This is a genomic window from Rathayibacter sp. AY1C6, assembly GCF_002931535.1.
In the GTDB taxonomy this organism is placed as follows: domain Bacteria; phylum Actinomycetota; class Actinomycetes; order Actinomycetales; family Microbacteriaceae; genus Rathayibacter.
Window position 1 is genome coordinate 1 of sequence record NZ_PSWC01000007.1, and the last position, 56,128, is coordinate 56,128.

Here is a 56,128-nt window from a genome sequence, read left to right on the forward strand (position 1 = left end):
ACCCCTCCGCTCTCCCCCCGAGCCGAACGATCGATCCGCGTGCCAGCGGATCGATCTAGGCGATCGCTCCCCGCTCTGCGAAACGTGACCACCCTCTCCGGCCGACCGCGCCGAGCCCGGCGGGGACGGGCTCGAAGGAAGATCAGCCCAAGCTCGCGACCCACTCCGAGCTGCCGTCGACGAAGGACTGCTCCTTCCAGATCGGCACCGACGCCTTGATGTCGTCGACCAGTGCCGCGCAGGCTTCGAAGGCCGCCGCGCGGTGGGCCGAGGCCACGGCGCAGGCGAGGGCGAGGTCGCCGACCACGAGGTCGCCGATCCGGTGCACGGCGGCGATGCGGACGTCGGGCCAGCGCTCGGCGATGCGGCGGGCGGAGGCGAGGAGTGCGGCGGGGGCGTCCGGGTGCGCCTCGTAGGACAGCCGGAGCACCCCGCGGCCCTCGTCGTGGTCGCGGACGACGCCCGCGAAGGTCACCACGGCGCCGTGCGTCGGGGAGTCGACCGCCTGCTCGCACTCGTCGACGGTGATGGCCTCGGCCGCGAGCCGGGCGAGGGCGACCGGCTCAGCGGGCATGGTCGCCGCCTCCGAGCTGATCGAGGAGGTGCCCGATCACCGGGTCGAGCACGTCGATCCCGTCGCGGACGCCGCCGGGGGAGCCGGGGAGGTTCACTACGACGGTGCGGCCGCTGACGCCGGCGAGCCCGCGGCTGAGCACGGCGGTCGGGACGTGGGCGGCGCCCTTGGCGCGCACCGCCTCGGCGAGGCCGGGCAGGGGCCTCTCCAGGAGGGGGGCGGTCTGCTCCGGGGTGACGTCGCTCGGGGCGACGCCCGTCCCGCCGGTGGTCACGACCACGTCGACTCCGCTGCCGATCGCGTCGGCGATCGCCTCGCCCACCGCGTCGCCGTCGGCCACGACGACCACCCGGGACTCCCAGCCGCGGGTGGTGAACCAGGCCTCCAGCGCCGGTCCCGTCCGGTCCTCGTACACGCCGGAGGCGGCACGGGTGGAGGCGACGACCGCCACCGCCCGCCGCGTCACGGGGTTCCTCCGCTCGTCCACGAGCCGCTCCTCCCGCCCGCCTTCGCGAGCACACGGATACCGGTGATCGCGGCACCGCGATCGACCGCCTTGATCATGTCGTAGACCGTGAGGGCGGCCACGCTGACCGCGGTCAGCGCCTCCATCTCGACGCCGGTGCGCCCGGTCGTGCGCACGCGCGCCTCGATCCGGACGCGGCCGTCCTGCGGCTCGAGGTCCACGTCGACGCCGTCCAGCGCCAGCGGGTGGCAGAGCGGGATGAGGGTCGAGGTCGCCTTCGCGCCGAGGATCCCGGCGATCCGCGCCACGCCGAGCGCTTCGCCCTTGGGCAGCTCGCCCTGCTCGAGGAGCCGCACCACCTCGGGCGAGGTCTCGACGTAGCCCTCGGCGACGGCGGTGCGCGCCGTGACCTCCTTCGCGCTCACATCGACCATGTGCACGGCTCCGTCGCCGCGCACATGGGTGAGCCGATCGCTCTCAGTCATCGATCCTCCAGATCTCGACCGTGTCGCCGGTCGCTGCGTGGTCCGTCCCGACGGGGACGTGGATGAGCACGGTGGAGCGGGCGTAGGACGCCAGTAGGTGCGAGCCGGGCCCGCCCACCGGGTGCACGAGGCCCTCGTCGTCGAGGACTCCGCGGCGGATCTGGTGCAGGTGCGCGGGCGAGTCGAGCGCCGTGCCGAGGCGCGCACGGAGCCGCGGCCGCTCGGCGGGCGTCCGTCCCGCGAGCGAGCGCAGCACGGGCCGGAGGAACACCTCGAACGAGACCAGGGCGCTCACCGGGTTCCCGGGAAGCGAGACGACCGGCAGGTGCAGCCCCTCGGCCACGCGCACGAGACCGAGGCCCTGCGGGCCGCCCGGCTGCATCTCGACGTGGCCGAACTCCGAGCCCGCCGGGCCGAGCGCGTCGCGGACGACCTCGTACGCGCCCGCGCTGACACCGCCGACCGTGATCACCAGGTCGGCCGCGCCCGCGTGCTCCTCGAGCAGCGCCAGGAGGTCCTCGGCCCGATCGCTCGTGCAGGCGACGACGACGGGCAGCGCGCCCGCCTCGCGGACGGCCTCGGCCAGCAGGGCGCCGTTCGCGTCGTGGATCTGCGCCTCCTCGAGGACGGCGCCTGCGGGACGGATCTCGTTGCCGGTGGGGACGACGAGCACCCGGAGTCGCGGCAGCACCTCCGCCTCGGTCAGCCCGAGGGAGGCGAGGAGTCCGTAGTGGGCCGCGCGGAGGACCGTGCCGGCCGGGAGGGCGAGCTCGCCGCGGCGGGCGTCGCTGCCCCGGGCTCGGACGAAGGTCGCCGGCACCACCGGGTGCGCGAAGGCGACGCTGCCCGCCGCGGGGAAGCGCGGAGGATCGACGCGCTCGACCGGGACGACGGCGTCGGCCCCCTCCGGCAGCGGCGAGCCGGTCATGATCGGTGTCGCCGTGCCGGGCTCGTGCCGCGGCGCCCGGTCGCCCGCGGGGATCGGCGCCGAGACGGGCAGGGCGACGGGATGCTCCGGCGCCGCCGCGTCGAGGTCGGCCGCCCGCACCGCGAAGCCGTCCATCTGCGAGTTGTCGAAGCGCGGCAGGTCGAGCGGGGAGTCGACGGAGCGGGCGAGGACCCGCCGGTCGTACGCGCCCGGATCGGCGGCGACGGCGGCCGGCTCCAGGCTCAGGGTCTCGCGGGCACCCCGCGTGGCCAGCGGCGCGAGCAGCGCCCGCACCCGGGCGGCGTGCAGGTCGATCGAGGTCATCGTGTCCTCTCGCGAGCGGCGGAGCCCGACCGGCGGCGGGACCGAGTCCATCTTGCCGGGTCGCGCCCGGTTCCGCGGCGTAGTGTGAGCGGATGAGCACAGCACTGGGGATCCCGGGCTTCCGGCCCCGACAGCGCAGCGCGGTCCTCCCGGCCGACCGCCCCGCCACCCCGCTCCTCCTGGACACCTACGGGCGCGTCGCGGACGATCTGCGGATCTCGCTGACGGACAAGTGCAATCTGCGCTGCACCTATTGCATGCCGGCGGAGGGCCTGCCGTTCCAGCCGCCCGCGTCCCTGCTCAGCCGCGAGGAGATCCTCCGCCTCGCGCGCATCGCCGTGGAGCAGTTCGGCGTCCGCCAGATCCGCTTCACCGGCGGCGAGCCGCTCCTGCGCAAGGACCTCGTCGACATCATCCGCGACGTCGCCTCCCTCGACCCGCGCCCCGAGATCTCGCTCACCACGAACGCGATCGGCCTGTCGGGTCGGGCGGCGGCGCTCGCCGACGCCGGCCTGAACCGCGTCAACGTCTCGCTCGACTCGATCTGCGCCGAGACCTTCGCGAAGGTCACCCGTCGCCCGTTCCTCGACCGCGTGCTCGCGGGCATCGACGCGCTCGGTCCCGCCGGCCTGGACCAGACCAAGATCAACGCAGTGCTCCTGCCCGGGATCAACGACCACGAGGCCCCGGAGCTGCTCGCCTGGGCCCTCGCGGGAGGCCACCAGCTCCGCTTCATCGAGCAGATGGCGCTCGACGCCGACCACGGCTGGGACCGCGCGACCATGATCACCGCCGCGGACATCCGGGCGCTGCTCTCGGAGCGCTTCTCGCTCAGCCCGCACGCGGCCCCCCGCGACGGCGCCCCCGCCGAGCTCTTCGACGTCCGCGAGGCCGGGGGGTCCGAGGTGCTCGGCCAGGTGGGGATCATCGCGTCCGTCACCGAGAACTTCTGCGACGACTGCCGCCGCACCCGGCTCACCGCCGAGGGAGGTGTCCGCAGCTGCCTCTTCTCGAACGAGGAGACGGACCTGCTCGGCCCGATGCGCGCGGGCGCGGACGACCACGAGGTCGCCCAGCTCTGGCGCGGGGCGATGTGGGCCAAGCCCGCGGGACACGAGATGAACCGGGCGGGCTTCGTGCAGCCCGAGCGCACGATGAGCGCGATCGGCGGATGAGCATGCGGGTCCGCTACTTCGCGGCGGCCAAGGCCGCCCTCGGCCGTGGTTCCGACGAGCTCGACGAGGTGCCCGACCTGGGCGCTCTCGAGGAGAGACTCGTCGCCTCCGCGCCCTCGGCCGCCGACGTGCTCGCACGGTGCACCTACCTGGTCGACGGCGTGTCGACCGCGAACAGGGCCACGCCGCTGCGTCCCGATGCCGCGGTCGACGTCCTGCCGCCGTTCGCCGGCGGCTGACCCCGAAGAGCCCTCCGTGACGAGCCGTCCTCGACCGGACCGGTGCGTCCGCTCCGCGCGGTCCGCAGCAGGTGCGTCCGCGCTTCTGGAGGACGCTGCATCCCGAGGACGGACTGGTCCTGTCCCGCCGCACAGGGACCCGCGGGACGCCTCCCTCGGACCCGCGTGCGGCGGGGCAGGACCGGATCAGCGGCCGATCCCGTGCGTCACGGGCACAGGACGTTGGTCATCGTGTCGAGCACGTTGCGGTTCTGCACGTCGAGGAATCCGAACGCCGAGGAGACTCCGGTGGCGACCAGCACGCCGCTGACGAAGGCCCGGCCGTCCCGGGTCACGTAGGCGTCCGGCGCGAAGATGGTGGCGTCGGAGGGCACACCGGAGGCGACGCGGATCTGCGGCTGCGTCCTGTCCGCGAACGCGCCGTACCGGACGAGAGCGCCGTTCTGGATCACGTCCACGACGTCACGGTTCTGTCGATCGCGGTAGGCGTCGGCACTGGTCACCCCGGTAGCGACCAGGATGCTGCTGTTGAAGAGGCGCCCGTCCGGCGTCAGGTGGTACGAGGGCGCCAAGGCGGTCGATCCTGCCGGAACGTTCCTGGCGTAGACCAGGTTCTTCGTGGAGGAGATGTAGCGGACTAGCTCCGAGCCTACGATCACGTCGATGACGTCGTTGTTGCTCTGGTCGCGGAAGGAGTCCGCGCTCGTCACTCCGGTGGTCACGAGGGCTCCGCCGGCGCGCCGCAGCTCGCCGTTCGGTGTGACGTAGAAGGCGGGCGCATGGACCGTCGATCCGGCCGGCACGCCGCTCCCGATGGCCTTCGGCGCGGCCTCTCCGGTGACGAAGCGGTAGAAGACGCCGTCGACGACGAAGTCGGCGACGTCGCGGTTCTGCTCGTCGCGGAAGCCCTGGACGCTGGTGACGCCGCGCGCGATCCGCCCCCCGCCGTGATAGAGCTCGCCCGACTCCGTCAGGTAGTACCGGGGTCCGACGGTCTTGGCTCCCGAGGGCACGTTGCCGTTCGACTCCGTCGTCGTCCGTCCGCCGTCGGTGACGTACCGGACGGCGGTCCCCGTGGTCGCGGTGGTGCTCGCGGTCGCCGTCGCGCCCGCGGCGCCGGAGACGGCGGAGAGGGTGATGCCGTTCTGCGCCACGTTCCCGGCCGTGACCGGGATGCTCACGCGTCCGTCCGCGCCGGTCGTCGCCCTGACGGTCTGCGCGCCGCCGCTGGTCAGGCCGGCGGGGAGAGTGATGGCGACCGTGTCGCCGGCAGCGGGAGCGCCGTTGGTCGTGGCGAGGACGGAGACCGTTCTCGTGGTGCAGGCGGGGAAGGAGTACGCCGGGGCGTCGAAGGCGAGGGTGAGGCCGGTGGACGCGGCGGCCGCGGGGGTCGCGACCGCCGCGGCGACGACGGGGACGGACCAGGCCGCACCCGACATGATCGTCCGCCGGGCGAGCCCCCCGCGGGTCGAGTCGATCCGCGGTGGGAGGGAGCGCGAGTGCGCTGCCGTCGGGTCCAGGGCGTTGGTGTCCGTCATGGTGTTCCTTTTCTTTCTTTCGTGCGAGGGGTGGTGGACGCGCCGATCCTGCCGAACGTCCGGCCTCCGGTCGACGCGGAACGGGCCGCGACGAGGTTCCATGCCCGACCGTGGACGTTCCGTCGCGCCGCCGGACCGGGGGAGCCGCTCAGGCCGCCTCCTCGCCGGGAGCCCGTCCGGCGCGGGGGGCGCGGCGGCCCACGTCAGCTCGCGTCGTCGATCCGGCGGAGGGTCCGCTGCATGTGGATCCGCGAGCTGAAGCCGGCCGACCGCGCCACGCGGTCCAGGTCCGTCGCCGCCCGCGGGCCGAGCTCGTCGAGGAGGCGCTGCGCCTCGAAGGCCCGCGCGCGCTCGATCCGCTGACGAGGGGTGGTGCCGGCGGCCGAGAACGCCCGGTGCAGGTGGCTGACCGACACGCCGAGGCTCTCCGCAAGCGTCTCCACCGTGAAGGAGCGGTCGCGGTAGTGCCGCTCGATCAGGCGCGTGCCGTTCGCATACACGGCGGCGGGGGACCGGTCCTCCCGGTCGGAGGAGGGCAGCAGCGCCGAGAAGGCCGAGGCCAGGAGGTGCTCGCTCGCGATCTCGAAGTGCTCGAAGGCCGCGTCCGAGGGCTCGACGCCGAAACTGAGGACGGTGTTCGCCGCACCGGTGAGTGCGCGCCAGTAGGCCTCGGGGAGGGCGAGGACCCGGTCCGTGAGCGAGGCGAACTCGCTCGCGCGGAGCACCGAGGGGCGCAGCTGCCACTCGAAGCGCGCCCACGGACTGAGCGCCGCCGCGTACTGCACCGTCGAGGCGCGGGTCACGAGAGCGCTGCCGGCCGGGAGCCGGTGGTCGCGGCCCCGGGCGGAGAGGCGGCCGGTCCCGTCGAGGCTGAAGAGCACGCGGAGCCTTCCGGGATGGGGGAGGACCTCGAACTCCCCGGTCTGCAGCCAGGCGCGGCTGAGGCTGAGGCGCGGCGAGACGATCGCGTCGCAGACGGCACCTCGCGGCAGGGGGCGCCGCGGAATCCAGCCGAGCCGACGCAGCCGCCTCTCGGCGGGACTCCAGACCCCGGGCATCACGCCTCCGCGCCGGGGTCGGGCGGGTCGGGAGGATCGAGCAGCGCCGCCTGCCGCGCGGAGTGCGGTGAAGGCGTCGGCATGGGTGCTCTCCTCGGAACGGTGGCCGCGAGCACGCCACCGCCGATCAGCTTCGGACACTGCTCCGCCCTGATCCGCGGAGAAGGACGGATCCTCTCCGCTGCGAGCACCGAACATCCCGGGTCGCCGATCGGCAGGGCGCTGGGTGCGCCTCACCCCTCCCGTTCCACGGCGCACGCGGCCGCGGGGCGGGTCACCGCTCCCGCCACGACGCCATCCCGCCGTCGAGCGAGTCGGACGCCACGCCCGCCGCCGCCGCGCGCTCCGCCGCGAGACGCGACCGGACCCCGGAGGCGCAGTGCAGCACGAGCGGACCGGCCGGCAGAGCGGCGGGGTCGAAGCGCGACATCGGCATCCGCACGGCACCGGGCACCGCGACGGACCGGTCCTCGTCGTCCTCGCGGAGGTCGACGACGGTCGGGGGCATCGGCCCGGCCAGCCGCTCCCGCAGCTCGGCCGCCGTGATCGAGCCCGCCGCGGCCCGCCGCTCCGGGACCGGCGGCACCCGCCGCTCGAGAGGGAGCTCGGCCCAGGAGGAGTCGAGAGCGTCGTGCACGAGGACGCGACCGAACAGCGGCTCGCCCGCCCCGGTCACGAGCTTGACGACCTCGGCCGCCATGGCCGAGCCGATCAGCGCGCAGAGCGCGCCCAGCACGCCCACCGTCGAGCAGCTGTCGCCCGCGTCCTCGGCCTCGGGGTGCAGCGCGCGCAGGGTCACCCCTCCGCCCGGGGCGCCGGCCCAGAAGGTCGAGAGCTGCCCGTCGAAGCCGAGTGCCGATCCCCACACGTGCGGGATCCCGGCGCGCGTCGTCGCGTCCGAGGCGAGGTAGCGCGCGCCGAAGGTGTCGAAGCCGTCGACCACGACGTCCCAGCCCGCCACCAGGGCGTCGACGTTGGCCGAGGTCAGCGACACCGGGAAGGCCCGGGCGTCGATGCCGGGGGAGAGCCGCCGCGCGGTCGCCGCCGCCGACTCCGCCTTCGACCGGCCCACCGAGGAGTCGTCGTGCGCCGTCTGCCGCGCCAGGTTCGAGAGCTCGACGACATCGCCGTCCACGATGCCGAGCCGCCCGATCCCGGCCGCGGCGAGCGCCGTGATCACCGGCGAGCCGATGCCGCCCGCGCCGAGGATCAGCACGCGCGCGTTCCGGAGGCGCCGCTGTCCGAGCTCCCCGAGGGGCGCCAGGCGGATCTGCCGGGCGAACCGCTCGCGCTCGGCGGCGGTCAGCGGCGGTCCGGGCTCGACGAGCGGGGTCATGAGAGCTCCTTCCTCCACTGGCCCTCGTGGGCGACGGGGGTGAAGCCGACGGCCTCGTTCACGGCGAGCATCGGTCGGTTCTCCTCGGCGTTCCAGGTGTAGACGGCCCGGCAGTCCGGGGCGGTCCCCACCGCATCGCCGATCGCGGTCAGGGCGAGGAAGTCGCTCCAGCCGTCGGCGCCCACGGCCTCGGGGATCGCGAGCTCGCGGATCCGGAGCGCCGGGTCGGAGGTGCGGTTCACCACCCCAGTGTGCACGTCCCGGCGCCCGCGGCGGCCTCCTGCGCCTGTTCCGGTGCGGGATCGCGGCGGTCCGTCGGCCGGTCGGGGCTCCGCCTCCCGGCCCGGCCGCGGCCGTCGGCTACCGTGGAGGCGTTGTGGACGGGAGCGAGGCGGCCGGGTGTACCTGAAGAGCCTGACCCTCAAGGGGTTCAAGTCCTTCGCTCAGCCGACCACGTTCGCCTTCGAGCCGGGGGTCACCTGCGTCGTCGGCCCCAACGGCTCGGGCAAGAGCAACGTCGTCGACGCGCTCGCCTGGGTGATGGGGGAGCAGGGGGCGAAGACGCTCCGCGGCGGCAAGATGGAGGACGTCATCTTCGCGGGCACCTCCACCCGCGGACCCCTCGGCCGCGCCGAGGTCGCGCTCACCATCGACAACTCGGACGGCGCCCTGCCGATCGAGTACACCGAGGTGACGATCACCCGGACCCTCTTCCGCAACGGCGGCAGCGAGTACGCGATCAACGGACGCGGCTGCCGGCTGCTCGACGTGCAGGAGCTGCTGAGCGACTCCGGTCTCGGGCGCGAGATGCACGTCATCGTGGGGCAGGGACAGCTCGACGCCGTGCTGCACGCGACCCCCGAGGAGCGGCGCGGGTTCATCGAGGAGGCCGCCGGGATCCTCAAGCACCGCCGCCGCAAGGAGAAGACGCTCCGCAAGCTCGAGGCGATGCAGGCCAACCTGACCCGCCTCTCCGACCTCGCGGGCGAGATCCGGCGCCAGCTCAAGCCCCTCGGGCGCCAGGCCGAGGTCGCGCGGCAGGCGCAGACGATCGCCGCCGTGGTGCGCGACGCCCGGGCGCGCCTGCTCGCCGACGACGTGGTCGCGCTCCGGACCGCTCTGGACGGCTTCGCCCGCACCGAGAGCGAGCGGCACAGCGAGCGGGTGGTCCTGCAGCAGCGGCTCGAGCAGGCGACGCTCCGGCGAGCGCGGATCGAGGCGGAGGCGGTCGGCGACGCGGTCGACGACGCCCGGCGCACCTCGTTCGAGCTGGAGTCGGTGCAGGAGCGGCTGCGCAACCTCTCGGCCCTCGCCGGGCAGCGGCTCGCGATGCTCGAGCTCGAGTCCGAGCAGCCGCAGATCCAGCCGCGCGTGACGCCGGCGCAGGTGGAGGAGGCGCGGGTCGAGCTGGAGCGCCTGCGGCAGGCCGTCCTCGACGCGGAGACGGCGTGGGTCCAGGCGCAGCGCACGACCGTCGCCGCCCGCTCCGCCCTCGACGCGGTCGACGAGGAGATCGCCGCGCAGGCGGCCCTCGTCTCGCGCTACGACCTCGAACTCTCCACCCTCTCGGGGCAGGCCGACACCGCCGCCTCCCGTCTCGCGTCCGTCCGGGGCGAGGTCCTGCGCGCGCAGAACACCCTCGACGCGGCCGACCGGCGGAAGGAGGCGGCGCGGCGGGCGCTCGACGCTCTGGAGGCCGAGCTGGACGACGCGGGCCGCGGCCCCGACGGCGGCCTCGACGAGGGCTACGAGCTCGCCCAGTCCGCGGTCTCGGCCGCCGAGGGCGGGATCGAGCGGCTGCGCGAGGAGCTGCACGCCCTGGAGCGCGAGCGCGAGGCGCTGGCCGCCCGCACGGGTGCCCTGTCGCTGGCCCTCGACGTCTCGGACGGCTCGGCCGAGCTGATCGCCGCCCGGATCGAGGGGGTGCGCGGCCGGGTCGCCGAGCGGATCCAGGTGCGGCCGGGCTCCGAGGCCGCGATCGCCGCCGCCCTCGGCGCGGTCGCCGACGCCGTGCTGGTCGAGTCGACCGCCCGGGCCGACGCGGCTCTGGACGCCGCGCTGGAGCGCGACCTCGGACGCGTCGAGCTGCTGGTCGCCGACGCCGCCCGGCCGCACGTCGCTCTCACCGTTCCCGAGGGGGCGGAACGCGCGGGCGACCTCGTCACGGCGCCGGCCGGGGTCCTCTCGCTCCTCGAGCGTTTCCTCGTGGTCGAGGACCTCGCCGCGGCGCGGCGCCTGAGGGAGCGCATCGACCCGGGCACCGTCCTGGTCACCCGCGACGGCGCGACCGTCTCCGACGCCGTGCAGAGCGCCGGCTCCGGCGGGCAGCGCAGCCGGATCGAGCTCGTCTCCGAGCGCGACTCGGCCGCCGCCCGGCTGGAGGAGGTCGAGGGCGGGATCGACCGGCTCCGCTTCGAGCTCGCCGAGCAGACCGGTGCGCTCCGCGGCGCGAAGGAGCAGGCCGCGAGCGCGCTCTCGGCCCTCCGCGAGCACGACGCCGCCCGTGCCGCCCACACCGAGCGGCTCGGCGGCGTGCGCGCCCAGCTCGAGGCGGCCACCGCCGAGCACGGCCGGGGCTCGAGGGCGCTGGCCGTCGCCTCGGACCGGGTCGGCGACGCCGAGCGCGCGGCCCAGGAGGCGAGGTCGGCGCTCGACGCCGCGCGCGCCCGGCCTCGGCCGGTGCTCGACGCGAGCGCCCGCGACGGTCTGCAGCGCGACGTCGACACCGCACGCGAGCGCGAGATCGAGGCGCGGCTCGGCGTCGAGACCGACAAGGAGCGGGTGCGGGCGGAGCAGTCCCGCGGGGAGGCGCTGGCCCGCCAGCTGGCCGCCGACCGCGCCGCCGCCGACGAGGCCGCGCGCCGCGCCGTGATCCGCCGTCGCCAGCGCGACGCCGCGGCCGAGGTGACCGCCGCGCTCCCCGCCGTCCTCGCCTCCGTCGACCGCTCCGTCCAGCAGGCCCGGGCCGAGCTCGTCGCGGCCGAGGCGGCGCGCTCGCAGCAGAACGCCGAGCTGCAGGGGCTCCGCCGCGAGGAGGGGAGCGTGCGCGACCGGCTCCAGTCCGTCACCGAGAGCGTCCACGGCCTCGAGCTGCAGATCTACGAGAAGAGGCTGCAGCTCACCGGTCTGCTCGAGCGCGCCGCGTCCGAGCTCGGGCTCGCCGAGGACGTGCTGGTGGAGGAGTACGGTCCCGGAGTCGGCGTCCCCGACGAGACGGACGAGGAGCAGGAGCCGCGGCCCTACGTCCGCGAGGAGCAGCGCCGCCGCCTCGAGAAGGCCGAGAAGCAGCTCGGGCAGCTGGGCCGCGTCAATCCGCTCGCGCTGGAGGAGTTCGCCGCGCTGGAGCAGCGGCACGCGTTCCTGACCGAGCAGCTGGCCGACCTCACCGGGACCCGGCGCGACCTGCTCACCATCATCGAGGAGCTCGACGAGACGATGCAGACCGTGTTCGCCTCCGCGTTCGACGACACGCAGGCGGCGTTCGCGGACGTGTTCCCCGTCCTCTTCCCCGGCGGCACCGGCAGCATCCGGCTGACCGACCCGGAGAACCTGCTCACCACCGGCATCGAGGTCGCGGTGCGGCCGGCCGGCAAGAAGATCGAGCGGCTGTCGCTCCTCTCCGGAGGGGAGCGCTCGCTCGCGGCCGTGGCGTTCATGGTCGCCATCTTCAAGTCGCGGCCGAGCCCCTTCTACATCATGGACGAGGTGGAGGCCGCCCTCGACGACGCGAATCTCGGCCGACTGCTCAGCATCTTCGAGGACCTGCGCACCTCGAGCCAGCTGATCGTCATCACCCACCAGAAGCGGACCATGGAGATCGCGGACGCCCTCTACGGCGTGTCGATGCGGCAGGACGGCGTCTCGGCCGTCGTCGGCCAGCGCGTCGCCGCGCCCCCGGCCTGAACCCGCCTCCCCGACCGCTCGGAGGCGCGCCCGCCGGTAGCCTGGACCCATGGCAGAACGCACCTCCTGGTCGCTCGGCCGCGCACTGCGCGGCCTGTTCGAGAAGCGCACGATCGACGACCAGACCTGGGACGACCTCGAGACGGCGCTGATCACCGCCGACTTCGGCCCCGACATCACCGAGGAGATCGTCGACGACCTCCGCGCCAAGGTGGCCCGATACTCCACCACCGACCCGCGCGACCTCCAGCGGATGCTCCGCGAGTCCCTCGAGGAGCGCCTGTCGAAGTACGACACCACCCTCAAGCTCAGCGAGCGCCCCGCCGTGATCCTCGTGGTCGGCGTGAACGGCGTCGGCAAGACCACGACCATCGGCAAGTTCGCCAAGTTCCTCCGCAACTACGGCCGGAGCGTCGTGGTCGGCGCGGCCGACACCTTCCGCGCCGCGGCGGTCGACCAGCTCGCCACCTGGGCGCAGCGCGCCGACGCCCAGATCGTCCGCCCGCAGCAGGAGCGCCAGGATCCGGCGTCCGTCGCCTTCCAGACCGTGCAGTTCGCGAAGGACACCGGCGTCGAGATGGTCATCATCGACACGGCCGGCCGCCTGCACACCAAGGGCGGGCTGATGGACGAGCTCACGAAGATCAAGCGCGTCATCGAGAAGCAGGCCCCGATCTCCGAGATCCTGCTCGTGCTCGACGCGACGACCGGTCAGAACGGGCTGAGCCAGGCCGAGGCGTTCATCGAGCACGCGGGCGTCACCGGCCTGGTCATCACCAAGCTCGACGGCTCAGCGAAGGGCGGCTTCGTCCTCGCGGTCCAGGAGCGCACCGGCATCCCGATCAAGCTCGTCGGCCAGGGCGAGGGCATCGGCGACCTCACCGGCTTCACCCCCCACGTCTTCGCCCAGCAGCTCGTCAGCTGAGCGGCCCCGCCCGGGACGACGCGCCGGCGCCGTCCCGGTGGCGGGCTACACGGCCTGCGAGAAGCCCAGTGCCGCGTCGGCGAGGTGGCGCAGGTGCTCCGGGACCGGCAGCCCCTTCGACTCCATCGAGCGCGCCCAGAGCCGGCCGGCCCGGTAGGAGGAGCGGACCAGGGGCCCCGCGAGGACGCCGAGGAAGCCGATGTCCTCGGCCTCTTCCTTGATCGCCACGAACTCCTCCGGGTGCACCCAGCGGTCCACCGGCAGATGCCGCGGCGTCGGGCGGAGGTACTGCGTGATGGTCACGATGTCGGTGCCGGCGTCGTAGAGGTCCTGCAGCGCCTGCGAGATCTCCTCCCGCTCCTCGCCCATGCCGAGGATGAGGTTCGACTTCGTGATCAGCCCCGCCTCCCGGCCCTGGGTGAGCACGTCGAGCGAGCGCTCGTAGCGGAAGGCCGGCCGGATGCGCTTGAAGATCCGCGGCACTGTCTCGACGTTGTGGGCGAACACCTCCGGCTCCGCGTCGAACACCCGCTGCAGGTGCTCGGCGCGGCCGGTGAAGTCCGGGACCAGGATCTCGACCCCCGTGCCCGGAGCCTGGGCGTGGATCTGGCGGATGGTCTCGGCGTAGAGCCAGGAGCCCTCGTCGGGCAGGTCGTCGCGGGCGACTCCGGTGACGGTCGCGTAGCGGAGGTTCATCCGCGCCACGGACTCGCCGACGCGCCGGGGCTCGTCCGCGTCGTAGTCCGCGGGCTTCCCGGTGTCGATCTGGCAGAAGTCGCAGCGGCGGGTGCACTGGGCGCCCCCGATGAGGAAGGTCGCCTCTCGGTCCTCCCAGCACTCGAAGATGTTGGGGCAGCCCGCCTCCTGGCAGACGGTGTGCAGCTCCTCGCTCTTCACCAGCGACTGCAGCTGCCGGTACTCCGGGCCCATCGAGGCCTTCGTTCGGATCCACTCGGGCTTGCGCTCGATCGGCGTCTCGGCGTTGCGGATCTCCAGCCGCAGCAGCTTGCGGCCGCCGGCCTCGGCGCTCACGCGGCGACCTCCTCGATGCGGGCGGAGAAGGCGGGGGCCGCCTCCGAGAAGCGCGCCGCCACCCGCGCCCGCACCGCCTCCATGGGCGGAGCTTCGCCGCGCTCGCGCTCGAGCGTGGTCACTCCGGCGTCGGCGATGCCGCAGGCGACGATGCGGGCGTAGGGCTCGAGGCTGTTCGAGACGTTGAGGGCGAATCCGTGCATCGTCACGCCCGAGGCGACGCGGATGCCGATCGCGGCGATCTTGTCGGCGCCGCCGTCCCTCGGGATCCACACTCCCGAGCGCCCGTCGACGCGCCGCCCTTGCACGCCCAGGTCGTCGAGAGCGGCGATCAGCACGCCCTCCAGCGAGCGGACGTAGGCGACCACGTCGACGGGCTCGCCGAGCCGCACGATCGGGTAGCCGACGAGCTGCCCCGGGCCGTGCCAGGTGATCCGCCCTCCGCGGTCGACGTCGACCACGGGCGAGCCGTCGACCGGGCGCTCGTGCGCCTCGGTGCGCTTGCCTGCGGTGTAGACGGAGGAGTGCTCGCAGAGCACGAGGGTGTCCGGCCTCGAGCCCGCCACCACCTCGGCGTGCAGGCGGCGCTGCAGCTCCCAGCCGTCGGCGTAGTCCAGGGGTTCCGCGGAGTCGCCCGCCACCAGTGTCTCGATCACCGGGCCACCCTAGCCCTGTTCTTGGACCCGGACCAGTTAATCCGCTCCGCGGTGATCGCGCCGATCGCGAGCCGATCGGCGGCCCCGCCCGCCGACCCTCCGGGCCTCAGGTAGAATTCCGGGCATCATGGCTACTTTCGGCACCCTCTCCGATCGACTCGTCGAGACCTTCAAGAACCTCCGGACGAAGGGCAAGCTCTCCGCGTCGGACGTCGACGGCACCGTCCGCGAGATCCGGCGGGCCCTCCTCGACGCCGACGTCGCGCTGGAGGTCGTGAAGGAGTTCACCGGCAAGGTGCGCGAGCGCGCCCTCGGCGACGAGGTCAACAAGGCGCTCAACCCGGCCCAGCAGGTCGTCCAGATCGTCAACGAGGAGCTCGTCGCGATCCTCGGCGGGCAGTCGCGCCGGCTCGAGTTCGCCAAGCGCCCGCCGACCGTCATCATGCTCGCCGGCCTCCAGGGCGCGGGCAAGACGACCCTCGCGGGCAAGCTCGGCAAGTACCTGGGCAAGGACGGCCACACCCCGCTGCTCGTCGCGGCCGACCTCCAGCGCCCCAACGCCGTGCAGCAGCTGCAGGTCGTCGGCGAGCAGGCCGGAGTCGCGGTCTACGCGCCGGAGCCGGGCAACGGCGTCGGCAACCCGGTCAAGGTCGCTCAGAACGCGATCCGCTTCGCGACCGACAAGCAGTACGACACGGTCATCATCGACACGGCCGGACGCCTCGGCGTCGACGCCGACATGATGAAGCAGGCCGCCGACATCCGCCGCGTCACGAACCCCGACGAGGTCCTGTTCGTCATCGACGCGATGATCGGCCAGGACGCGGTCGCGACCGCCAAGGCCTTCCAGGAGGGAGTCGACTTCACCGGCGTCGTCCTCTCCAAGCTCGACGGCGACGCCCGCGGAGGCGCGGCGCTCTCGGTCGCCTCGCTCACCGGCCGCCCGATCCTCTTCGCCTCCACGGGCGAGTCGCTCGACGACTTCGAGCAGTTCCACCCCGACCGCATGGCGAGCCGCATCCTCGACCTCGGCGACGTGCTGACCCTCATCGAGCAGGCCCAGTCCGCGTTCGACGAGGACGAGGCGCGCAAGATCGCCGAGAAGATCATGGGGGACACGTTCACCCTCGACGACTTCCTCGGCCAGATGCAGCAGCTGCGCAACATGGGCTCGATCAAGAAGATGATCGGCATGCTGCCCGGCGCGAAGGGCATGCGCGAGCAGCTCGACCAGTTCGACGAGCGCGAGATCGTGCGCACCGAGGCGATCATCCAGTCGATGACGAAGGCGGAGCGGGTCAACCCGAAGCTGCTCAACGGCTCACGGCGCCTGCGCATCGCCCGCGGCTCCGGCATGACGGTCACGGACGTCAACCAGCTCGTCCAGCGCTTCGAGCAGGCCGCCAAGATGATGAAGACGGTCGCCAAGGGCGGCATGCCCTCGGTCCCCGGGATGGGCCCCGTGCCCGGCGCCGGCTACCAGGGCCGCCCGAAGCCGCAGAAGAAGAAGAGCAGCAAGTCCGGCAACCCCGCCAAGCGCGCGGCCGAGAACGCGGCGATCACCTCCGGGCCCCGCCCGGGCGACGCGGGCGGCTCCGGCTTCGGCCTGGGCGGCGGCGCCGGCAAGGGCGCCCAGCCCACGCCGGAGGAGCTCGAGCAGCTGCAGAAGCTCCTCGGGCGATGAGGCGGGTCGCGGCCGGACGCGCGGGCGGGATCCTCGTCCTCGCGGCCGTGCTCGGGCTCACCGGCTGCGCCGAGGGCTCCGGGGTCGACGCGATGACGGCGCCCTCCCCGGAGGACCTGGTCGGCCGCTGGGTGACGGGCGTCTCCTACGACGCGCCCGACGTGCCGTTCCTCCTGATCGCGGAGGACGGGACCTGGACGGGCTCCGACGGCTGCAACGGCGCGCAGGGCGAGTGGTCGATCGACCAGGCGGGCGCGCTCACCGTCTCGGCCGGGCCGAGCACGCTGATCGCCTGCGACGGCGTCGCGCTGCCGATGATCTTCTCGGAGGCGGCGATGGCCTCGCTCGACGGCGGACGGCTCCGCCTGTTCGACGACGAGGGGGCCACCGTCGTCAAGCTCGCCCGCTCCACGAGCGACGAGGCGCCCTCGGCGTCGCCGGACCCGGCGGGGGAGTAGCGCGCCGTCCCTCCGGGGGCCGCAGCGGGGATCCCCGTGAGGCGCACCGCTCGCTAGCGTGAGGGCATGACAACCGCACACGCGCGCCCCGTCCGCATCGGCGTCCAGATCGCACCGCAGCACGTCCCCTACGAGGTCATCCGCGACACGCTCGCCGAGCTCGAGGACCTCGGCGTCGACATCGCCTTCAACTGGGACCACTTCTTCCCGCTCTCGGGAGAGCCGAACGGCCTGCACTTCGAGGGCTGGAGCATGCTCGCGGCCTGGGCCGAGCAGACCAGCCGCATCGAGTTCGGCCCGCTGGTCACCTGCAACAGCTACCGGAACCCCGACCTCCTCGCCGACATGGCGCGCACGGTCGACCACATCAGCGCCAAGGGCGCCGAGGGCCGTCTGATTTTCGGCATCGGCTCGGGCTGGTTCGAGCGCGACTACGAGGAGTACGGCTACGAGTTCGGCACTCCCGGCTCCCGCCTCGACGAGCTCTCCGAGGCGATGCCGCGCATCCGCAGCCGGTGGTCGATGCTCAACCCGGCGCCCACCCGCGACATCCCGGTGATGATCGGCGGCGGCGGCGAGAAGAAGACGCTGCGGATCGTCGCCGAGCACGCCGACATCTGGCACAGCTTCTCGGACGTCCCGACGCTCGAGCGCAAGCTCGGCGTGCTCTCGGAGTGGTGCGGCCGCGTCGACCGCGACCCGGCCGCGATCGAGATCTCGACCGGCGCGAGCGTGCGCGGCGGTGTCGGCGACGCCTCCTTCGATGTGCTCGACCAGCAGTACGACCTGGGCGCCCGCCTGTTCACGCTCGGCATCACCGGTCCGGACATCGACCTCGCGCCCGTGCGCGACCTGCTCGGCTGGCGCGACGGCCGGAACAGCACCGCCCGCTGACCCGGCGGGGCGCCGTCACGGCGGCGCCCCGTGTCGGAGTCAGGCCGCCGGCGCGTCCGTCGCCTTCTGGCCGGTCGGTACCGCCCGGGCGAGGCCGGACTTCTCGGCCGCCACCTCGAACGCGTCGGCCAGGGCGCGCTGGCCCTCGACGGTGGGATGCACGCCGTCCTCGCCGAGCAGCCCGTCCTCGCGGAGGGGGTCCGGGTACTCCAGCGCCCCGCCGCCGGCGGCCGTCACGGCCTCGACCAGCGCCGCGTCGTACTCGTCGAGATCGGAGGGGCGCGGGTCGGGGCCCCAGACCGAGTCGAGCGCGATGAGCCGGGCCGAGGGCGAGGCGGACACGATCGCGTCCACCGCCGGCCCGATCGCGGCGTCCACGTCCTCCGGATCCCAGCCCAGGTCGTTGCTGCTGGCGATCAGCACGATCGCGTCGGGCCGGGTGTCGGCGATCTCCTCCGCGCGGTCGCCGATCGCGACGCCGCAGTCGCCCGGCTCGATGAAGCCGCCGCCGTCGCAGCCCAGGTTCGTGACCTCCCAGCCGAGGTCGTCGCCGACGAGAGCGGGCCAGGCCTGCTCCGGGTCGACCGTCAGACCGCGCACGATGCTGTCGCCGACGATCGTCACCCGGGAGCCGGCGGGAAGAGAGCCGCCGATCGAGAGCGGCAGCGGATCGGCGGTGACGGTCGGGAGGGGAGTGGCGGTGCCGGCGGGGGACGCGGTCGCCGGGCCGGTCGTCGTCGAGGACGAGCAGCCGGCGAGGCCGAGGGCCAGGGCGCCGATCGCGGCTGCGGCGAGGAGGACGGGACGCGTCATGAGCGGGGATCCCGGAGCCCGTCGCGCAGCTCGCCCGCGAGCGCCCGGACCACCGCCTTGAGGTCGCCGTCGTTCGCCGCGGCCGTCCGCAACTGGCGCTGGTAGCTCGCTCCCGCGACCAGGATCAGCTCGACGTCGCCGAGCTCCTTCACGCAGTCGAGACGCTCGGCGACCGGTGCGAGGGTGACGAGCAGGGCGCGGATGTCGTCGGTGACCAGCCGCTCCGCTCCAGCGGCGTCGAGGATGATCTCGGCGTCGAGCCCGTAGCGGGCCGCGCGCCACTTGTTCTCGCGCACGTACCAGGGCTGCATCGTCGGAAGGTCCTCGCCCGCGTCCAGCCGCGACGAGAGGTGCTCGACGAGGCACTGGATCAGCGCGGCGACCGCTCCGATCTCCTCCGCGGAGGAGAGGCCGTCGCACGCGCGCATCTCGAGAGTGCCCCACTGCGGCGAGGGGCGGATGTCCCAGCGGACCTCCGTGTGATCGTCGATGACGCCGGTGCGCATCATGTCGTCGACGTACTCCTCGTAGTTCGCCCAGGCACCGAACTGCGGAGGCAGGCCCGCCGTCGGCAGCTGCTGGAACATCAGCGCGCGGTTCGAGGCGTAGCCCGTGTCGACTCCGCCCCAGAACGGGCTCGACGCCGAGAGCGCCTGCAGGTGCGGGTAGTAGTCGAGCAGGGAGTTGAGGATCGGCAGCACCTTGTCGCGGTGCTCGATGCCGACGTGCACGTGGATGCCCCAGATCATCATGTTCCGGCCCCACCACTGGGTCCGGTCGATGAGGCGGTGGTACCGCTCCTTGTCCGTGATGGCCTGATCGAACCACTGCGCGAACGGGTGCGTGCCCGAGCACACGAGGTCGAGTCCCATGGGGTCGGTGATCTCGCGCACCTGCCGCAGCTGGTCCTGCAGGTCGGCGACCGCGTCGCGGACGGAGGTGTGCACGCCGGAGACCAGCTCGACCGTGTTGCGCAGGAGCTCGCCGGTGATGTGCGGGTGCGGGGCGCCGTCGTCGCTGCGGAGCGCCTCCAGCACCACATCGGCGACGTTGGCGAGATCGCCCGTCTGCCGGTCGACGATCGCGACCTCCCACTCGATCCCGAGCGTGGAGCGGTCTGATGCGGCGAAGCTGATCTCCATGGCGTGGTCCTCATCGGATCCGGGCGTCCGCCGATCGGGACGCGCCTCGCCATCCTGCCACCTGCGGCCGGGGCGGACGCCGAGCCCCGGCGGAGGCCTTCCCGGTCCCGCGAGGCCCGCTCCCGCGAGGGTGCCGCTGGTCGGCGGCGTGCCGGGCCCGCACCGGGGCGGTTTTTCTGGCAGAATGATCCGTCGGGTCCGAGGCGGTCGACCCTCTACTCACCGCCGACGAAACCCCCTCGAGCTTCCGCCGGGTGTGCCCCCACGCTCACGGCTCAGTTCATCCATCATCGACCGGACACCGGTCAACGACCACACAGGAGAATTGTGGCTGTCAAGATTCGTCTGAAGCGCCTCGGCAAGATCCGGGCGCCCTACTACCGCATCGTCGTCGCCGACTCGCGCACCAAGCGCGACGGCCGCGTGATCGAGGAGATCGGCAAGTACCACCCGACCGAGCAGCCCTCGTTCATCCAGGTCGACTCGGAGCGCGCGCAGTACTGGCTCGGAGTCGGCGCGCAGCCGACCGAGCAGGTCGCCGCGATCCTCAAGCTGACCGGCGACTGGGGCCGCTTCAAGGGCGACGCCGACGCCGTCAGCACCGTCCAGGTGAAGGAGCCCAAGGCTCCGTTCGTCGTCGACGCGAAGAAGAAGCCCGTCCTCAAGCCGAAGTCCGAGGCTCCGGCCAAGGCCGCCCCGGTCGAGGACACCGCCGACGAGACCTCCACCGAGGCGTAGTCAGTGCTCGCTCCCGCCGTCGAACACCTCGTCAAGGGGATCGTCGAGAACCCCGATGAGGTCAGTGTCGTGGCCACGAGCTCCCCGCGCGGAGAGGTCCTCGAGGTGCGCGTGCACCCCGAGGACCTCGGCCGCGTGATCGGACGCTCCGGTCGCACAGCCAAGGCCGTCCGCACTCTCGTCGCCGCGCTCGCCGACGGGCGCCGCGTGCGCGTCGACGTCGTCGACACCGACAAGTAGAGGTGTCGGTCACCGGACCGGGCACGACGCAGCTCCGCGTCGCCCGACTCACCAAGGCCCACGGGCTCAAGGGCGCCATCAAGCTCGAGCTCTACACGGACGAGCCCGACAAGCGCTTCACCCCCGGATCCACGTTCACGCTGCAGGTCCCGCGCACCTCCGAGTGGCACGGCAAGAAGCTCGAGCTCGTCGAGCTGCGCTGGTACAACAGCCACCCCGTCGCGTTCTTCCGAGGCGTCGACGACCGCAACGCCGCTGAGACCCTCCTGAAGGCGATCCTCTGGATCGATGAGGAGGTGCAGACCCAGCCGGGCGAGGACGACTCCTGGTACGACTACCAGCTGGTCGGCATGAAGGTCGTCCGCGACGGCGTCGAGGTCGGCACCGTCCGCCGCGTCGACCACTTCCCCGCGCAGGACCTGCTCATCGTCGGCACCCCATCCGGCGAGGTGATGGTGCCGTTCGTGAACGCGATCGTCCCCTCCGTCGACGCCGCGGCCGGGATCGTCACGGTCACGCCTCCGATCGGCCTGTTCGAGGAGGCTCCCGAGGAGGAGCCCGCCGCGGTCGACCTCAGCGGTGTCGACCTGGCGGACCCGGCGCTGAGCGCGCCTGCGGACGCCGACGAGCCGGACGCGTCCGCTGACGCGGACGCCGCTCTCGAGGAGCCCGCCGACGACGAGCCCTCGGCCGCCTCCGACGCCGCCTCCGAGGAGGAGCCCCGGTCGTGAGGATCGACATCGTCACGATCTTCCCGGAGTTCTTCGGCGTGCTCGACATCAGCCTGCTCGGCCGTGCTCGGCAGAGCGGGCTGATCGAGCTCGGCGTGCACGACCTGCGCGACTTCACCCACGACCGCCACCGCACCGTCGACGACACGCCCTACGGCGGCGGCGCCGGCATGGTGATGCGGCCGGAGCCGTGGGGCGAGGCGCTCGACACGATCCTCGACGGCGCGGACGACCCCGTCGTGATCTTCCCGTCGCCCGCGGGCGAGCTGTTCACCCAGGCGACCGCCCGCGAGCTCGCGGAGGAGTCCACCCTCGTCTTCGGCTGCGGCCGCTACGAGGGCATCGACCAGCGCGTCGTGGACCACACCGCCGAGCGCGCGCGGGTCCGGCTGATCAGCCTCGGCGACTACGTCCTCAACGGAGGAGAGGTCGCCGTGATGGCGATGATCGAGGCCGTCGGACGCCTGGTCCCGGGCGTGGTCGGCAATCCGGCGAGCCTGGTCGAGGAGAGCCACTCCGACGGGCTGCTCGAGTACCCGAGCTACACCAAGCCGGCCTCCTGGCGCGGCCTCGACGTCCCTCCGGTGCTCCTCAGCGGCAACCACGGGGCGATCGCCGCCTGGCGCCACGAGCAGAGCGTCGAGCGCACGCGGCGCGTCCGCCCCGAACTGCTCCCCTAGCCCCGAGCCGCACGGTCACCGGGCCGCGAGGGCCAGGTGCCGGTCGCGGAGGGCGAGGAAGAGGGGGAACGCGAACGCGAGGGCGACCAGCGGCGCGAGCAGCACCAGGATCCACACGCGGCGCATCCCGATCCGGCGGCCCTCCACCACCATGAAGGCGACGGCCGCGATCGCGACGACCAGCAGGTCGGTCGAGAACGACGACACCCACGGCCCGCCTGCGGCGAGGCTGGCGAGCAGGTCCGCGCCCTCCTGCATAGCCCTCACGTTCCAGGTCCAGGTCCCGATCAGCCCGGCGAGGGCGAGGACGAGGTAGACGATCCCGAGCGGCGTCCAGCCGCGGTGCAGCCGGCTCATGCGCGGGCCTCCGTTCGTGCGAGGGTGAGGATCGTCCCTCCGGCGAGGGTGACCACGGCCACAGTAGCGACGGCGAGTGTCAGCGCGTCCGGTGCGGTCAGCGCCTGACCGCGCAGCGCCTGCCAGCAGGTGAGGGCGACCGCGGCCGCCCAGCCCGCCGAGGCCAGTGCGACGAGCCGCAGCCGGGTGGATCCGGGGCGCAGGACGGGGATCCGGGCTGCCAGCCGTCCGAGCAGCAGCGCGAGCAGCGGGAGCCCCTGCAGAGCGTGCATCCCGACGAAGTGCGGGATGCGCAGATCGCCCCCCGTGGTGCTCCAGCCCAGGAGGGGGAGGCCGGGTCCGCCGTCCGCGACTCCGACGGCGTGCGCACCGACGACGCCCTGGTAGTCGCTGATCTGGCCGGGCGCGGGCCCCGTCATCAGGAACGCGAGGGCCATCCCGACGAGCCCGATCACGAGTCCGGCGCGGACGGCGAGCGTCAGCGCAGGGTCGCCGAGCGGCACCCGCGCCAGGAGGGCGGCGAGGACCAGCGTCGCCAGCCAGACCACCACGATCGAGACGGCCATCGAGGCCCAGAGCGCGGCGTGCAGGGGAGTGGAGACGTCGAAGTGGCTGCGCTCGCCGACCAGGGCGGCGCCTCCGATCACGACCATCTCGACCGCCAGACCGACCGCCGCGACCGTGCCCAGCGCTCGGGCGAGGCGGCGCCGGCGGGGCACGAGCCCGATCAGCCAGGCGAGCGTCACGGCGTACAGCGCGATCGAGAGGCAGAACTTCAGCGGCTTGCCCCAGAGCGGCTGCCCGCCGAGCTCGCGGGGATCGACGACCAGCGCGATCGCGCAGAGGAGGGCGCCGACCGCCATCGCGGCAGCGAGCACCAGGAGCGGCCGGTGCGGAGCAGCGGAGGCTGTGGGCGCGGGCGTCTCGGTCGCGGCGCTCATCGGGGCACCTCCGTCGAGCCGAAGCGGCTCTGCGTCTCGCGCGCCTGGGCGACGCGCCGGAGCGACTGCAGCACCACGTCTCCGAGCGCGGTGCCGACGGCGGCGACGGCAGCCTGCTCGCTCACGCTCTCGCGGGCCTGCAGTTCGTCGAGGTCGGCGGAGGCGACGAGGGCGGCGGCGCGGGCGTAGGTCTCGAGCCAGCCGGCGCTCATCGGTCCGGTGGAGAGCTCGAGCGCGTCGAGCGCCCGTGCCGCCGTCGCGACGGCAGGGTGGCCGCAGTGGTCGGAGCCCGCGGCCTCGGCGATCCGCCGCGTCGACGCCTCGGTGGCGGACGCGGTCGAGTCGGCGCTCACGGAGACCACGTCCTGCGCCACCTCGAACGCTGCTGTCGGACCGACGCCCGCGTCGAGCGCGGCCGTGATCCGCTTCGCGCCGGCGATACCGACGCCGCCGCTCTCGATGAGCGCCCGGAGCAGCGTCAGGCGGGCGACATGGGCGTCCCCGTACTCCGCCCGCTGAGGGCCGGCGGCGTCGCCCGGCGGCAGCAGCCCCTCCCGGATGTAGTACTTGATCGTGGGCAGGCTGACGCCGCTGCTGCGGCTGAGCTCCGAGATTCGCACGTGGACAGTATCGCTATCGGATAGCAGTACTGTCCACCGCTTGGTCAATCCCGCGCGGAGAGGACGATGTTCCCCGTCTCGGTGATGGCGATCGTGTGCTCCATGTGGGCGCCGCGCGAGCCGTCACGGCTGCGGAGGGTCCAGCCGTCCTTGTCCGTGTAGATCTCGTCGGTCGTCTGCAGGAACCACGGCTCGATCGCGACGACGAGGCCCGAGCGGAGCGGGTAGCCGCGGCCGGCGCGTCCGTCGTTGGGGATGTGCGGATCGCCGTGCATCGTGCGGCCGACGCCGTGGCCGCCGAAGTCGGTGTTGATGGACAGGCCCTCGGCGTGTGCGACGGCCGCGATGGCCGCGGAGATGTCGCCGATCTTCTTCCCGGGCTGCGCGGCGGCGATGCCGGCCTCGAGCGCGCGTGTGGTGGTGTCGATGAGGGCGAGGTCCTCCTCGCGCGGCGTCCCGACCACGACGCTGATGGCCGAGTCGGCGACCCAGCCGTTCACGGAGGCGGCGAAGTCGAGGGTGAGCAGGTCGCCGTCCTTCAGCCGGTAGTCGAAGGGCAGGCCGTGCAGCACCGCGTCGTTGACGGAGGTGCAGATGACCTTGCCGAAGGGACTCGCGCCGAAGGAGGGGTGGTAGTCGATGTAGCAGGACTCGGCGCCGGCCGTGCGGATCATGTCGTGGGCGAGCCGGTCGAGCTCGAGCAGGTTCACGCCGACCGCGGCAGCGGCGGAGGTGGCCTTCAGTACCTCGCCGACGAAGCGGCCGGCGGGACGCATCTCCTCGATCTCGGCGGGGGTGCGTAGCTCGATCATCCTGATCCTCTCGGGGTCCGCTGAGCCGTCGCTCAGCGGTGGTGGGTACGGTCGGTGCATGCGCACGCGACGGGCATTCGGTTCCTGGCAGTTCCCGGCGGCGATCGTGCTGCCCTTGTGGATCCTCCTCGGCTACGGGGTCTTCGGAGGATCGAGCGGCTGGACCGTGCTCGGCCTGGTGATCGCCCTCCCCATTCTGGCGGTCGCGCTGGCGGCTGTGGCCGCGATCGTCGCATTCCGGGTGACCGTTCGGCCCACGCGCACTCCCGCGTGGGGCGACGTGGCCGTGGTCGGCGCCTGGCACCTCTCCCTGATCGCCTTCGGCTTCTTCCCGCCCGGCGCCTGGGGGCTGGGCCTGCTCTCGGTGGTCCTCGGAGTGGCGGCCTTCTGGCACTCGGCGTGGCGATTCCTCGGCGACGCGAGGGCCACTCTCCTCGCCTTCTCGGAGGCGGCGTCCGTGCAGGCCGAGGGCGCTCACCGCCCCGTCGCCGGCGAGGGCTTCGACCCGGAGCGCCCGCAGGACGGGCAGACCATCGTCCTCTGAGGGGTCGGGCGTCCCGAGAGGCGCTGTCCCCTGCGAGGCCCCGCCCTGCTCCACGGCTCGGCCCTCTCGACGGATCCGCCCTCTGCGCGGCTCTGCCCTCAGGGCGACCCTGTCCTCCAGGTGACTCTGCCCTCCCGACGACCCTGCTTTGACTCGGATCGACGCGGCATGGCAGAATGAGCGCTTGTGCCTCGCGCAGGCTCTGCCACAGGGGAGCCGCGACGACGTGGGCACGACCGACTTCCATCAACGAAACGGTGTTCGACCTGTGGCGGGCACGGAGAGCGATACAGCATGCACATCCTCGATTCCGTCGATGCGGCGTCCCTCCGCAGCGATGTCCCGGACTTCCGCGCCGGCGACACCGTCAAGGTCCACGTCAACATCGTCGAGGGCTCCCGCTCGCGCATCCAGGTCTTCCAGGGCGTCGTCATCGGCCGCTCCAACGAGGGCGTCCGCGAGACCTTCACCGTCCGCAAGGTGAGCTTCCAGGTCGGCGTCGAGCGCACGTTCCCCGTGCACTCGCCGGTCATCGACCACATCGAGGTCGTCACCCGCGGTGACGTCCGTCGCGCGAAGCTCTACTACCTGCGCAACCTGCGCGGCAAGAAGGCGAAGATCAAGGAGAAGCGCGACGCCTGAGCGGCTTCCGCACGACTTCTCGGGAACCCCGGTCCACCTATGATGGACCGGGGTTCCTCCCTTTCTCGGGGGCGATCCGTCCGGGGAGTCCACCCGGTGATGCACAGTAGGGGCGACGGCGAGCGATGACAGACAGCACGGCCCCGGTCCGCCTCCCCGGAGGCGAGGACCACGCCCGCCACTCGGCGGATCCGTCCGAGAAGCGCCCGCGCAAGCGCCGGGGTGTCCTGCTCTTCCTTCGCGACGTGCTGATCATCTTCGTGGTCGCGGTGCTCGTCTCCTTCCTCGTGAAGACCTTCCTGATCCGCTCGTTCTACATCCCCTCCTCCTCCATGGAGCAGACGCTCGTCGAGAACGATCGCATCCTCGTGAACGAGCTCGTGCCCGGAGTGGTGAAGATCTCGCGCGGCGACGTCGTCGTCTTCCGCGATCCCGGCGGATGGCTCTCGCCGAGCTCCGAGCCCAACGTGCCGCCGTTCCAGGCCGCGGTCGACTCCGCCCTCGCGCTCGTCGGCCTCACCGCTCCCGACAGCAACGACCACCTCATCAAGCGCGTCATCGGCCTGCCGGGCGACCACGTGACCTGCTGCACGCCGCTCGGCCAGGTCGAGATCAACGGCAACCCGATCGACGAGCCCTACGTGAAGTTGCCGGACGGGGTGCAGGCCGTCTCGGCCACCCCCTTCGACGTCGTCGTGCCCGAGGGCTCGCTCTGGGTGATGGGCGACAACCGCTACAACTCCGCCGACTCCCGCTACAACACCGACAAGCCGGGCGGCGGCTTCGTGCCGATCGACAACGTCGTGGGCCGCGCGATCCTCGTGACCTGGCCCGTGCAGCAGTGGGCGTGGCTCGACGACTACCCGTCGGTGTTCCGCGGAGTCGACACCGAGGCCTCCGAGGAGGGCTCGGACGACGCGCAGAGCGGGCAGGGCTAGGTGGTCGTCGCCGAGCCGACGCTGACGCAGGAGCGGCGCCTCTTCCGGCAGGGCTATGAGACGGTCATCGGCTGCGACGAGGTCGGCCGCGGCGCGATCGCCGGCCCGGTCTCGGTCGGCGTCGTGTCGATCGGCAGCCGCTGCGGGCGCTTCCCCGAGGGGCTCCGCGACTCCAAGATGCTCGCTCCCGCCCGCCGCGAGGCGCTCCTGCCGGGAGTAGCGAAGTGGGTCTCCGCCTGGGCGATCGGCGAGTCCTCGGCGGACGAGATCGACGAGACCGGGATCATCGCCGGCCTCGGCCGCGCCGCGTCGAGGGGCATCGAGCGCCTCGCCGACCAGGGCGTCGACCTCGCCACCGCCGTCGTCCTCCTCGACGGCGCTCACGACTGGCTGACGCCCGCGCTGGGCGAGTGGGCGGCCGAGTTGACGATCGTCACCCGCGTGAAGGCCGACCGCGACTGCGCCGCCGTCTCCGCCGCCTCCGTGCTCGCGAAGGTGGGCCGGGACGGTCAGATGGTGCGCCACCACGACGACTTCGCCGACTACGCCTGGGACAGCAACAAGGGCTACGGCAGCGCCGCGCACTGGGCGGGGATCGAGCGGGTCGGCCCGTCCCCGCTGCACCGGGTGACCTGGCTGTCGAAGTCGCGGGAGAGCGTCGAGGAGCCGCTCCCGGCGTTCGTGCCCGTCGGCTCGGCGTAGGATTGTCCAACGATGGATGAGGACGAATTCGAGGACTACGACCGCGAGGTCGAGCTGGCACTGTACCGGGAGTACCGCGACGTCGTCTCGCAGTTCTCGTACGTCGTCGAGACCGAGCGCCGGTTCTACCTGGCGAACGAGGTCGACCTGGTTCGCCGCGACACCGAGCACGACTTCTACTTCGAGCTCACCATGCGCGACGTGTGGGTCTGGGACGTCTACCGCTCCGACCGCTTCGTGAAGTCGGTGCGCGTGCTGACCTTCAAGGACGTCAACGTCGAGGAGCTCTCCCGCAAGGAGTTCGAGCTCCCCAAGGAGCTCGCGCTCGACGAGTAGGACGCTGTCGCGGCAGGCTCCGGACCCCTTGCTGGTCGCGTAGCCGCCTCCGACGGCGCATCGAGACCCGGTGCCAGGAGCCCCACCCCGCTCCGGAGCTCTCTCGGATGCGCGGCTCCGAGGGTCTCGTCTTCACGCGGCGCGCATTCCTCCTGCTGGTCGCGTAGCGGTCCCGGCGCCGTATCCAGACCCCGGACCGAGGTCCCTCCCCACGCACCTCCTCGGCCGTCTTCTCCCCGGATCCCCCTCTCGGCCGTCCAGCGCTCCTCCCTGGTCCTGCACGCTTCCGGCAGGAGGACGCATGGACAAGGACGAACTGGGGCGGCGCGGCGAGGAGATCGCGGCGGCGCACCTGAGAGACAACGGATTCGAGATCCTCGACCGCAACTGGCGGGTCCGCGAGGGCGAGCTCGACATCGTGGCCCGCGACGGGTCGGCACTGGTCGTGGTGGAGGTGAAGACGCGCTCATCGACGCGCTTCGGACTGCCGGTCGAGGCCATCACGCGGGCCAAGGCGCAGCGCCTGCGCCGACTCGCCTACGCCTGGGCCGACGAGCACCACGAGCGCTCCCGGCATCTGCGGATCGACGCGGTCGGCATCGTCGCTCCCGGGGGAGTCCCGTCGCAGATCCGGCACCTGCGGGCGGTGGCCTGATGGGCCTGGGAAGGACCACGGCGGTCGGTCTCGTCGGCTTCGCGGGAGCCGTGGTCGGGGTGGAGGCGCACTCGGCCGACGGCACCCCGGGAATGGTGATCATCGGCCTGCCCGACGCCGCGCTCGCGCAGGCGAAGGAGCGGGTGCGCTCGGCGGCGATCAACTCCGGCAGCACCATCGCCGAGTACAAGATCACCGTGAACCTCTCGCCGGCCGCGATGCCCAAGCACGGCTCCGCCTTCGATCTCGCCATCGGGCTGGCCGCGCTCGCGTCGCTCCGTGAGGTCGATGCGGAGTCGGTCGCCGCGGTCGTCCACATCGGGGAGCTCGGCCTGGACGGCCGGCTGCGCTCCGTCCCGGGCGTGCTGCCCGCGGTGCTCGCGGCCGCCCGCGAGGGCAGGCGCCGCGTGATGGTCCCCGTCGAGGACCGGCTCGAGGCGGAGCTGGTCGACGGCGTCGAGGTGATCGCGGTCTCCTCGCTGGCGGCGGCCGCCGTCTGGCACGGAGCCGAGTGGGAAGTGCCGGTGCTCCCCGAGGCCGCGCCGCCGTCTGAGACGGTGTCCGAGCCGGAGGCCCGTTTCGACCTCTCCGACGTGGTGGGGAACGAGGAGGCGGCCGAGGCGATGGTCGTCGCGGCGGCGGGCGGGCACCACGTGTTCCTGCTGGGGCCTCCCGGCGCCGGGAAGACGATGCTCGCCTCGCGCTTGCCGGGCATCCTCCCCGACCTCGACGACGATGCAGCGCTCGAGGCCACCTGCATGCGCTCGCTCGTCGGAGCGCCGACCGGTGGCGCGCTGGTGCGCAGGCCGCCGTTCGAGAGTCCGCACCACTCGGCCTCCTCCGCAGCGATCGTCGGCGGGGGCAGCGGCCGCATCCGTCCCGGCGCGGTCGCCCGCGCCACCAGGGGCGTGCTGTTCCTCGACGAGGCCCCCGAGTTCTCGTCCGTCGCCCTCGACGCCTTGCGCCAGCCGCTCGAATCCGGCGTGATCCGCATCCACCGCGCGAACGCCGTCGCCGAGTTCCCCGCGCGGGTGCAGCTCGTCCTCGCGGCGAACCCGTGCCCGTGCGGCCGCTTCGGCATCCCCGGAGAGACCTGCACCTGCGCTCCCTCGGTCCGCCGCCGCTACCTCGCGCGGCTCAGCGGACCGCTGCTCGACCGCGTCGACATCCGCCTGACGGTCCGCCGCATCAGCGCGGCTCAGCTGGCTGCACGTCGAGACACGTCCGGAATGTCGACGGCGCAGGCTCGCGCCCGTGTCGCCGCGGCGCGGTCCCTGGCAGCGGCTCGCCTCGCCTCAACTCCGTGGACGCTCAACTCGGAGGTCTCCGGCGCCTGGCTGCGCTCGGACGCGGTGCGCCCGACCAGTGCCGAGTCCCGCACGCTCGACCGGGCTCTGGAGCGAGGTCTGGTGACCATGCGCGGCTACGACCGGGTCCTGCGCCTGGCCTGGACGCTCGCGGACCTCGACGCAGCCGACCGGCCGTCAGCAGCCCACCTCGCGCGCGCGCTCGCCCTTCGAGGAGGTGCCGCGTGATCCGGCCCGACGCGCTCTTCGACGGAGCGGAGCTCGACGCTGTTCGCCGACTGCTGCCGAGCGGCGCAGCCGATCCGGACTCGGCGGCCGACGGCGAGCCTTCGGGTGAGTCCGGCTGCGCTCGGAGCGCACTCGTCGACGCTGCTGCCCGGTGCGGCTGGAACTCTCTGACCGAGCCCGGCGACTCCGTCGCCGCCCTCCTCATCGAGAGGGTCGGCGCGGCCGAGGCCTTCGCCCACGTCGTGTCCTCGTCGTCCGCGGAGGAGATCCTCGCGCCCCCGCATCGCGCTCCCTCCGACGAAGGAGGCGGGGCGCTCGCGCCCCTCGACTCCGAGGTCGCCGCGCTCCAGTCGGGGCTGGCGCGCTGGCGACCGCGCCTGGACCGCAGGCTCCTGTTCCGACGTCTCGAGATCGCCGAGCGACTCGGCGCCCGACTGCTCCTGCCCGGGGCTCCCGTGTGGCCCGAGTCGCTCGACGACCTCGGGCCGCACGCGCCACTCCTGCTCTGGCTGCGCGGTGATCCCGCCGCCTTCGATCCGCCGCACCGCCTCGCCCTCGTCGGCGCCCGCGCTGCGACCGGTTACGGCGAGCACGTGGCCGCCGAGCTCGCCGCGGGCGTCGCGGCGCGAGGCGTCTCCGTCGTCTCGGGCGGTGCCTTCGGGATCGACGCGGTCGCCCACCGCGCCGCCCTCGGCTCCGGAGGCCGGACGGTCGCCTTCCTCGCCGGGGGAGCGGACCGCCTCTACCCGACGGCTCACGCCGACCTCCTCCACCGCATCATCGCCACCCCCGGCTGCGCCGTCGCGACGGAGGTCCCGCCGGGCACCACGCCCACCCGCTGGCGATTCCTGCAGCGCAACCGCCTCATCGCCGCCTCCACCGTGGGCACCGTCGTCGTCGAGGCCGGCGCCCGCTCCGGATCCCTCAACACCGCCGGCCACGCGGCTGCCCTGGGCCGCCCCCTCGGTGCGGTCCCGGGCCCGGTCACCAGTGCCTCCTCCGCCGGCTGCCACCGGCTCCTCCGCGAGTACGCGGCGACCTGCGTCACCTCGCCGGCGGATGTGCTCGAACTGCTCGCCGTCGGCGACGCCGACGGATCGTGCCGAGCGCTGACCGCGGCTGAGGCGCGAGTCCTGGCCGTCGTCGAATCCGAAGGAGGCTGTGACGCCGCAACCGTCGCCCGGCTCTCCGGGGATTCGCTCGATTCGGCACTGTCGGCGCTGGGTGCGCTCCTCGCAGACGGACGCGTCCACCGTTCCGAGGACGGGGACTGGGAGCGGGCACCCGGGTGAGCGGCCCCGCCGCCGCGGCGCTGTCGGCGGTCCGCCCTACGCTGAAGGGGCATCGGCGAGGGGAGCGGCATGGACGCCACGGCAGCAGGACACGGCGGAGAGCGCCCGCAGCTCGGGCACTTCCGCGCCGCCGACAGGGTCATCGCGCATCTGAGCGACACGCACCTGCTGGCCGACGGCGCTCCGCTCTACGGGAAGGTCGACACGGTCGCCCGCCTCGCGCAGGCGGTCGGCCGGCTGGCCGAGCGCGGCGGACGCCTGGACGCGATCGTGGTGACCGGGGACGTCGCGGACCGCGGCGAGGAGGACGCCTACCGGCGCGTGCGCGAGCAGCTCGACCCCGTGGGCGAGCGGTTCGGCTGCCCGATCGTCTGGGTGATGGGCAACCACGACGAGCGCGGAGCCTTCCGGCGGGTGCTCCTCGAGCAGGACCCGGCGGGCGCGGGACCCGTGGACCAGGTCGTCGACCTCGGCGGGCTCCGGCTCATCGCGCTCGACAGCGCGGTGCCCGGCTTCCACCACGGCGACCTCACCGACGCCCAGCTGGCCTGGCTGAAGGACGAGCTCGCCGCACCGGCCCCGCTCGGGACGATCCTCGCCCTGCACCACCCTCCGCTGCCCACGCCGCTCGGCGCGATGACCGTGCTCGAGCTGCGGGGGATCGACCGCCTCGAGGAGGTGGTGCGCGGAACCGACGTCCGCGCGATCCTCGGCGGCCACCTGCACTACCCCACGGCTGCGACCTTCGCGGGCGTGCCCGTGCTCGTCGCCGGCGCCACCAGCTACACGATGGACCTCGGAGCGCCCGAGCGGGAGCTCGCCGGCGTCGACGGAGCGCAGAGCCTCTCGCTCGTCCACGTCCACCCGGAGACGGTGGCCGCCTCGTTCGTGCCGACGGCACCGGCCCCGATCGCGACGCGGTTCGGCACCGACCTGATCGAGCGGCTCGAGGGGCTCGACGAGCAGGGGCGCATCGACCTCTGGTCGCGGATGCCGGACGGATCATGACCGGCGAGACGCTCGCCGACTCGGTCGAGCACTTCCTCCGTTACGTCCTCGACGAGCGGTCCCTCTCGCCCGCCACCGCGAAGGGCTACCGCTCCGACCTGGCGCGCCTGATCGCCCACACGGAGGAGAAGGGGCGGCTCCTCACCGCCGAGCTCGACCTCGAGCTGCTGCGCGACTGGCTCTGGCGAGAGTCGGAGTCGGGGATCGCCCGCGCGACCCTCGCCCGGCGCACCGCGGCCGTCCGCTCCTTCTCCTCCTGGGCGCATCGGACCGAGCGGCTCCCCGTCGACGTCGCCGCACGCCTCAAGACGCCCAAGTCGGGACGGACACTGCCGCGGGTCCTCACGCTCCCGCAGGCGGAACAGGTGCTCGACACGGTCGCGGCGCGAGGCGCGACCGAGGACCCGGTGGCGCTGCGGGACCTCGCGATCGTCGAGCTGCTCTACGCCTCCGGCATCCGCGTCTCCGAGCTGGTCGCCGTCGACCTGGGCGACGTCGATCTCGGCAGGCTCACCGTGCTCGTCACCGGCAAGGGCGCCAAGCAGCGGGTCGTCCCGTTCGGCGTGCCCGCGAAGGAGGCGCTCGTCGACTACCTGGAGCGCGCCCGACCCTCTCTCGCCACCGGCGACGGGAGCGGGGCCCTGCTGCTGGGACGGCGGGGCGCGCGCCTCACCCCGCGCACGGTCTACGGCGTGGTGGCGAGGCTCCTCGACGTCGGGCAGGGCTCCGGACCGTCCGGTCCGCACACCCTCCGCCACACCGCGGCGACCCATCTGCTCGACGGCGGAGCCGACCTCCGCGCCGTCCAGGAGCTGCTCGGCCACGCGAGCCTGGGCACCACGCAGATCTACACCCACGTCTCGACCGAGCGGATCCGCGACGCCTACCGCCTCGCCCACCCCCGCGCCTGACCGGACGCGCGAGTCACCGGACGCACCCTTCCGCGCCACTCGCTCAACACCCTGCGCCACGTCGTCCATCGGCAGAAGCACCGCCCGGGGGATCCCGCCGAAGAACCGCATCGGCGAGACGTAGTCGCCACCCTCGCGGACGCCGAGGTGCACGCACCTCCCGTCGCAGTGGCCGCCCGCACCCACTGCTCCGACGGGCTGGCCCGCGGTGAGGACCTGCCCCGCCGTCACCGATCCGTCGACCGGCTCGACCGTCGAGACCAGACCGTCCGCGTGCACGATGCTCACCACGGACCGGTCGACCACCCTGCCCGAGAACGACACGGTGCCCGCCGCGACGGCGACCACGGGCTGCCCGGCCGCTGCCGCGAGGTCGATCCCGCGGTGCCCGGGGGCGTAGCGGTGGGCCGGCGCGCCCCACGGCTCCACGACGGAGAACCCCGGGACGGGTGAATTCCACCGCGGGTCGGACCGGCCGGGGGACGAGGTGCCGGAGGGCGAGGCGCCGAGAGGCGCCCCGACGAGCAGAGCGGCGAGGGCGAACACGCCCGGGCGCAGGAGTCGGGATCGGAGCATGCGGCCACCCTCCTGGAGCCGGTCCGGGACCGGTGGTCGGCCGAGCGGATCAGGGGAGGAGAGCGCGACGGGCCCGGCTGTGGAGGGAGGACATCGGCCGGGGGAGAGCGCAACCCGTCCCGGTGGTGCCGCGGCGAGGAGTAACGTGCCGGTGATCCGGCTCGGGAGCGGCACCCCGCCCCCACCGGCGGCGAGAATCGGAGACGACCATGACCAGCGGACGATCTGACACGACCAGCGGGAGAGCGGACATCCCGAACCCCTCGGCGGCGAAGCTGAAGAGGAAGGTGATCGGCCTCGCGATCGCGGCGGCGGTCGGCGGCTTCCTCTTCGGCTTCGACTCGTCGGTGGTGAACGGTGCCGTGGAGGCGGTGCAGGGCGAGTTCCAGCTCTCGGCCGCGCTGATCGGCTTCGCCGTCGCCTCCGCGCTGCTCGGCTGCGCACTCGGCGCGTACCTCGCGGGCCGCCTCGCCGACCGCTGGGGCCGCATCAAGGTCATGCTGCTCGGCGCCGGGCTCTTCTTCATCTCCTCGATCGGCGCCGGCGCGGCGTTCGCGGTCTGGGACCTCGTGCTCTGGCGCGTGGTCGGAGGCCTCGGCATCGGCATCGCCTCCGTGATCGCTCCGACCTACATCTCGGAGATCGCGCCCAAGGCCATCCGCGGAGCTCTCGCGTCGCTGCAGCAGCTGGCGATCACGCTCGGCATCTTCGCCGCCCTGCTCTCGGACACCCTCATCGCGAACGGCGCGGACGGCGCCTCCGAGCCCTTCTGGTTCGGCGTCGCCGCCTGGCGCTGGATGTTCATCGCCTGCGCCGTGCCGGCCGTGATCTACGGCCTCCTGGCCCTGACCCTGCCGGAGTCGCCCCGCTACCTCGCGACCCGCGGCCGCTCCGAGGACGCCCGCGCGGTGCTCGCGACGGTCACGCCGCGCGACGAGGTCGACGAGGCGCTCGCGGACATCCAGAAGAAGATCGACGAGGACTCCGAGAACGCGAAGCGCTCCAGCCTCCGTGGCCCCGCCCTCGGCCTGCTCCCGGTGGTCTGGGTCGGCATCCTGCTGTCGGTGTTCCAGCAGTTCGTGGGCATCAACGTGATCTTCTACTACTCCACCTCGCTCTGGAGCGCGGTCGGATTCGACGAGTCCAACTCCTTCGCGATCTCGGTCTTCACCTCGGTCGTGAACGTCGTCGTCACCTTCGTGGCGATCTTCCTGGTCGACAAGGTCGGCCGGAAGCCGCTGCTGCTGGTCGGATCGGCCGGCATGGCCGTCTCGCTCGCACTGATGGCCATCGCCTTCAGCCAGTCGACGATCAGCGGAGAGGACGTCTCGCTGCCCGGCGCCTGGGGGCCGATCGCCCTCGTCTCGGCGAACGCGTTCGTCGTCTTCTTCGGTGCGACCTGGGGCCCGCTGGTATGGGTCCTCCTCGGCGAGATCTTCCCGAACCGGATCCGAGCGGCCGCGCTCGGCCTGGCGGCCTCGGCCCAGTGGATCGCGAACTTCGCCATCACGGTGACCTTCCCGATCCTCTCGCAGGACGTGTCGCTCACCCTGGCCTACGGCCTCTACGCCGCCTTCGCGGCGATCTCGTTCGTCTTCGTCTTCATGTTCGTGCCCGAGACCAAGGGCCGCTCTCTGGAGGAGATGGACACCCTGCACATCCGCACCGTGATGAAGTCGGCGCGCAAGTAGCACCGGCCTCCCGCGCCCCGACGGCCGCCCTCCCGCAGCAGCGGGGGAGGCGGCCGTCCTGGTGCTAGACTCCACGGAGCACCTCGCTCGTCGGGGTGACTACGCGCGCCCATTCGGCCTCCGCTCCCCACGGTCCCTCTCCGCTCATGCGGCCGGGGCGGGAGTGCGCCGGGCGCCAGGGCGACGTGCCGACCGGCCGTCGCAGACAACCGAACGGGAGTTCGGCGCCGTCGTGCGCCCGGGCCCCGAGACAAGGAGAACGACTCATGGCAGTCGTCACCATGCGCCAGCTGCTCGACAGCGGCGTCCACTTCGGGCACCAGACCCGTCGCTGGAACCCGAAGATGAAGCGCTTCATCCTGACCGAGCGCTCGGGCAGCTACATCATCGACCTCCAGCAGTCGCTGGCCTACATCGACAAGACCTACGACTTCGTCAAGGAGACGGTCGCCCACGGCGGCACCATCCTCTTCGTCGGCACCAAGAAGCAGGCGCAGAACGCGATCTCGGAGCAGGCGACCCGCGTCGGCCAGCCCTACGTGAACCAGCGCTGGCTCGGCGGCCTCCTGACCAACTTCCAGACGGTCTCGAAGCGCCTCGCCCGCATGAAGGAGCTGGAGGAGCTCGACTTCGACGACACGTCGAAGAGCGGCTTCACCAAGAAGGAGCTCCTCATCAAGAAGCGCGAGCTCGACAAGCTGCACAAGTCGCTCGGCGGCATCCGCAACCTCTCGAAGACGCCGTCGGCCCTCTGGGTCGTCGACACCAAGAAGGAGCACCTCGCGATCGACGAGGCCAAGAAGCTGGGCATCCCGGTCATCGGCATCCTCGACACGAACTGCGACCCGGACGAGGTCCAGTACCCGATCCCGGGCAACGACGACGCGATCCGCTCGGTGAGCCTGCTCACCCGCATCGTCGCCGACGCCGCGGCCGAGGGCCTCATCCAGCGCCACCAGAAGCCCGAGGCCGAGGGCAACGTCTCCGCCGTCGAGCCGCTGGCCGAGTGGGAGCAGGAGCTGCTCTCCACCGGTGCGCCCGCCGCCGACGTGCAGGAGCCGAACGAGCAGGCCGGCGCGGAGACCGAGAAGGTCGCCGACGCCGAGACCGAGACCGCCGACGAGGCCGTCGTCGAGGCCGAGGCCCCCGCCGCGGAGGAGGCCCCCGAGGCCGACGCCGCCGAGACCTCGACCGACGAGACCGCGACCGACGAGACCGCCACCGCCTGACACCCCGTTCCGTGACGGGGGTCGGACGCCGCACCCGCGGTCGTCCGGCCCCCGCTCGGTCGGTGCACGTTCACCACGAGTAAGAACCGCCGTCACCTCGGCGTGCTGGGCTCCTCCCGTGAGCCCGCCGCCGCGAGTGACGGCGCCACAGGGTTTCCGAACCAAGAGGAGTTCCGAGAACATGGCAAATTTCAGCCTCGCTGACGTCAAGACGCTGCGCGAGCAGCTCGGTACCGGCATGGTCGACACGAAGAACGCGCTCGTCGAGGCCGACGGCGACCTGGACAAGGCGGTCGAGATCCTCCGCCTCAAGGGTGCCAAGGGCAACGCGAAGCGCGCCGACCGCTCCACGAGCGAGGGCCTCGTCGCCGCCGCCGAGAAGGACGGCGTCGCCACGATGATCGAGCTCGCGTGCGAGACCGACTTCGTCGCCAAGGGCACGAAGTTCATCGCCCTCGCCGACGCCGTGCTCGCCGCGGTCGTCGCCGCCGGCTCCACCACGGTCGAGGAGGCCCTCGCGGCCCCCGCCGACGGCAAAACCGTCGCCGACCTGATCAACGACGAGGCCGCGATCCTCGGCGAGAAGGTGGAGCTGCGCCGCGTGGCCTCCGTCTCGGGCGAGCACTTCGCGATCTACCTCCACAAGACGAACAAGGACCTGCCCCCGCAGGTCGGCGTGGTCGTCGGCTACGCGGGTGAGGACGCCGAGACCGCGCGCTCCGTCGCCCAGCACATCTCGTTCGCGAACCCGTCCTACCTCTCGCGCGAGGACGTGCCGCAGTCCGAGGTCGACAACGAGCGCCGCATCGTCGAGGAGATCTCGCGCGGCGAGGGCAAGCCCGAGGCCGCCCTGCCGAAGATCATCGAGGGACGCGTGAACGCGTACTTCAAGCAGGTCGCCCTGCTCGACCAGGACTACGCGAAGGACAACAAGCTGTCCGTCAGCAAGGTCCTGAGCGACGCGGGCCTGAGCGTGTCGGGCTTCGCCCGCTTCAAGGTCGGCGCCTAACAGCACTGCAGGAGGGAGTCCGGGTCGTTCAGTCGACCCGGGCTCCCTTCGCTCTGCCCGGGGCGGCCCCGGGCGTGGTCGCGGGGTCCGCTCCGCGCGGGATAGGTTTGTACGGGTCTACGGGAGGAAACGTCCATGACGGAGACGGATGCGATGACGACGGGCAAGCGCCGCAGGGTGCTTCTGAAGCTGTCGGGGGAGGCGTTCGGAGCCGGCACGCTCGGCGTGAACCCGGACGTGATCAGCGCCCTGGCGCGCGAGATCGCCGATGCCGCGACCGAGGTGGAGATCTCGGTGGTCGTCGGCGGCGGCAACTTCTTCCGCGGAGCCGAGCTCTCGCAGCGCGGCATGGACCGCGGCCGGGCCGACTACATGGGCATGCTGGGCACGGTGATGAACGCCCTCGCCCTCCAGGACTTCCTCGAGCAGGCGGGCGCCGAGACGCGCGTGCAGTCCGCGATCGCGATGACGCAGGTCGCGGAGCCCTACATCCCCCGCCGGGCGATCCGGCACATGGAGAAGGGCCGCGTCGTCATCTTCGGCGCCGGCGCCGGACTCCCGTACTTCTCGACCGACACGGTCGCCGCGCAGCGCGCGCTCGAGACGCACGCCGACGTGGTCCTCGTCGCCAAGAACGGTGTGGACGGCGTGTACGACGCCGACCCGCGGACGAACCCCGACGCGAAGAAGCTCGATTCGCTGACCTACCAGGAGGCGCTCCAGCGGGGCCTCAAGGTGGTCGACTCCACCGCGTTCAGCCTCTGCATGGACAACGGCATGCCGATGCAGGTCTTCGGCATGGAGCCCTCGGGCAACGTCGCGAAGGCCATCCGCGGCGCCGAGCTCGGCACGCTCGTCTCGAACTAGACTGACCACTTCCCTCTCTTAAGGAGCTCCCTGTGATCTCGGATGTACTGGCCGACGCGAAGACCAAGATGGGCAAGGCCGTCGAGGTCGCCAAGGAGGACTTCTCCACGGTCCGCACCGGACGCGCGAACCCCGGCATGTTCCAGAAGGTGCTGGTGAGCTACTACGGCACCCCGACGCCGCTGTCGCAGCTCGCCTCGATGCAGAACCAGGAGGCCCGCACGCTCGTCCTGACGCCCTACGACAAGGGCTCGCTGCGCGACATCGAGCAGGCCATCCGGGACATGCCGAACCTCGGCGCGAACCCGACCAACGACGGCACGATCATCCGCGTGACCCTGCCGGAGCTCACCGCCGAGCGCCGCAAGGAGTTCGTCAAGATCGTCCGCACCAAGGCCGAGGACGCCAAGATCGCGGTGCGCAACATCCGCCGCAAGGGCAAGGACGACCTCGACGCGCTGAAGGGCGACATCGGCGACGACGAGCTCGCCCGCGGCGAGAAGGAGCTCGAGGCGCTCACGAAGCAGCACGTCGACGCGATCGACGAGGCGCTCAAGCGCAAGGAATCCGAACTGCTCGAGGTGTAGCGGTGCCCGAGATCCCCGAAGGACCCGAGGGCGGCGAGAAGAGACCGTCTCCGCACGTCCCGGGTGCCCGGGGATCCCGGATGGTCACCCGCGACGCGCTGCGTGCGCGCGCCCAGCAGGGCCGGGCCGACGTCGAGCGCCAGCTCGAGGCGACCCGCGCCCAGCTCGAGGCGACGAACGACCGCCTGACCGCGCGCTCGGGCCGGAACCTCGTGTCGGCGACCGCGATCGGACTCCTCGGCGGCGGTGCGATGGTCGTCAGCCTCCTCCTGGTCAAGGAGCTCTTCATGGTGCTCGCGGGGGTGGTGGTGCTGCTCGCGGCGCTGGAGCTCTCGAACGCCCTGCGCCACGCCGGTCGCGACATCCCGCGCATCCCGACCGGGATCGTGGCGGTCGTCGCCGTGCCGGCCGCCTACTACGGCGGCCTCGGCGCCGCGTGGGCCACGGTCCTCGGCGGATCCGTCCTCGTCGGCCTCTGGCGGCTGGGGGAGCAGCTCTTCCGGCGCACCGCCTCCAGCCGGAGGGACCTAGCCCTCGACATCGGCCTCGGCGCGTTCGTCCAGGGCTACACGACCTTCCTCGGTGCCTTCGCGATCCGTCTCGTCGCCGAGCCCGGCGGCCAGCTCTGGGCGTTCGCGTTCCTGGTGCTCGTGATCGTCGTCGACACCGGCGCCTACGTGAGCGGACTCACCTGGGGCAAGCACCCGATGGCACCGCGGATCAGCCCGAAGAAGACCTGGGAGGGGTTCGCCGGTGCGGCCGTCGCGGGGATCGTCGTCGGCGTCCTGCTCGCCCTGCTGATGCTCGGCCAGCCCTGGTGGGTCGGCGCGGTGTTCGGGGCCGTGGTGCTCCTCACCGCGACGCTCGGCGACCTCGCCGAGTCGCTGATCAAGCGCGACATCGGCATCAAGGACATGAGCTCCTGGCTGCCCGGCCACGGGGGAGTCCTCGACCGGCTGGACTCGATCCTGCCGTCGGCCGCAGCTGCCTACGTGCTGTACTTCCTCTTCGCCCACTGAGCGCACGCCTCACCGGGGCGTGCCGATTCCGCTCCCGGCGCGCGGCTTGGCATGATGTCGGGATGACCGCTCCCTTCCCCCGAGCCCGCGAGTCCCGTCCCGGCTACGACACGGCCGAGGTCGACTCCTTCCTCGCGTCGGCGCGCGAGGCCTACTCGCAGCTCTCCGGGGGACCGGCGGACCTCCGCGCCGCCGACCTGCGCCACACCGCGTTCACTCTGCGCAAGGGCGGCTACTCCGCGCCCCACGTCGATGCGGCGCTCGAGCGCCTCGAGGACGCCTTCGCCCTGCGAGAGCGCCAGTACGCGATCGCGGCCCGGGGCGAGGAGGCGTGGCTCGCGGACGCGCGGTCGACGGCCCAGGAGATCGTGAACCGGCTGGCCCGCGCTCCCCGCGAGCGGTTCACCCGGGCCGGCGCTCTCACGACGGGCTACAACATCCGCCAGGTCGACGCCTTCGCCGACCGGATCTCCGGCTACTTCCGCGACGGATCGGTGCTGACCGTGGACGACGTGCGGACCGTCTCCTTCGCCCCGCAGCGCGGCGGGTACGCCGAGGCCCAGGTCGACCTGCTGCTCGACACGGTCGTCGACGTGATGCTGGCGGTCCGCTGACCGGAGCCGGATCTGCTGGCCGATCAGGTCATCGTCCGTTATGCTTTCGTAATCGTGGCTCAGCATCCTCAGACCTCCGTCGCCCACACGCCCGCGAACCGCACCAGCGGTCGCCCGGCGGTCCCGCACCAGACCCCGGTGCGGCGCTCCTGGGCTCGGATCCCGGTGACGGTGCTGGCCTTCACGGCCTCGATCGCGTTCGCCATGGTGAACGTCGTCGATCCGTCCAGCGGCGCGGTCGCCTCCCCCTACTACCAGGCCCCGGCGCGCTTCAACGGCGACTCCGCGCAGCGGCTCGTCGTCGCGGACGCCGTCGAGCGGACCGTCCAGCGCGACTCGTTCGGCGCCGAGGCGAAGCCGACGCCCACTCCGACCCCGACGCCCACTCCGACCGAGACTCAGACCGCTTCCGCGACCGCCGACGAGGAGGAGTCGGGCTCCGCCGAGGCGGAGACCGCCGCTCCCGTCCAGCGCGCCGCCGCTCCGGATCCCGGATCCGCAAAGGCCATCGCGTACGACATGATCGTGCAGCGCGGCTGGGCCGACAGCGAGTACGACTGCCTCGTCCTCCTCTGGAACCGCGAGTCCGGCTGGAACGTCTACGCCGAGAACAAGTCCAGCGGTGCCTACGGCATCCCGCAGGCACTCCCCGGCAGCAAGATGGCGACGGCCGGCTCCGACTGGGCGACCAACGCGAGCACCCAGATCACCTGGGGCCTCGGCTACATCTCCGGCCGCTACGGCTCGCCCTGCGGCGCCTGGGCCCACTCCGAGTCGGTCGGCTGGTACTGATCGTTCTCCTCCGCTCGGCACAGCGTCCGGCGGGCTGAGGCTCTCGCTACCCTGGTGCCGTGGATTACGCGCTGCTCGGGGTCGTCGGGATCATCACGGTCGTCACCGTCGCGCGGTTCTCGAGCCGCCTCGGGATCGCCGCACCGCTGCTCCTGGTCGTCATCGGGATCGGCGCGTCCTATCTCCCCGGGGTCCCGGACATCGAGGTCGAGCCTGAACTGATCCTCGCGGGCGTGCTGCCGCCGCTGCTGTACTCGGCCGCGATCCAGGTGCCCCTCACCGACTTCCGGCGGAACCTGCGCTCGATCTTCGGGCTCTCGGTCCTCCTGGTCGTCGTGACCGCCCTCGTGGTCGGCGGCTTCCTCTACCTCGTGTTCCCCGATCTGAGCCTGCCCGCGGCGATCGCTCTGGGCGCCGTCGTGAGCCCGACCGACGCGGTGGCCGCGACCTCGATCGGCAAGAAGCTCGGACTCCCGCCCCGCCTGGTGACGGTGCTCGAGGGCGAGAGCCTCGTGAACGACGCGTCGGCGCTGGTGCTGCTGCGCGCCGCGACGGCTGCGGCGGCCGTGGTCGGCGCCTCCGTCACGACCGACGCGATCGACGTGGGCGAGGTGGGGGTCCTCTTCGTCTACTCCGTCCTGATGGCGATCGTCCTCGGACTGGTGATGGGCGTGCTCACCGTCTTCGTGCGCTCGAAGCTGCGGGACCCGGTGCTCGACACCGCCGTGTCCTTCGCCGTGCCGTTCCTGGCCTACATCCCGGCCGAGGAGCTGGGCGCGTCCGGGGTGCTCGCCGTCGTGGTCACCGGGATCTACACGGGGCACAACAGCGCGCGCTTCCTCTCGCCGCAGTCGCGGATCAGCGAGCGGGTGAACTGGCGGACGGCGCAGTTCCTGCTCGAGAACGGCGTCTTCCTGCTCATGGGCGCCGAGATCAAGGCGATCGTCTCCGGGGTCGTGGACCCGGGCGAGTTCGGAGTGGGCACCGCGGTGCTGCTGGGTCTGGCCACCGTGGTCATCCTGATCGTGCTGCGGGCCCTCTTCGTGTGGCCGCTGCTCCTGTGGCTGCGCAGCTCCGGTCGGCGGGCGGAGCGGATCAACCGGCGGCTGGCGGTGGGCCTGATGCGACTGCGCAACAGCGCCACCAGCGACGAGCGCTTCCGGCGGCGGCAGGTGAGAGCGGAGCGGCTCTACCTCCGGCGCGAGACCGATCTGGCCGCGACCACGAGCGAGGCGTTCGGCTGGCGCGGAGGAGTCGTCCTGTCCTGGTCCGGGATGCGCGGCGTGGTCACGCTCGCCGCGGCCCAGTCGCTGCCGGACGAGACTCCCTACCGCTCCCAGCTGATCCTGATCGCCTTCACCGTCGCCGTCGTGACGCTGCTCCTGCAGGGTGCGACGCTCCCGGCGCTGATCCGGCTCACCGGCATCCAGGGCACCGACGGAGAGGCCGACCGCCGCGAGCTCGCGACGCTGCTCGACGAGGTCGCGGCCACGGGCATCCAGGCCCTCCCCGAGGCGGTGGCGGAGCTGCCCGACGGCGAGGCGGGCGAGCGCGTCCTCGAGCGCGTGCGCCGCGACACTCTGACCCGCTCGCAGGTGGCGTGGGAACAGGTCGGCCGCGCGGAGGATGCGCCCCTCGGCCCGCACGCGCAGTACCTGCGGCTGCGCCGAGCGGTCCTGCTCGCCGAGCGGGAGGCGCTGCTGGACGCCCGGGGGCGCGGGGTCTACTCCTCGCGGACGCTGCGGCGGGCGCAGCTGATGCTCGACGCCGAGGAGACCCGGCTCGAGATGGACGACAGCTCCCACTGACGGGAGGGGCCCAGCGGCGGCCTCCTAGACTGGGGAGATGCCGCGCAGCAACAGACCCCGGGGCGGCCGCCGTGACGACGACGACGAGCAGCGCGACCTCTCGCAGATGCTCGCAGGCTTCCGGCGCACAGAGTCGCACGCCGGCCGGGAGTGGAACGTTCAGCCCGTCTCGGCAGTGCGGGCCGTAAAGAACTACCTCTGCCCGGGCTGCGGGCTCACCATCGACATCGGCCAGCCGCACCTGGTCACCTGGCGGGCCGACGGCGCCCTCGGCGACGCGGCCGACCTGGCCGGCCGCCGCCACTGGCACACGCACTGCTGGAGAATCCGAGGAGCACGATGACCCACGAGATCCGCGGAGGCGTCGTCCTCCCCGCCCGTCGCGAGGACATCGAGCTGCACACAGCCGACGGGCTGACCCTTGTCGGGGAGCTCGCGCTGCCCCTGGAGCGCGAGCCGGTCGCGACCCTGGTCACCCTGCATCCGCTGCCCACACACGGCGGCTTCATGGACTCGCACATCCTGCGGAAGGCCGCCGCCCGCCTGCCCGCGCTCGCCGATCTGGCGGTCCTCCGCTTCAACACCCGCGGCACTGCGTCGCCGCGCGGCACGAGCGAGGGCGCGTTCGGACACGGCACCGAGGAGCGCGCCGACGTCGCCGCAGCCCTGGCGCTCGTCGCGGAGCGCGGACTGCCGCACCCCTGGCTGGTCGGCTGGTCCTTCGGCACCGAGCTCGCGCTGAAGTGGGGGAGGGAGCACCCCGTCGAGGGAGCGATCCTGCTCTCGCCGCCGCTGCACCGCACGAGCGCGGAGGAGGTCGCCGCCTGGGGCGAGGACGGCCGACCGCTCGTGGCGCTCGTCCCGGAGTTCGACGACTACCTGCGGCCGGAGGCGGCCGCCGAGCGCTTCGCGAGCGTGCCGCAGCTGGACCTCGTCGCTGTGGAGGGCGGGAAGCATCTCTGGGTCGGCGAGGCGCAGACCCGGCGCGTCCTCGACGAGATCGTGCGCGTGGTCGCGCCCGCCTCGTCCCCGCTGCCGACGGAGTGGGCGGGCGAGCTCGGCTGAGCCGACCCGCCCAGCGACCGCCTAGCGGCCGGACGAGCCGCCGTCGGAGCCGCTGCCGTCAGGGCCGCTGCCGTCGGAGCCGTCGCCGTCGCTGTCGTCCGCGAGTCCGTCGATGTGGCCGATGAGCCCGCGCAGTCCCGACACGTAGCCGGCGATCGCGTCGCGCTCGGTGCGGATCTCGTCGAGGCGCCGCTCGGCGGTGTCCATCAGCTCGCGGCTGCGGCGCTCCGCGTCCGCGACGAGCTTCTGCGCCTGGTCGCGCGCGTCGTCGAGGAGGGCGTCGGAGTCGTCCTGGGCCTTCCGGCGCAGTCGCGTCGTGTCGTCGAGGGCGTCGCTGCGGAGGGCGTCCGCCTCGAGGCGCTTGTCGTTCGCGCGTCGGATGGCGTCGGCGAGCTGCAGGTTCGACTCGTCGAGGTAGCGCTGGGTCTGCGCGACGGCCTCCTGGTGGCGGAGCAGGTCGTCGCGGTCGGCCTCCTCGCGGCGCGCGGCGAGCTCGACCACCAGGTCGATCCGGGCCTGCTCGACCTCGCGCGAGAGCGCAGCGGCCTCGTCGGCGGACGCGGCGCGCAGGCCCGCCAGCTCGGCGTCGAGCACGGCGACGGCCTCGGCGCGCTCCTGGGTGAGCCGGGTGCGCTGGTCGGCGATCTCGCGGGCGCCCTCGGCGCGGGCGGCGGCGACCTCGGCGTCGAGCGCGGCGCGGGTCGAGAGCACCTCGGCCTCGACCGCCGCGCGAGCCTGGGCGACCTCGGCCTCGACGGCCGCCCGGAGCCGGTCGACCTCGGAGGCGACCTCGGCCCGCAGGAGCTCGTTGGCCTGGGCGAGGCGGGCGGCCTCGGCGCGGGCGACCTCGATCTCGCGGGCGGCGACGGCGCGCATCTCCGCAGCCTCGCGCTCGGCCTCGGAGCGGATCGCGGCGGCCTCGCGCTTCGCGGTGGCGCGGGTCTCGGCGGCCTCGGTCGCCACGGTGCCGCGGATCGCGGCGGCCTCGCGGACGGCGTCCTGGGTCATCACGTCGCGGTCGTCGGCGGCCTTGCCGAGCGTCGCCGCGGCCTGCGCCTCGGACTCGTCGCGGGTCCGGTCCGCACGGCGGCGCGCCTCGGTCACCAGGCGCTCGGCCTCGTCGCGCGCCTCCTGGAGGATGCGGTCGCCGTCGTCGCGGGTGGAGCGGCGGAGGGCGGAGGCGTCGTTCTCGGCCTGGGCGATGATCCGCTCGGACTGCTCCTCGGCCACGCGCAGGGTGTGCTCGAGCTTGGCGCCCAGGCCGGCGTAGGTGGGAGTGCCGACCTGCTGCAGCTCCTTCTCGAGGCCCTCGATCCGGGAGGACAGGCGCTTCACCTCGCGGCCGCTCTCGGCCGCCTGGGTGTTCGAGTGGATGAGCTCGCGGCGCAGGCCCTGGACGGCCTTGTCGACCTCGTCCCGGTCGTAGCCACGGAACACCTGGGTGAATTCGGCCTCGTCGTTCGCCACGTCGTCTCCTTCAGAGCAGGACCGCGGTGGGGCTCGCGGCACTGGGAAAGTGTATTCAGCAGGGAGGCCGCGGCCGGGGCGACACCCGCACCGCGCGCCGCCCGGGCCGCACTCTCGGCTTCTCCCGGGCATCGGAGCGAGGGCATCGGCTATCGTGGACTGTCTTTGTCTGTTGCCGTCGCGCCCCGGTCCGGCTGCGTACCCCGAGCCGGCCCCGGCCGTCACCCCGATCCGGCAACGCAGGAGGAGTTCTTTCGTGCGGTTCGTCTTCGCCATCATCGCCACCGTCATCGCTGCCGCGATGATCGTGCTCGGCATCGGTCAGCGGACGGTCTGGGCTCCTCCGGAGTCCCTCACCGCCGAGACCGCGCTCGACTCCTCCGCTCCCTACGCGGTGATCGACGGCAGCACCCTGGGCGCCAACCCGGGACGCCAGACGATCACGGTCGAGGGCAGCGGCGACCTCGTCGTCGCCTACGCCCGGACCTCCGACGTGCTGGGCTGGGTGGGCGGCTCGAGCTACGACGCCATCGGCTACGAGCGCGCCGACGACACCCTCACCTCCGCGGAGGAGACGGGGGAGCGCGTCCAGCTCTCCTCCGACGTCGAGACCGCCGACGCGGCGGTCGTCGATCCTCGCGGCTCCGACCTCTGGCTCGAGGAGTTCGAGGGGAGCGGCAGCGTGACCCTGGCGCTCGACGTGCCGGAGGACGTCTCCATCCTCATCGCGAGCGACGGCACCGCGCCGGCAGCCGACTCCGTGCGCGTCAGCTGGCCCGTGGACACCGCGACGCCCCTCGCCGGCCCGCTGCTGCTCGGAGGAGCCGTGTTCCTCCTCCTCGGCCTCGTCCTCTACATCTGGGCCTTCGTCCACCTGCGCCGCCAGCACGGCCCGCGCCGGAAGGGACCGCAGGGTCGGATCCCCCGCGGTGCCCGCCGCCCCCGGCCGCGTGCCGGGATCCAGGCCTCCACGGCGTCGCCGGCGCCCTCGCGCCGCCGGGCCGCCCTGGTGCTGCCAGTCGTCCTCGGGACGACGGTCCTCCTCTCCGGCTGCAGCTCCGACTACTGGCCGGATCTCGCCGCGGGCGCGAGCGAGGCGCCGACCGCGTCCGCCACGGCGACCGCGGGGGCAGAGCCGGTCTCGGCCGAGCCGACCCCCGTGGTCACCACGCAGCAGGCGGAGGCCGTCGTCGCCGAGGTCGCCGATGTCGCGTCGCGCGCCGACGCCGCCCGGGACGCCGGGATCCTCGCCGAGCGCTTCCAGGGCGAGGCGCTCACCGAGCGCACCACCAACTACGACGTCGTCGCCAAGGGCGGGACGATCGACCCGCCGCAGACGATCCCGGCCTCCCCGGTGAGCCTGGTGCTCCCGCAGGACACGGAGTCGTGGCCGCGCCTGGTGACCGCCGTCGTGCAGAACTCGACGGACTCCACCCAGGCCCCGATCGCGCTGGTGATGAGCCAGGCGAGCCCGCGCGTCGACTACAAGGTCGACTACGCCATCTCGCTCGAGGCCAACGCGCGCATCCCCGACGTCGCGCCCGTCACCGTCGGCACGTCGATCGTGGCGCCCGACTCGCGCCTGATGAAGCTCGCCCCGCAGACCGTCGGCTCCGCGTACGCGGACGTGCTCGCCAACGGCGACTCGAGCCAGTACGCCGAGCTCTTCGCGGCCGACGGCGACACCCTCCGGGGGCAGGTCGGCGTCGACAAGAAGAACGCCGACCGCGAGGCACTGCCGGACACCGCCTCGATCGAGTTCTCGAACGCCGCCGGCACGTCGCCGACGATCGCGCTCGCGACGAACGACTCGGGGGCCCTCGTCGCGGCGAGCATCGCCGAGACGTCGACCGTCCGCCCCACTGCCGAGGGCTCGACCGTCTCGACCTCCGGCGCCTCGCAGACCCTGCTGGGCACGGACAAGTCGACGACCGGCATCGAGACCACCTACGGATACCAACTGCTGTTCTACGTACCGCCCGTCGGATCGGAGGAGAAGATCGTGATGCTCGGATGGAGCCAGGGACTCGTCTCGGTGGTGCAGCTGCCGTGAGCACCGTCCCGCCCCTGCCCGGAAACCTCCGCGGCGCCGTCGACCTCTCGTCGCTGGTGAACCGCCGCACCCCGCCCGCCGCCTCCGCCGGCGCCCCGGCCGCGCCCGCCGCTCCCGGAGGCGCGCCCGGCGCGAATCCGCTGCTGCTGACCGCCGGCGACGCCGAGTTCGACCAGGTGGTCCAGCTCTCGTCGCGCGTGCCGGTGATCGTCGACCTGCGCGGCTCCTGGTCGGACCAGAGCCAGAGCATGACCGCGCTGCTCGAGAAGGTCGTCGTCTCGTACGCCGGCGCGTTCGTGCTCGTCGGGGTCGACGTGGAGTCGAGCCCGCAGCTGGCGCAGGCGTTCCAGGTGCAGTCCGTGCCGACGGTCGCCGCGATCATCGGCGGCCGCCCGGTGCCCCTGTTCAGCGGCCTCATCGCCGAGGAGCAGCTGCGCGACCTGCTCGAGCAGGTCCTCCAGCTCGCCGCTCAGAACGGTGTGACGGGCACGGTGCCGGTGGAGGGAGCCGCTCCCGCCGAGGGCGCGGAGCCCGAGCCGGAGCCGCTGCCGCCGCACCACCAGGAGGCCTACGACGCGATCGACCGGGGCGACTACGCCGCGGCGATCACCGAGTACGAGACCGCCATCGCGCAGAACCCGCGCGACGACCTCGCGGTCGCCGGTCTCGCTCAGGTGCGGCTGCTGGCCCGCCTCCAGGGCCGCACGCTCGACGACATCCGCTCGACCGCCGCGGCCGAGCCGTCGAACCTCGACGCGCAGCTCGCCGTCGCCGACCTGGACGTCTCGGGCGGCCACGTCGAGGACGCCTTCGACCGACTGCTCTCGATGTTCCCGCGCCTCGACGCCGAGGGGAAGGCCGCCGTCCGCGCTCGTCTCCTGGAGCTCTTCGAGATCGTCGGCCAGACCGACCCGCGCGTCAACAAGGCTCGGGCCCGGCTCACCGGCCTGCTCTACTGACGCCGGCCGGAACGCCGAGAGGCCGCCCGCTCGCGACGATCGTCGCGGCGGGCGGCCTCTTCCGTGCGGGGACCGATCAGTCGGCGGGTCGCAGGTAGAGCACGGCCAGCGGGGGCAGGACCAGCTCGGCGGAAGCCGGGCGGCCGGCCCACGGCTCCTCGCGAGCCTCGACCGCTCCGAAGTTCCCGACTCCGCTGCCGCCGTAGATCTCGGCGTCCGTGTTGACGAGCTCCTCCCAGCGGCCGGCCGTGGGCAGGCTCACGCGGTAGCCGTGCACGGGCGAACCCGAGAAGTTGGCGATGACGGCGATCGGGCGACCCTCGCTGTCCTTGCGCAGGAACGAGACGACGTTGGCCGCCGCCGCGCCGCCGTCGATCCACTCGAAGCCCGACTGCTCGTGGTCGAGCTCCCAGAGCGACGGCGAGTCGCGGTACACGCGGTTCAGCTGACCGACGAGGCTCCAGAGACCGCGGTGGCTCGGCTGATCGAGGATCCACCAGTCCAGACCCCGCTCCTCGCTCCACTCGGAGTACTGGCCGAACTCCTGGCCCATGAAGAGCAGCTGCTTGCCGGGATGGGCCCACATGAAGGCGAGGTAGGCGCGCACGTTCGCGAGCTGCTGCCAGTGGTCGCCCGGCATCTTCTGGATCAGCGAGCCCTTGCCGTGCACGACCTCGTCGTGGCTGATCGGCAGGACGAACTTCTCGCTGAAGGCGTAGACGAACGAGAAGGTGATCTCGCCCAGGTGGTACTGGCGCCACAGCGGATCGTTCGCCATGTAGTCGAGCGAGTCGTGCATCCAGCCCATGTTCCACTTGAGCCCGAAGCCGAGGCCGCCGGAGCTGGTGGGCTGGGTGACGCCGGGCCAGCTCGTCGACTCCTCGGCGATCATCATGATGCCGGGGTGCAGCTTGTAGGCCGTGGCGTTGACCTCCTGGAGGAAGCTGATCGCCTCGAGGTGCTCGCGTCCGCCGTACTGGTTCGGCAGCCACTCGCCCTCCTTGCGGGAGTAGTCGAGGTAGAGCATCGAGGCGACGGCGTCCACGCGCAGGGCGTCGACGTGGAACTCCTCGAGCCAGAACAGGGCGTTAGCGACGAGGAAGTTGCGCACCTGGGTGTGCCCGAAGTCGAAGACGTAGGTGCCCCAGTCCATCTGCTCGCCGCGGCGCCAGTCCGGGTGCTCGTAGAGCGGCTCGCCGTCGAAGCGGGCGAGGGCGAAGTCGTCCTTGGGGAAGTGCCCCGGCACCCAGTCGACGATGACGCCGATGCCGGCCTGGTGCAGACGGTCGATCAGGTACTTGAGGTCGTCGGCCGTGCCGAAGCGGCTCGAGGCGGCGTAGTAGCCGGTGACCTGGTAGCCCCAGGAGCCGCCGAACGGGTGCTCGGCGAGCGGCATGAACTCCACGTGCGTGAAGCCGAGCTCGGTGACGTACTCGATCAGCGGGTCCGCGAGGTCGCGGTAGCCCAGTCCCGGACGCCAGGAGCCGAGGTGCATCTCGTAGACGCTGAGCGGCTGCGTGTGCGGATCGACCGAGGCTCGCTTCTCCATCCAGCCGGAGTCGCCCCACTGGTGGTGCGAGACGGGGACCTTGGACGCCGTCGCGGGCGGCACCTCCGTGGCGCGGGCCATCGGGTCGGCCTTGCGGACCCAGTGGCCGTCACGCGAGAGCAGGTCGAACTTGTAGGAGGCTCCGGGCTCGACGCCCGGGACGAAGATCTCCCAGACCCCGGTCGTCCCGAGGTTGCGGAGGGAGTGGCCCTCGCCGTTCCAGTCGTTGAAGTCGCCGACGACCCGAGCGGCCTGGGCGTGCGGGGCCCAGACGGCGAAGCTCGTGCCCCAGACCCCCTCGTGCTCGCGGTGACGGGCGCCGAGCGCCTCCCAGAGGCGCTCGTGGCGGCCCTCGCCGATGAGGTAGAGGTCGAAATCACCGACCGTCTTCGAGAAGCGGTAGGGGTCCTCCGCGGTCCACTCGCCGCCGCCGCCGTAGCGGGCCTCGACGGTGTACGCCTGCGGACCGAGGACGTGGAAGCCCTGCCAGATCCCGTCGCTGAGGTGGCTGAGCTCGACGCGGGCGCCGGTGGCGAGCACCACGGCGACCTTCTCGGCGAGCGGGCGGCGCACGCGGACGACCGTCACCGGGTCGGAGACGCCGGGGGCCGCGACGAGGTGCTGGCCCAGGACGTCGTGGGGGAGCGCGTTGCTGCCGGTGGCGAGCTGCTGCAGCACCCACTCGGGGATGTCGGGCAGCGCGATCGCAGCGGTGCCGTCGACAGGGCCCGAAGCGGATGCGGGGTCCGCGGTCGTCTCGGCGGGGCCGGCGGTCGTCTCAAAGGGAGCGGCGCTGTCCGCTGCGACGGAATCGGCGGCGTCCGTGTCGTCGGGCAGGTCGCCCTCGGCCCCGCTGCCGACCGGAGCGGACTCCGCGTCGTCGGCGTCGGGCTCGACGGTCACGGCGTCGTCGGCCGCGACCGGCTGAGGCGCCTCCGGGACCGTCTCGACCGCGTAGCTGCGCGCGTTCTCGCCGTCCGCTCCGGGGTGCTGTCGAGCGTCGGGCGCCGCGTCGGCGACGTGCGCGCCGTGGCCGGAGGTGGTCGCCGAGCTGGTGCCCGTCGTGGGGACCGTCTCGGCGTGCGCGCCGAGGCCCGCCTCCTCGGCCGGGCTCGTGCCCTCGGGGGTGGTTCCGCTCATCGCTCGTCCGCCTTCACGCTCAGGATGTGCACGGGCTCGACGAACGAGTCGAGCCGCACGTAGTCGTCGCTGCCCCAGGTCCAGACGGCGCCGGTGATCAGGTCCTCGACCTCGAAGGTCGCGCTCCAGTCGAGCCCGATCGCGGGCAGGTCGAGGTGGACCGTGGTCTCGCGGGCCGAGTGCGGGTCGGTGTTGACGACGACGATGATCGTGTCGTCGGTCCCGGTGCCCGTGAACGCGGCCTGCAGGTGCTTGGAGTAGACGAGGATCGCGTCGTCGTCGCTGCCGTGCACGTGCAGGTTCCGCAGCTGCCCGAGTGCGGGGTGCGAGCGCCGGATCTCGTTGAGGCGCGTGATGTACGGCGCCAGCGAGCGGCCCGACTCCTCGGGGCCGGCCCAGTCGCGCGTCTTGTACTCGTACTTCTCGTTGTCGATGTTCTCCTCGGCGCCGGGGCGAGCGACGTTCTCGACCAGTTCGTAGCCGGCGTAGACCCCCCACAGCGGCGACGCGGTCGCGGCGAGGGCCGCCCGCACCTTGTACGCCGAGCGGCCGCCGTACTGGAGGTACTCGGTGAGGATGTCCGGAGTGTTCACGAAGAGGTTCGGCCGCATGTAGTCGGCCGTCTCGTGGGAGATGCTCGTGAAGAACTCGCCGAGCTCCTCCTTGGTGTTGCGCCAGGTGAAGTACGAGTACGACTGCTGGAAGCCGACCTTGCCGAGCGCGCGCATGATCGCGGGGCGGGTGAACGCCTCCGCGAGGAAGACGACCTCGGGGTGCTCGGCGTTGACCTCGTGGATGATCCACTCCCAGAAGTCGAGCGGCTTCGTGTGGGGGTTGTCGACGCGGAAGATCCGCACGCCCAGGTCGATCCAGTGCCGCAGGACCCGCAGCGACTCCTGACGGATGCCCTCGGGGTCGTTGTCGAAGTTGATCGGGTAGATGTCCTGGTACTTCTTCGGCGGGTTCTCGGCGTAGGCGATCGAGCCGTCGGGGAGCGTCGTGAACCACTCGGGGTGGCTGGTGACCCAGGGATGGTCGGGCGAGGCCTGCAGGGCGAAGTCGAGGGCGAGCTCGAGGCCCGCGGCCTCGACCGCGGCGTGGAAGGCGCGGAAGTCGTCCTCGGTGCCGAGGTCCGGGTGGATCGCGTCGTGGCCGCCCTCGGCCGAGCCGATCGCCCACGGCGAGCCGGGATCGTTCTCGCCGGCGTCGAGCGTGTTGTTCGGGCCCTTGCGGAAGGAGCGGCCGATGGGGTGGATCGGCGGCAGGTAGAGCACGTCGAAGCCCATCGCCGCCACGGCGGGGAGGCGGTCGATCGCGGTGCGGAAGGATCCGCTGGTCACGGTCCCGTCCTCGTGGCGCACGGCGCCCTCGGAGCGGGGGAAGAACTCGTACCAGGCGCCGACGCCGGCGCGGGTGCGCTCGACGTGGACGGTGCGCGGCTCCGAGACGCTGGTGAGGCTCATCACCGGGCGGGCGTCGAGCGCGCCGTGGACGGCGGGATCGGTCGCCGCGGCGAGGCGCTCCTCGGCGCTCAGCGTGGTGTCGCCGACGCGGGCGGCGGTGTCGGAGAGCAGGCTGCGCTCGCCCTCGGGCCGCGAGGAGTCGTCGGCGCCGCTGCGCAGCAGGCCCTCGCCGATGGCGAAGGTGACGTCGATGTCCAGGCCGGCCGGGATCTTGACCTCGGCCGTGTGGAGCCAGGTCGCCCAGTCGTCGGCGTAGGCGCGGATGCGGTAGCTCCAGTCGCCCTCCTCGTCGAGGGCCACGAGGCGCCCGTAGCGGTCGGTGCCGGTCGCGAGGAGCGACATGCGGTGCTCCGACTCGGCCCCGGACGGCGAGCGCAGCAGGAGGTCGACGCCGATGAGGTCGTGCCCCTCGCGGAAGGCCGTGGCAGCGAAGGGGACGACCTCGCCGACGAACGCCTTCGCGGGCCAGCGGTCGTCCTCGAGCCGGGGCTGCGGGTCGATGATCGGCAGGCGCTCGGCCCGGACGCGGTAGCCGCTCCCGGTCGTCGCGGTCGCCGGCGACGCGTGGGGTGCGTCCGCGGTCACCGGGTCGGCCGGAGCACTGTCGGCCGCGGGGGGAGCAGGAGTCGCCTCGGGGGCGGCGGCGGGCGCCGGAGCGGCCGTCTCGGGAGGCGCCGACGCCTCCTGGGGTGCGCGTCCGCGACCCGCTCGCCGTGCGTCCTTGCCGTTCTGAGCCTTGCCGAAAGGTATCTGAGCCACGTCATGACAGTAGCGACCGGCGGCGGCTCGCACACGACGGTTGCGCCCGCGCTCGGGCCTGTGCAAACGGATCCGGGGAGCGCGTGCCGGAGCGTCGGGGCGGGTCCGCGTCCGGCCGATCCGCGGCGGCCGAGGGGTCCGCTAGGGTGACCGAGCGCGACCGCCCCGGTGCTCCGCGACCGGGCGCTCCGGGGTCCGCAGAGAGTCGAGGGGTGCCGTGAAGGCGATCCGCCGCTTCATCGTCCGCTCCGTCCTCCCGCCCGAGCTCTCGGCTCTGGGCGATCTGGCGGGCAATCTCCGCTGGGCCTGGCACGAGCCCGCCCGGCGCTTGTTCGAGCGGGTCGATCCGGAGCTGTGGCGGCGCGGGGGAGCGGACCCCACCGCTCTGCTCGGAGCAGTGAGCCCCGAGCGCCTCGCCGAGCTGGCGGGGGACCAGGGCTTCGTCGACGAGGCGTGGCGCCTCCGCGACGAGCTCGAGCGCTACCGCACCGAGCCGCGGTGGTACCAGTCGCTGCCGGAGTCCGCCCCGCGCTCGATCGCCTACTTCTCGCCGGAGTTCGGCATCGCGGCGGCGCTGCCCCAGTACTCCGGCGGACTCGGCATCCTCGCGGGCGACCACCTGAAGGCCTCCTCGGACCTGGGCGTGCCGCTCACCGGCGTGGGCCTCTTCTACCGGTCGGGCTACTTCTCGCAGAAGCTCTCCGCCGACGGCTGGCAGCTCGAGTCCTACCCCTCGCTCGATCCCGACGGGCTGCCGCTGCGCGTCGTCCGTCTCGCCGACGGCTCGCCCGCCCGCATCGTGCTGGCGCTCCCCGAGGGACGCGCGCTCTACGCCCGGGTCTGGCGCGCGGAGGTCGGCCGGGTGACCCTCCTCCTGCTCGACACCGACATCCCCGAGAACGAGGACTCGCTCCGCTCCGTCACCGACCGCCTCTACGGCGGCGGGGGCGAGCACCGCCTGCTGCAGGAGCTGCTGCTGGGCATCGGCGGGGTCCGCGCGCTCGAACTCTGGGCCGAGGTCTCGGGCGGCGTCCTCCCGGAGGTGTTCCACACCAACGAGGGGCACGCCGGCTTCCAGGGGCTCGAGCGCATCTCCGGCCTGATCGGCGCGGGCCTGGACTTCGACCAGGCTCTCCAGGTGGTGCGGGCGAGCACGGTCTTCACCACGCACACTCCGGTGCCGGCGGGCATCGACCGCTTCGACCGCGGGATGATCGAGGAGTACTTCTCCACGGAGCTGCTCCCGGGCGTGCAGGTCGAGGACGTGCTCGCGCTGGGCGCCGAGCCGGGGGACTCCGGGACGGCGTTCAACATGGCGTACATGGGCCTGCGGCTCGCGCAGCGCTCCAACGGCGTCTCGACGCTGCACGGCGAGGTCAGCCGCTCGATGTTCTCGAGCCTCTGGCCCGGCTTCGAGACGGCGGAGGTGCCGATCGGCTCGGTGACGAACGGCGTCCACGCGGCCACCTGGACCGATCCGATCCTCCGGCGGCTCGCGGAGGAGCGGCTCGGCACCGACGACACGACGCGGGCCGACTGGGCCTCGGGCGCGCTCGGCGACACCGAGCTGTGGGCCGCGCGCCGGGCGATGCGGGAGCAGCTGGTGCGGGACGCCCGCCGCCGGGCCGCCCGCTCCTGGCGCGAGCAGAACCCGGGCGGCCTCCCGCCGGCCTGGCTCGACGAGCTGCTGGACCCGGACGTGCTCACCATCGGCTTCGCGCGGCGGGTGCCGACCTACAAGCGGCTGACCCTGATGCTCCACGACCCCGAGCGTCTGCGCGCGCTGCTCACCCACCCGCAGCACCCGATCCAGATCGTCATCGCGGGCAAGTCCCACCCGGCCGACGAGGAGGGGAAGCGCCTGATCCAGCGGCTCGTCCGCTTCGCGCAGGAGCCGGACGTGCGCCGCAGGATCGTCTTCCTGCCGGACTACGACATCGCGATGGCGCAGCTGCTCTACCCGGGCACCGACGTCTGGCTCAACAACCCGCTGCGCCCGCTCGAGGCGTGCGGCACCTCGGGGATGAAGGCGGCGCTCAACGGCTCGCTCAACCTCTCGATCCTCGACGGCTGGTGGAACGAGTACTTCGACGGCGAGAACGGCTGGGCGATCCCCTCCTCCGACCGCGCGCTCGACCCGGAGGCCCGCGACACGCTCGAGGCCGAGGC

The 56,128-nt window shown here is 72.8% G+C and carries 54 protein-coding genes and 1 pseudogene (1 of these 55 cut by a window edge); 35 read left to right on the forward strand and 20 right to left on the reverse strand.

Features of this window, described 5'->3' with window-relative positions:
• Positions 1-142: 142 nt before the first annotated feature.
• The 4 genes from C5D36_RS06100 to glp are packed head-to-tail and all read right to left on the reverse strand — an operon-like array spanning position 143 to position 2,777.
• Positions 143-574: a molybdenum cofactor biosynthesis protein MoaE gene (locus C5D36_RS06100; protein WP_104232481.1), complete on the reverse strand. Its 432-nt coding sequence runs from the start codon at positions 572-574 to the stop codon at positions 143-145.
• A complete protein-coding gene (locus C5D36_RS06105; protein WP_244229433.1) occupies positions 564-1,061 on the reverse strand; it encodes a molybdenum cofactor biosynthesis protein B in 498 nt (165 codons plus the stop codon). Before C5D36_RS06105 ends, C5D36_RS06100 begins: the two co-directional genes overlap by 11 nt.
• On the reverse strand, positions 1,037-1,525 hold the full coding sequence (moaC, locus tag C5D36_RS06110) for a cyclic pyranopterin monophosphate synthase MoaC (RefSeq protein ID WP_104232482.1): 489 nt from the start codon (positions 1,523-1,525) through the stop codon (positions 1,037-1,039). The genes C5D36_RS06105 and moaC overlap by 25 nt, the downstream gene beginning before the upstream one ends.
• Positions 1,518-2,777, reverse strand: a complete 1,260-nt coding sequence (gene glp, locus C5D36_RS06115; RefSeq protein WP_104295490.1) for a gephyrin-like molybdotransferase Glp — start codon at positions 2,775-2,777, stop codon at positions 1,518-1,520. Before glp ends, moaC begins: the two co-directional genes overlap by 8 nt.
• A 92-nt stretch (positions 2,778-2,869) precedes the next feature.
• Between glp and moaA the strand changes: the two genes are divergently transcribed.
• Positions 2,870-3,952, forward strand: coding sequence for a GTP 3',8-cyclase MoaA (gene moaA / locus C5D36_RS06120; RefSeq protein WP_104226889.1), 1,083 nt, complete (start codon positions 2,870-2,872; stop codon positions 3,950-3,952).
• The gene (locus tag C5D36_RS06125; protein WP_104247637.1) at positions 3,949-4,191 is read left to right on the forward strand and encodes a MoaD/ThiS family protein; all 243 of its coding nucleotides are present in this window, start codon (positions 3,949-3,951) and stop codon (positions 4,189-4,191) included. Before moaA ends, C5D36_RS06125 begins: the two co-directional genes overlap by 4 nt.
• A 206-nt stretch (positions 4,192-4,397) precedes the next feature.
• Here the strand turns inward: C5D36_RS06125 and C5D36_RS06130 are convergent, their stop codons facing one another.
• From C5D36_RS06130 to C5D36_RS17275, 4 genes are all read right to left on the reverse strand, one after another.
• Positions 4,398-5,729, reverse strand: coding sequence for a hypothetical protein (locus C5D36_RS06130; protein ID WP_104295435.1), 1,332 nt, complete (start codon positions 5,727-5,729; stop codon positions 4,398-4,400).
• A gap of 203 nt (positions 5,730-5,932) precedes the next feature.
• Complete coding sequence (locus tag C5D36_RS06135) at positions 5,933-6,787, reverse strand: AraC family transcriptional regulator (protein ID WP_104267284.1); 855 nt, start codon at positions 6,785-6,787, stop codon at positions 5,933-5,935.
• A 274-nt stretch (positions 6,788-7,061) separates the two neighbouring features.
• Positions 7,062-8,123 carry a ThiF family adenylyltransferase gene (locus C5D36_RS06140; protein ID WP_104295436.1) on the reverse strand — a complete coding sequence of 354 codons (1,062 nt, stop codon included), beginning with the start codon at positions 8,121-8,123 and terminating at the stop codon, positions 7,062-7,064.
• Positions 8,120-8,365 carry a hypothetical protein gene (locus C5D36_RS17275; protein WP_181028756.1) on the reverse strand — a complete coding sequence of 82 codons (246 nt, stop codon included), beginning with the start codon at positions 8,363-8,365 and terminating at the stop codon, positions 8,120-8,122. Before C5D36_RS17275 ends, C5D36_RS06140 begins: the two co-directional genes overlap by 4 nt.
• 157 nt (positions 8,366-8,522) lie before the next feature.
• Here C5D36_RS17275 and smc point away from each other — a divergent pair, with 157 nt between their 5' ends.
• Entirely contained in the window at positions 8,523-12,026 is a 3,504-nt protein-coding gene (smc, locus tag C5D36_RS06150; protein ID WP_104295437.1) for a chromosome segregation protein SMC, read from the forward strand.
• Positions 12,027-12,075: 49 nt separating this feature from the next.
• Positions 12,076-12,951: a signal recognition particle-docking protein FtsY gene (gene ftsY, locus C5D36_RS06155; RefSeq protein WP_104223920.1), complete on the forward strand. Its 876-nt coding sequence runs from the start codon at positions 12,076-12,078 to the stop codon at positions 12,949-12,951.
• 45 nt (positions 12,952-12,996) lie between these two features.
• Here the strand turns inward: ftsY and lipA are convergent, their stop codons facing one another.
• Complete coding sequence (gene lipA / locus C5D36_RS06160) at positions 12,997-13,983, reverse strand: lipoyl synthase (RefSeq protein WP_104226884.1); 987 nt, start codon at positions 13,981-13,983, stop codon at positions 12,997-12,999.
• Positions 13,980-14,639: a lipoyl(octanoyl) transferase LipB gene (lipB, locus tag C5D36_RS06165; RefSeq protein WP_104269060.1), complete on the reverse strand. Its 660-nt coding sequence runs from the start codon at positions 14,637-14,639 to the stop codon at positions 13,980-13,982. The genes lipA and lipB overlap by 4 nt, the downstream gene beginning before the upstream one ends.
• A 127-nt stretch (positions 14,640-14,766) precedes the next feature.
• On the opposite strand from lipB, the gene ffh reads away from it, so the two are divergent.
• The 3 genes from ffh to C5D36_RS06180 all read left to right on the forward strand — a co-directional run bounded on the left by ffh (position 14,767) and on the right by C5D36_RS06180 (position 17,675).
• Positions 14,767-16,323: a signal recognition particle protein gene (gene ffh, locus C5D36_RS06170; RefSeq protein ID WP_104226882.1), complete on the forward strand. Its 1,557-nt coding sequence runs from the start codon at positions 14,767-14,769 to the stop codon at positions 16,321-16,323.
• A complete protein-coding gene (locus C5D36_RS06175) occupies positions 16,320-16,781 on the forward strand; it encodes an META domain-containing protein (protein WP_104223916.1) in 462 nt (153 codons plus the stop codon). Before ffh ends, C5D36_RS06175 begins: the two co-directional genes overlap by 4 nt.
• 66 nt (positions 16,782-16,847) lie before the next feature.
• The gene (locus tag C5D36_RS06180) at positions 16,848-17,675 is read left to right on the forward strand and encodes an LLM class F420-dependent oxidoreductase (RefSeq protein WP_104223915.1); all 828 of its coding nucleotides are present in this window, start codon (positions 16,848-16,850) and stop codon (positions 17,673-17,675) included.
• A gap of 39 nt (positions 17,676-17,714) precedes the next feature.
• Here C5D36_RS06180 and C5D36_RS06185 read toward each other — a convergent pair whose 3' ends face one another.
• Together C5D36_RS06185 and C5D36_RS06190 are read right to left on the reverse strand one after the other, a co-directional pair.
• Positions 17,715-18,488: an SGNH/GDSL hydrolase family protein gene (locus C5D36_RS06185; RefSeq protein ID WP_104250521.1), complete on the reverse strand. Its 774-nt coding sequence runs from the start codon at positions 18,486-18,488 to the stop codon at positions 17,715-17,717.
• Positions 18,485-19,630, reverse strand: coding sequence for a glutamate--cysteine ligase (locus tag C5D36_RS06190; RefSeq protein WP_104295438.1), 1,146 nt, complete (start codon positions 19,628-19,630; stop codon positions 18,485-18,487). Before C5D36_RS06190 ends, C5D36_RS06185 begins: the two co-directional genes overlap by 4 nt.
• A gap of 327 nt (positions 19,631-19,957) precedes the next feature.
• On the opposite strand from C5D36_RS06190, the gene rpsP reads away from it, so the two are divergent.
• Genes rpsP through trmD form a run of 4 tightly spaced genes read left to right on the forward strand, consistent with a single transcriptional unit; the run spans position 19,958 to position 22,019 of the window.
• Positions 19,958-20,368, forward strand: a complete 411-nt coding sequence (gene rpsP, locus C5D36_RS06195) for a 30S ribosomal protein S16 (protein WP_104223912.1) — start codon at positions 19,958-19,960, stop codon at positions 20,366-20,368.
• A gap of 3 nt (positions 20,369-20,371) precedes the next feature.
• Positions 20,372-20,608, forward strand: coding sequence for an RNA-binding protein (locus tag C5D36_RS06200; protein WP_068210678.1), 237 nt, complete (start codon positions 20,372-20,374; stop codon positions 20,606-20,608).
• Positions 20,609-20,610: 2 nt separating this feature from the next.
• Positions 20,611-21,339 (forward strand): ribosome maturation factor RimM, encoded by a 729-nt coding sequence (gene rimM, locus C5D36_RS06205; RefSeq protein ID WP_104295439.1) that lies wholly within the window; start codon positions 20,611-20,613, stop codon positions 21,337-21,339.
• Positions 21,336-22,019, forward strand: a complete 684-nt coding sequence (trmD, locus tag C5D36_RS06210) for a tRNA (guanosine(37)-N1)-methyltransferase TrmD (protein ID WP_104226875.1) — start codon at positions 21,336-21,338, stop codon at positions 22,017-22,019. Before rimM ends, trmD begins: the two co-directional genes overlap by 4 nt.
• Positions 22,020-22,034: 15 nt before the next feature.
• Here the strand turns inward: trmD and C5D36_RS06215 are convergent, their stop codons facing one another.
• The 4 genes from C5D36_RS06215 to map are packed head-to-tail and all read right to left on the reverse strand — an operon-like array spanning position 22,035 to position 24,749.
• The gene (locus C5D36_RS06215; RefSeq protein ID WP_104295440.1) at positions 22,035-22,376 is read right to left on the reverse strand and encodes a DUF2834 domain-containing protein; all 342 of its coding nucleotides are present in this window, start codon (positions 22,374-22,376) and stop codon (positions 22,035-22,037) included.
• Positions 22,373-23,317, reverse strand: a complete 945-nt coding sequence (locus tag C5D36_RS06220) for a hypothetical protein (RefSeq protein WP_104295441.1) — start codon at positions 23,315-23,317, stop codon at positions 22,373-22,375. Before C5D36_RS06220 ends, C5D36_RS06215 begins: the two co-directional genes overlap by 4 nt.
• Complete coding sequence (locus tag C5D36_RS06225; RefSeq protein ID WP_104226873.1) at positions 23,314-23,937, reverse strand: MerR family transcriptional regulator; 624 nt, start codon at positions 23,935-23,937, stop codon at positions 23,314-23,316. Before C5D36_RS06225 ends, C5D36_RS06220 begins: the two co-directional genes overlap by 4 nt.
• 44 nt (positions 23,938-23,981) lie before the next feature.
• Complete coding sequence (map, locus tag C5D36_RS06230) at positions 23,982-24,749, reverse strand: type I methionyl aminopeptidase (RefSeq protein ID WP_104295442.1); 768 nt, start codon at positions 24,747-24,749, stop codon at positions 23,982-23,984.
• A gap of 58 nt (positions 24,750-24,807) precedes the next feature.
• Between map and C5D36_RS06235 the strand changes: the two genes are divergently transcribed.
• The 10 genes from C5D36_RS06235 to C5D36_RS06280 all read left to right on the forward strand — a co-directional run bounded on the left by C5D36_RS06235 (position 24,808) and on the right by C5D36_RS06280 (position 33,312).
• On the forward strand, positions 24,808-25,293 hold the full coding sequence (locus C5D36_RS06235) for a hypothetical protein (RefSeq protein WP_104354883.1): 486 nt from the start codon (positions 24,808-24,810) through the stop codon (positions 25,291-25,293).
• Between the two features lie 294 nt (positions 25,294-25,587).
• Entirely contained in the window at positions 25,588-25,935 is a 348-nt protein-coding gene (rplS, locus tag C5D36_RS06240; protein ID WP_104223904.1) for a 50S ribosomal protein L19, read from the forward strand.
• 125 nt (positions 25,936-26,060) lie between these two features.
• Entirely contained in the window at positions 26,061-26,873 is an 813-nt protein-coding gene (gene lepB, locus C5D36_RS06245) for a signal peptidase I (RefSeq protein ID WP_104223903.1), read from the forward strand.
• Positions 26,874-27,575, forward strand: coding sequence for a ribonuclease HII (locus tag C5D36_RS06250; protein ID WP_104250529.1), 702 nt, complete (start codon positions 26,874-26,876; stop codon positions 27,573-27,575).
• A 12-nt stretch (positions 27,576-27,587) separates the two neighbouring features.
• Positions 27,588-27,911, forward strand: coding sequence for a DUF2469 domain-containing protein (locus C5D36_RS06255; protein ID WP_055792576.1), 324 nt, complete (start codon positions 27,588-27,590; stop codon positions 27,909-27,911).
• A gap of 301 nt (positions 27,912-28,212) precedes the next feature.
• Positions 28,213-28,566, forward strand: a complete 354-nt coding sequence (locus C5D36_RS06260) for a YraN family protein (protein WP_104223901.1) — start codon at positions 28,213-28,215, stop codon at positions 28,564-28,566.
• Positions 28,566-30,101, forward strand: a complete 1,536-nt coding sequence (locus tag C5D36_RS06265) for a YifB family Mg chelatase-like AAA ATPase (RefSeq protein ID WP_104295444.1) — start codon at positions 28,566-28,568, stop codon at positions 30,099-30,101. The genes C5D36_RS06260 and C5D36_RS06265 overlap by 1 nt, the downstream gene beginning before the upstream one ends.
• A complete protein-coding gene (gene dprA, locus C5D36_RS06270; protein ID WP_258062879.1) occupies positions 30,098-31,393 on the forward strand; it encodes a DNA-processing protein DprA in 1,296 nt (431 codons plus the stop codon). The genes C5D36_RS06265 and dprA overlap by 4 nt, the downstream gene beginning before the upstream one ends.
• A gap of 69 nt (positions 31,394-31,462) precedes the next feature.
• On the forward strand, positions 31,463-32,401 hold the full coding sequence (locus C5D36_RS06275; RefSeq protein WP_104223899.1) for a phosphodiesterase: 939 nt from the start codon (positions 31,463-31,465) through the stop codon (positions 32,399-32,401).
• Complete coding sequence (locus C5D36_RS06280) at positions 32,398-33,312, forward strand: tyrosine recombinase XerC (RefSeq protein ID WP_104295445.1); 915 nt, start codon at positions 32,398-32,400, stop codon at positions 33,310-33,312. The genes C5D36_RS06275 and C5D36_RS06280 overlap by 4 nt, the downstream gene beginning before the upstream one ends.
• Positions 33,313-33,435: 123 nt before the next feature.
• On the opposite strand, the pseudogene C5D36_RS17340 reads toward C5D36_RS06280, so the two are convergent.
• Positions 33,436-33,888 (reverse strand): annotated as a pseudogene (locus C5D36_RS17340) (murein hydrolase activator EnvC family protein); the annotation flags it as partial.
• Positions 33,889-34,097: 209 nt separating this feature from the next.
• On the opposite strand from C5D36_RS17340, the gene C5D36_RS06290 reads away from it, so the two are divergent.
• From C5D36_RS06290 to C5D36_RS06340, 11 genes are all read left to right on the forward strand, one after another.
• Complete coding sequence (locus C5D36_RS06290) at positions 34,098-35,579, forward strand: sugar porter family MFS transporter (RefSeq protein WP_104223897.1); 1,482 nt, start codon at positions 34,098-34,100, stop codon at positions 35,577-35,579.
• A 266-nt stretch (positions 35,580-35,845) separates the two neighbouring features.
• A complete protein-coding gene (gene rpsB, locus C5D36_RS06295; RefSeq protein WP_104295446.1) occupies positions 35,846-36,808 on the forward strand; it encodes a 30S ribosomal protein S2 in 963 nt (320 codons plus the stop codon).
• A gap of 181 nt (positions 36,809-36,989) precedes the next feature.
• On the forward strand, positions 36,990-37,817 hold the full coding sequence (tsf, locus tag C5D36_RS06300) for a translation elongation factor Ts (protein ID WP_104295447.1): 828 nt from the start codon (positions 36,990-36,992) through the stop codon (positions 37,815-37,817).
• A gap of 153 nt (positions 37,818-37,970) precedes the next feature.
• Positions 37,971-38,684 (forward strand): UMP kinase, encoded by a 714-nt coding sequence (gene pyrH, locus C5D36_RS06305; RefSeq protein WP_374953771.1) that lies wholly within the window; start codon positions 37,971-37,973, stop codon positions 38,682-38,684.
• A 32-nt stretch (positions 38,685-38,716) separates the two neighbouring features.
• The gene (gene frr / locus C5D36_RS06310) at positions 38,717-39,271 is read left to right on the forward strand and encodes a ribosome recycling factor (protein WP_104232499.1); all 555 of its coding nucleotides are present in this window, start codon (positions 38,717-38,719) and stop codon (positions 39,269-39,271) included.
• An 80-nt stretch (positions 39,272-39,351) separates the two neighbouring features.
• Entirely contained in the window at positions 39,352-40,290 is a 939-nt protein-coding gene (locus tag C5D36_RS06315) for a phosphatidate cytidylyltransferase (RefSeq protein ID WP_104232500.1), read from the forward strand.
• A gap of 62 nt (positions 40,291-40,352) precedes the next feature.
• Positions 40,353-40,904 (forward strand): DivIVA domain-containing protein, encoded by a 552-nt coding sequence (locus C5D36_RS06320; protein ID WP_104226865.1) that lies wholly within the window; start codon positions 40,353-40,355, stop codon positions 40,902-40,904.
• A gap of 54 nt (positions 40,905-40,958) precedes the next feature.
• A complete protein-coding gene (locus tag C5D36_RS06325; RefSeq protein WP_258061290.1) occupies positions 40,959-41,696 on the forward strand; it encodes a lytic transglycosylase domain-containing protein in 738 nt (245 codons plus the stop codon).
• Between the two features lie 59 nt (positions 41,697-41,755).
• On the forward strand, positions 41,756-43,504 hold the full coding sequence (locus C5D36_RS06330; protein WP_104226863.1) for a sodium:proton antiporter: 1,749 nt from the start codon (positions 41,756-41,758) through the stop codon (positions 43,502-43,504).
• Between the two features lie 37 nt (positions 43,505-43,541).
• A complete protein-coding gene (locus tag C5D36_RS06335) occupies positions 43,542-43,847 on the forward strand; it encodes a hypothetical protein (RefSeq protein WP_181072792.1) in 306 nt (101 codons plus the stop codon).
• On the forward strand, positions 43,844-44,569 hold the full coding sequence (locus C5D36_RS06340) for an alpha/beta hydrolase (protein ID WP_104226862.1): 726 nt from the start codon (positions 43,844-43,846) through the stop codon (positions 44,567-44,569). Before C5D36_RS06335 ends, C5D36_RS06340 begins: the two co-directional genes overlap by 4 nt.
• Positions 44,570-44,590: 21 nt before the next feature.
• Here the strand turns inward: C5D36_RS06340 and C5D36_RS06345 are convergent, their stop codons facing one another.
• Positions 44,591-46,036: a DivIVA domain-containing protein gene (locus C5D36_RS06345; protein ID WP_104295449.1), complete on the reverse strand. Its 1,446-nt coding sequence runs from the start codon at positions 46,034-46,036 to the stop codon at positions 44,591-44,593.
• 256 nt (positions 46,037-46,292) lie between these two features.
• Here C5D36_RS06345 and C5D36_RS06350 point away from each other — a divergent pair, with 256 nt between their 5' ends.
• Together C5D36_RS06350 and C5D36_RS06355 are read left to right on the forward strand one after the other, a co-directional pair.
• A complete protein-coding gene (locus tag C5D36_RS06350) occupies positions 46,293-48,089 on the forward strand; it encodes a hypothetical protein (RefSeq protein ID WP_104295450.1) in 1,797 nt (598 codons plus the stop codon).
• On the forward strand, positions 48,086-49,048 hold the full coding sequence (locus C5D36_RS06355) for a tetratricopeptide repeat protein (protein WP_104292183.1): 963 nt from the start codon (positions 48,086-48,088) through the stop codon (positions 49,046-49,048). Before C5D36_RS06350 ends, C5D36_RS06355 begins: the two co-directional genes overlap by 4 nt.
• Before the next feature lie 76 nt (positions 49,049-49,124).
• Here the strand turns inward: C5D36_RS06355 and glgB are convergent, their stop codons facing one another.
• Together glgB and C5D36_RS06365 are read right to left on the reverse strand one after the other, a co-directional pair.
• Entirely contained in the window at positions 49,125-51,737 is a 2,613-nt protein-coding gene (glgB, locus tag C5D36_RS06360; RefSeq protein WP_104295451.1) for a 1,4-alpha-glucan branching protein GlgB, read from the reverse strand.
• Complete coding sequence (locus C5D36_RS06365; protein ID WP_308471252.1) at positions 51,734-53,704, reverse strand: alpha-1,4-glucan--maltose-1-phosphate maltosyltransferase; 1,971 nt, start codon at positions 53,702-53,704, stop codon at positions 51,734-51,736. The genes glgB and C5D36_RS06365 overlap by 4 nt, the downstream gene beginning before the upstream one ends.
• A gap of 472 nt (positions 53,705-54,176) precedes the next feature.
• Here C5D36_RS06365 and glgP point away from each other — a divergent pair, with 472 nt between their 5' ends.
• Positions 54,177-56,128, forward strand: partial view of an alpha-glucan family phosphorylase gene (gene glgP, locus C5D36_RS06370; protein WP_104295452.1) — the 5' portion only. It continues 622 nt past the right edge of the window; only the first 1,952 of its 2,574 coding nucleotides appear in the window; its start codon is at positions 54,177-54,179; its stop codon lies off the right edge, out of view.

Bases quoted from the DNA above. Each gene is read 5' to 3' on its own strand.
- C5D36_RS06100 (WP_104232481.1), bottom strand. From the start codon at position 574: ATGCCCGCTGAGCCGGTCGCCCTCGCCCGGCTCGCGGCCGAGGCCATC.
- moaC (WP_104232482.1), bottom strand. From the start codon at position 1,525: ATGACTGAGAGCGATCGGCTCACCCATGTGCGCGGCGACGGAGCCGTG.
- glp (WP_104295490.1), bottom strand. From the start codon at position 2,777: ATGACCTCGATCGACCTGCACGCCGCCCGGGTGCGGGCGCTGCTCGCG.
- moaA (WP_104226889.1), top strand. From the start codon at position 2,870: ATGAGCACAGCACTGGGGATCCCGGGCTTCCGGCCCCGACAGCGCAGC.
- C5D36_RS06125 (WP_104247637.1), top strand. From the start codon at position 3,949: ATGAGCATGCGGGTCCGCTACTTCGCGGCGGCCAAGGCCGCCCTCGGC.
- C5D36_RS06130 (WP_104295435.1), bottom strand. From the start codon at position 5,729: ATGACGGACACCAACGCCCTGGACCCGACGGCAGCGCACTCGCGCTCC.
- C5D36_RS06135 (WP_104267284.1), bottom strand. From the start codon at position 6,787: ATGCCCGGGGTCTGGAGTCCCGCCGAGAGGCGGCTGCGTCGGCTCGGC.
- C5D36_RS06140 (WP_104295436.1), bottom strand. From the start codon at position 8,123: ATGACCCCGCTCGTCGAGCCCGGACCGCCGCTGACCGCCGCCGAGCGC.
- ftsY (WP_104223920.1), top strand. From the start codon at position 12,076: ATGGCAGAACGCACCTCCTGGTCGCTCGGCCGCGCACTGCGCGGCCTG.
- ffh (WP_104226882.1), top strand. From the start codon at position 14,767: ATGGCTACTTTCGGCACCCTCTCCGATCGACTCGTCGAGACCTTCAAG.
- C5D36_RS06175 (WP_104223916.1), top strand. From the start codon at position 16,320: ATGAGGCGGGTCGCGGCCGGACGCGCGGGCGGGATCCTCGTCCTCGCG.
- C5D36_RS06180 (WP_104223915.1), top strand. From the start codon at position 16,848: ATGACAACCGCACACGCGCGCCCCGTCCGCATCGGCGTCCAGATCGCA.
- C5D36_RS06185 (WP_104250521.1), bottom strand. From the start codon at position 18,488: ATGACGCGTCCCGTCCTCCTCGCCGCAGCCGCGATCGGCGCCCTGGCC.
- C5D36_RS06190 (WP_104295438.1), bottom strand. From the start codon at position 19,630: ATGGAGATCAGCTTCGCCGCATCAGACCGCTCCACGCTCGGGATCGAG.
- C5D36_RS06215 (WP_104295440.1), bottom strand. From the start codon at position 22,376: ATGAGCCGGCTGCACCGCGGCTGGACGCCGCTCGGGATCGTCTACCTC.
- C5D36_RS06220 (WP_104295441.1), bottom strand. From the start codon at position 23,317: ATGAGCGCCGCGACCGAGACGCCCGCGCCCACAGCCTCCGCTGCTCCG.
- map (WP_104295442.1), bottom strand. From the start codon at position 24,749: ATGATCGAGCTACGCACCCCCGCCGAGATCGAGGAGATGCGTCCCGCC.
- C5D36_RS06235 (WP_104354883.1), top strand. From the start codon at position 24,808: ATGCGCACGCGACGGGCATTCGGTTCCTGGCAGTTCCCGGCGGCGATC.
- rplS (WP_104223904.1), top strand. From the start codon at position 25,588: ATGCACATCCTCGATTCCGTCGATGCGGCGTCCCTCCGCAGCGATGTC.
- lepB (WP_104223903.1), top strand. From the start codon at position 26,061: ATGACAGACAGCACGGCCCCGGTCCGCCTCCCCGGAGGCGAGGACCAC.
- C5D36_RS06255 (WP_055792576.1), top strand. From the start codon at position 27,588: ATGGATGAGGACGAATTCGAGGACTACGACCGCGAGGTCGAGCTGGCA.
- C5D36_RS06260 (WP_104223901.1), top strand. From the start codon at position 28,213: ATGGACAAGGACGAACTGGGGCGGCGCGGCGAGGAGATCGCGGCGGCG.
- C5D36_RS06265 (WP_104295444.1), top strand. From the start codon at position 28,566: ATGGGCCTGGGAAGGACCACGGCGGTCGGTCTCGTCGGCTTCGCGGGA.
- C5D36_RS06275 (WP_104223899.1), top strand. From the start codon at position 31,463: ATGGACGCCACGGCAGCAGGACACGGCGGAGAGCGCCCGCAGCTCGGG.
- C5D36_RS06280 (WP_104295445.1), top strand. From the start codon at position 32,398: ATGACCGGCGAGACGCTCGCCGACTCGGTCGAGCACTTCCTCCGTTAC.
- C5D36_RS06290 (WP_104223897.1), top strand. From the start codon at position 34,098: ATGACCAGCGGACGATCTGACACGACCAGCGGGAGAGCGGACATCCCG.
- rpsB (WP_104295446.1), top strand. From the start codon at position 35,846: ATGGCAGTCGTCACCATGCGCCAGCTGCTCGACAGCGGCGTCCACTTC.
- tsf (WP_104295447.1), top strand. From the start codon at position 36,990: ATGGCAAATTTCAGCCTCGCTGACGTCAAGACGCTGCGCGAGCAGCTC.
- pyrH (WP_374953771.1), top strand. From the start codon at position 37,971: ATGACGACGGGCAAGCGCCGCAGGGTGCTTCTGAAGCTGTCGGGGGAG.
- C5D36_RS06315 (WP_104232500.1), top strand. From the start codon at position 39,352: ATGGTCACCCGCGACGCGCTGCGTGCGCGCGCCCAGCAGGGCCGGGCC.
- C5D36_RS06320 (WP_104226865.1), top strand. From the start codon at position 40,353: ATGACCGCTCCCTTCCCCCGAGCCCGCGAGTCCCGTCCCGGCTACGAC.
- C5D36_RS06335 (WP_181072792.1), top strand. From the start codon at position 43,542: ATGCCGCGCAGCAACAGACCCCGGGGCGGCCGCCGTGACGACGACGAC.
- C5D36_RS06340 (WP_104226862.1), top strand. From the start codon at position 43,844: ATGACCCACGAGATCCGCGGAGGCGTCGTCCTCCCCGCCCGTCGCGAG.
- glgB (WP_104295451.1), bottom strand. From the start codon at position 51,737: ATGAGCGGAACCACCCCCGAGGGCACGAGCCCGGCCGAGGAGGCGGGC.